We start from the raw sequence: 57,671 nt of genomic DNA on the forward strand, positions 1-57,671 counted from the left end.
CGATCTGCCGGAAGAACTCACGCTGCCGGTGGACCGGGCCCGGCCGGTGGTCGCCAGTCACCGCGGGGAAAGCGTGCCGGTGCACTTCGACGCGGACCTGCATGGTCGCCTGGTGGGTCTGGCGCGGGAGTGCGGGGCGAGTGCGTTCATGGTGGTGCAGGCCGGTCTGGCGGCACTGCTGTCCAAACTCGGTGCGGGGTACGACATTCCGATCGGGAGTCCGATCGCCGGGCGGACCGATGAGGCCCTCGATGATCTGGTGGGGTTCTTCGTCAACACCTTGGTCCTGCGTACCGACACCAGCGGCAACCCGACCTTCCGGGAACTACTGGATCGCGTGCGGGACACCGATCTCGCCGCGTACGCGCAGCAGGACGTGCCCTTCGAACGGCTCGTGGAGGCGCTCAACCCGGCCCGGTCCGCCGCCCGCCACCCGCTGTTCCAGGTGATGCTGGCCTTCCAGAACGGCAGCACCCCGCTTCCCGCGCTGCCCGGTCTGGACGTCACCACCGAACCGACCACGCTCGCCGTCGCCAAGTTCGACCTCTCGATCAACCTCGCCGAACGGGAAACCGGCGGAATCGACGGCACGGTGGACTTCAGCGTCGACCTCTTCGACCGAAACACCGTCACCGCGCTGGTGGCCCGGCTCGCCGCCCTCCTCGACGCCGCGACCGCCGATCCCGACCGGTCCCTCGGCCGGATCGACGTGCTCACCCCGGCGGAACGGCACCTGCTCCTGGCCGAGCGCGCGAACCGGGGACACGAGGTCCCGGCCGCGACCCTGACCGAACTGTTCGCGGCCCGGACCAGAGCCACCCCGGATGCCCCGGCGGTGACCGGTGGGGGCGTCACGCTCACCTACGCGGAGCTGAACGCGCGGGCGAACCGGCTGGCACACCGGTTGATCGGCCTGGGCGTGCGGCCGGATTCCCGGGTGGGCGTCCTGCACGACCGGTCGCCGGAACTGGTCGTCTCGCTGCTCGCCGTGCTCAAGGCCGGGGCGGCCTACGTCCCGCTGGACCGGCGCTATCCCGACGCGCGCCTGGCGCTGATCCTCGCCGAGACCGGTGCGGAGATCGTGCTCACCGATCGGGACGCGCTCGAGCTTCCCGCGCGGATTGTGGCGTCCACAGTGGACACAGGTTCGCCGGACGATCCCCGGGTTCCGGTGCATCCGGAGCACCTGGCCTATGTCATGTACACCTCGGGTTCCACCGGGACCCCGAAGGGCGTCGGCATCACGCACGCCGATGTGGCGGCGTTCGCCCGCGATCGGCGGGTCGTCGCGAACGGCCCGGAGCGGATGCTGGTGCACTCGCCGCAGGCGTTCGACGCCTCGACCCTGGAGCTGTGGGCCCCGCTGCTCGGCGGCGGCGAACTCGTCCTCGCGCCCGCGGGCGATCTCGACCTCGCCGATCTGGGCCGGGTCATCGAGGGGAACCGGGTCATCGAGGGGAACCGGGTCAGCCGGGTGTGGCTCACCGCGGGCCTGTTCCGCCTGCTGGCCGAGGAATCACCCGCCTGTCTGTCCGAAGTGGACGAGGTCTGGACCGGTGGGGACGTCGTGTCCGCGGACGCCGTCCGGCGGGTCCGGGCCGCGTGCCCGGGGATCGAGGTGGTCAACGGGTACGGGCCGACCGAGGTCACCGTCTGCGCGAGCGTGCACCGCATGCCGCCCGGCGCGCCCGTTCCGGACGCCGTGCCGATCGGCCGCCCGCTGGACGCCATGCGGCCGTACGTGCTCGACGACGCCCTCTGCCCGGTGCCACCGGGCGTGGTCGGCGAGCTGTACGTGGCGGGCACCGGGCTCGCCCGCGGGTACGTCGGCCGCCCGGACCTGACCGCCGAACGGTTCGTGGCCTGCCCGTTCGAAAAGGGCACCAGGATGTACCGCACGGGTGACCTGGTGCGCTGGAACGCCGATGGGGACCTGGAGTTCGCGGGCCGCGCCGACGACCAGGTGAAGATCCGGGGCCTGCGGATCGAGCCCGGCGAGGTCGAATCCGCGCTCGCCGCCGAACCGGGAATCGCGCAGGCCGCAGTGCTGGTCCGCGAGGACGTGCCGGGGGACAAGCGCCTGGTGGCCTACCTCGTCGCGAACCGGGAACTCGACCTCGGCGAGCTGCGCGCGCGGCTCGGCGCGGTCCTGCCGGACTACCTGGTGCCTTCCGCGTTCGTCCGGCTCGACGCGTTGCCCCTGACCGGCAACGGGAAACTGGATCGGCACGCGCTCCCGGTGCCCGCGGCCACCCCGGCCGGGGCGGGCCGGGCGCCGCGGAATCCGCGGGAAGCGGCGCTGTGCGGGCTGTTCGCCGAGGTCCTCGGGGTGCCCCGGGTGTCGATCGACGACGGTTTCTTCGCGCTGGGCGGGCATTCGCTGCTCGCCACGCGGCTGGTGTCCCGCGCCCGTTCGGTGCTCGGGGTGGAGTTGTCCGTGCGGACCCTGTTCGAGGCGCCGACCGTCGCCGGGCTGGTGGCGCGGCTCGACGACGTGCCGGGCACGCGGTTGCCGTTGACGCGGCGGGAGCGGCCGGAGCGGATCCCGTTGTCGTTCGCGCAGCGGCGGTTGTGGTTCCTGAACCGGCTCGAGGGACCGTCGGCGACCTACAACATGCCGACGGCGCTGCGGTTGACCGGTCCGGTCGACGCCGAAGCCCTGCGCGCCGCGCTCGGCGATCTGGCCCGGCGGCACGAAAGCCTGCGCACGACCTTCCCCGAGGTCGACGGCGAGCCGGTGCAGCACATCCTCGCCGACGCCCGGCCACCGCTGTCCGTTGTGGACATAGACGAGGAAAGGCTGGGCAAGGCGCTGGAAGCGGCCGCCGGGTACGCGTTCGATCTGGCCACCGAGATCCCGGTGCGGGCCGAGCTGTTCACCCTCGCCCCGGACACGCACGTGCTCTCGCTGCTGGTGCACCACATCGCCGCCGACGGGTGGTCCCTGGCCCCGCTGGCCCGCGACCTCGCGGCGGCCTACGCGGCGCGGGCGGCCGGTGCCGCCCCGGAGTTCGAGGCGTTGCCGGTGCAGTATGCGGATTACACGTTGTGGCAGCGGGAAGGGCTCGGGAGTGAGCAGGACCCGGAGAGTCCGATCGCGCGGCAGCTCGCCTACTGGACGGCACAGCTCGCCGATCTGCCGGAAGAACTCACGCTGCCGGTGGACCGGCCGCGCCCGGCGGTCGCCACCCACCGCGGCGACTCGATCGCCCTGGAGTTCGGTGCCGAACTGCACGGTCGGCTGGTGGCTTTGGCGCGGGAGTGCGGGGCGAGTGTGTTCATGGTGGTGCAGGCCGGTCTGGCGGCGCTGCTGACGAAGCTCGGTGCGGGACACGACATTCCGATCGGGAGTCCGATCGCCGGGCGGACCGATGAGGCGCTCGACGATCTGGTCGGTTTCTTCGTCAACACCTTGGTCCTGCGTACCGACACCAGCGGCAACCCGACCTTCCGGGAACTACCGAATCGCGTGCGGGACACCCATCTCGCCGCGTACGCGCAGCAGGACGTGCCCTTCGAACGGCTCGTGGAGGCGCTCAACCCGGAGCGTTCACTCGCCCGCCACCCGCTGTTCCAGGTCATGCTGGCGTTCCAGAACAACGCCGACGCCACCCTCGACCTGCCGGGCGTGCGGGCCACGCCGGAACCGGGCGCCCTGCGCACCTCCCGGTTCGACCTCACGTTCAGCGTCGCCGAACGCCACGCGCCGGACGGTTCCCCGGGCGGCATCGAGGGGATCGTCGAGTTCAGCCTCGACCTCTTCGACTCCGAAACCGTGGCCGCCCTGGCCGACCGGCTGACCGGGCTGCTGGACGCGGTCACCGCCGATCCCGCGCGGCCGCTCGCCGGGATCGACGTGCTGACCGACGCCGAACGCGCCCTGGTCCTCGCCGACACCCCCGCGATCGAGGATTCGAGCCGCACACTTGTCGAACTCTTCGAGGCGCAGGCGGCCAGCCATCCCGGGCGCGTCGCCGTAACGTTCGAGCGGGATTCCCTGACCTACGCGGAACTCGACGACCGCGCCAACCGGCTGGCCCGGCGGCTGATCGAACACGGCGCCGGGCCGGAGCGGTTCGTGGCGCTCGCGCTGCCCCGGTCGGCGGATCTGATCGTCGCGATCCTCGCGGTGCTCAAATCCGGCGCCGCGTACGTGCCGATCGATCCGGACTACCCGGCCGACCGGATCGCCCACGTCCTCGAGGACTCGCGACCGGTGCTGCTGCTCACCACCCCAGGACTGTCTACTCTGGACACTTCGGTAACGAAACTCGTGCTGAACAGCGCGGACCTCGATGAATACCCGGCCGACCGCACGGACGTGCCGATCGCGGCGGATGGCGCGGCCTACGTCATCTACACCTCCGGTTCCACCGGGAAACCCAAGGGTGTGGTCGTACCGCACCGGAACGTGACGCGTTTGTTGTCCGCCACTCGCCAGTGGTTCTCCTTCACCGAGGACGACGTGTGGACGCTGTTCCATTCGCCCGCGTTCGACTTCTCGGTGTGGGAGATCTGGGGCCCGCTCCTGCACGGCGGCCGCCTGGTCGTCGTGCCGCACGCGGTCACCCGCTCGCCCGAGGAGTTCCTGCGGCTCCTGGCGGGCGAGCGGGTGACCGTGCTCAACCAGACGCCGTCCGCGTTCTACCAGTTGCAGCAGGCCGACCAGGGGAGCCCGCTGGACCTGCGGTGCGTGGTGTTCGGCGGCGAGGCCCTCGAACCCGGCCGACTCACGCCCTGGCGGAAACGGCATCCGGACACCGCGCTGGTGAACATGTACGGGATCACCGAAACCACCGTGCACGTCACCTATCACGCGCTGGACGGGGAGACCGCGGGGAGCCCGATCGGGGTGGCCCTGCCCGATCTGCGCACCTACGTGCTCGACGACGCGCTGCGCCCGGTGCCGCCCGGGGTGGTCGGCGAGTTGTACGTCGCCGGTGCCGGGCTGGCGCGCGGTTACGTGAACCGGCCGGGGTTGACCGCCGAACGGTTCGTGGCCTGTCCTTTCGGGGGCCGTATGTATCGAACGGGGGACTTGGCTCGCTGGACCACGAGCGGGACGCTCGACTACCTGGGCCGGGCCGACGACCAGGTCAAGATCCGGGGTTTCCGGATCGAACTCGGTGAGATCGAGGCCGCCCTGGTCACCCATCCCGGGGTGAGCCAGGCCGCCGTGGTCGCCCGCGAGGGGCGCCTGGTCGCCTACTTCGTCGGCGACCGCGAAGCCGAGTTGCGCGCCCATCTCGCCCGGATCCTGCCGGACCACATGCTGCCCGCCGCGTTCGTCCCGCTGGCGAGGTTGCCGTTGACCCGCAACGGAAAGCTGGACCGCGGGGCGCTGCCCGCGCCCGAGGTGACCGCGTCCGCCGACGGCCGCGCGCCCCGGTCGCCGCGCGAGGAGATCCTGTGCTCGCTGTTCGCCGAGGTGCTCGGCGTGCCCGCGGTGACGATCGACGACAGCTTCTTCGACCTCGGCGGCGACAGCATCGTCTCGATCCAGCTGGTGAGCCGCGCCCGCACGGCCGGGCTGGTGCTCTCGCCGCGGGATGTCTTCCAGCACAAGACGGTCGAGGCGCTGGCCGCCGTCGCGGAGACCGTCACCGCGGCCGCCGTGGAACCGCCGGAGGCCGCGATCGGCTCGGTCGCGCCGACACCGATCATGCGCTGGCTGGCCGAGCGCGGCGGGCCGATCGACGGGTTCAACCAGTCGATGGTGGTGCGCGTGCCCGCCGATCTCGGCCTGGACCGGCTGGCCACCGCGCTGCAGGCGGTGCTCGACCGGCACGACGCCCTCCGGATGCGGCTCGGCCGGGACTGGACGCTGGAGATCCCGCCACCCGGAACGGTCCGCGCCGAAGAGCACGTGCGCCGCGTCCAGGCCGCCGACGCCGACGATCTCGCGAAACTGGTGGTCGAAGAGGCCGAATCCGCCGCGCGACGGCTCGTGCCGGAAACCGGGGTGATGGTCCAGGCCGTGTGGTTCGACGCCGGGCCGGGCGCACCGGGCCGGTTGCTGCTCACCCTGCACCACCTGGTCGTCGACGGGGTGTCCTGGCGGATCCTGCTGCCCGACCTCGCCGCGGCCTGGCGCGCCGCCGCGGCCGGGCGCGCCCCGGACCTGGAGCCGGTGCCGACCTCGTTCCGCACCTGGTCGCACGCGCTGACCGGGCTCGCCCAGTCCAGAGTGGACGAACTCGGGGTGTGGACCGGGATGCTGGCCGAACCGGACGCGCCGCTGGGCGAGCTGCCCCTCGATCCCGCGCGGGACCTGAGCGGCACCGCGCGGTCGATCGAACTCGCCCTGCCCCCGGAGACCACCGAACCGCTGCTGACCAGCGTGCCCGCCGCGTTCCACGCCGGGGTCGACGACGTGCTGCTGACCGGGCTGGCGCTGGCGGTCGCCGCATGGCGCGGGCGCACCGGCCTGCTGGTGGACCTGGAAGGGCACGGCCGCGAGGACGTCGTCGAACGGGCCGAGCTGTCCCGCACGGTCGGGTGGTTCACCAGTATGTTCCCGGTCCGGCTCGACGTGGGCGAACTCGACTGGGCGCAGGTGCGGGCCGGTGGCCCCGGCCTCGGCGCGGCGCTGAAACGCGTCAAGGAACAACTGCGTGCCGTGCCGGACAACGGGATCGGCTACGGGCTGCTGCGCTACCTCAACCCGCGGACCGGGCCGGAGCTGGCCGGGCTCGCGCGGCCGCAGCTCGGGTTCAACTACCTCGGCCGGTTCCCGGTCGGCCACGAGGAGGACTTCACCACCGCGCCGGAAGCGGACGCGCTCGCCGGCGGCCCGGTCGATCCGGACCTGCCGTTCGCGCACGCGCTGGAGGTCAACGCCCTCGTCCTGGACCACGCGGACGGTCCGCGCCTGGCCGTGCGGTGGCTGTGGCCGGACGCGGTGTTCGCCGAGCGGAAACTCCGCGAACTGGCCGACCTCTGGTTCGAGGCCCTCGGTGCGCTCGCGAAGCACGCGCGGGAACCGGGCGCGGGTGGGTACACGCCCTCGGACCTTTCGCTGGTCTCCCTGGACCAGGCCCAGATCGAACAGTTGGAGGCCGCGTGGGGAGCGGAATGAAACGTTCGCGGATCGAGGAGATCCTGCCGCTGTCCCCGTTGCAGCAGGGGCTGCTGTTCCACGCGCTCTACGACGAGCAGGCCGCCGACGTCTACGTGGTGCAGCTGTTCTTCGACCTCGAGGGCGAGCTGGACACCGCCGCGTTGCGCGCAGCCGGACAGGCATTGCTGCGCCGCCACGCGAACCTGCGTGCCGGGTTCTGGCACGAGAACGTCGACCAGCCGGTGCAGATCGTCGCGCGCGAGGTGACGCTGCCCTGGGCCGAGCACGACCTGTCCGGGCTCGGCCCGGCGCAGGACGCCGAACTGCGGCGCCTGCTCGACGAGGACCGGGCGCGGCGGTTCGACCTCACCCGGCCGCCGCTGCTGCGCTGCACGCTGTTCCGGCTCGGCGCGCGGCGGCACCGGTTCGTGCTGACCAACCACCACATCCTCTGGGACGGCTGGTCGATGCCGGTGCTCGTGGCCGAACTCCTCGAGCTGTACGCGCGCCGCGGCGACGACACCGCGCTGCCCCGGGTGACGCCGTACCGGAACTACCTGTCCTGGCTCGCCGCGCAGGACCGCCCGGCGGCGGAATCCGCGTGGCGGGAAACCCTGGCGGGCGCGGAACCCGTGCTGCTCGCGGGGACCGATCCGAGCCGGACGCCACGAACCCCGGAACGGTTCTCCCGGGACCTTCCCGCGGAGTTCACCGCGGCGCTGGCCGCGCGGGCGCGGCGGCACGGGCTGACCATGAACACGCTCGTGCAGGGGGCTTGGGGCTTGCTGCTCGGCGCGGTCACCGGGCGGGAGGACGTGCTGTTCGGCACCACGGTGTCCGGTCGCCCGCCGGAACTGCCCGGGGTGGAAAGCATGGTGGGGCTGTTCATCAACACCCTGCCGGTCCGGCTGAACTGGACCCCGGACGAACCGCTGCGGGCGGTGCTGTCCCGCGCACAGGACCGGCAGACCGCGTTGCTCGCCCACCAGCACCTCGGGCTCACCGAGATCCAGCGGCTCGCCGGGGGCGGCGAGCTGTTCGACACCACCACCGTGTTCGAGAACTATCCCCTGGACGCGGCCGGTCTGGGCGAACCGATCGCCGGGCTCCGGGTGTCCGCGGTGGACGGACGGGACTCGACCCACTACCCGCTCGGCCTGACCGCGGCCCAGCACGGACCGGTGCTGCGGCTGCGTCTGGACTACCGGCCGGACCTGTTCGACCGGACCGAGGTCGACCGGCTCGCGACCCGATACGTGCGGCTGCTGGAAGCCTTCGCCGCCGATCCGGACCAGCCGGTGGGCCGCATCGACCTGCTCACCGGCGAGGAACGCACCCGGCTGCTCGTCGAGCGGAACGCGACCGATCGTCCGGTGCCCGCGGCGACCGTGCCGGAACTGTTCGAGGCCCAGGCCGCCCGCACGCCCGGCGCGCCCGCGGTGCTCGACGGCGACCGGACGCTGTCCTACCGGGAGCTGAACGGCCGCGCCAACCGGCTGGCCCGGTGGCTGGTCGCGCGCGGCGCCGGGCCGGAACGTTCGGTGGCGCTCGTGCTGCCGCGATCGGCGGACCTGGTCGTCGCGGTCTGGGCGGTGCTCAAGACCGGGGCGGCCTACGTGCCGATCGAAGCCGACTATCCCGCCGAGCGCATCGACTACCTGATCGGCGATTCGCGTCCGGTGCTGACCCTCACCACGCTGGACGGACTCGAGCTCGGCGAAGACGATGCGGATCTGACCGATGCCGATCGCCGGGCGCCGCTGCGGCCGTCGCATCCCGCCTACGTCATCTACACCTCCGGTTCCACCGGGCGGCCCAAGGGCGTGGTCGTCGAGCACCGCTCGGTGGTCGACTACCTGAGCTGGGCCGCGGACGCGTACCCGGGCGCGCGCGGAGTTTCGCCGCTGCATTCGCCGGTCGCGTTCGACCTCACGGTGACCGCGCTGCACCTGCCGCTCACGGTCGGCGGGCGGCTCGTGGTCACCGAACTGGACGGGGACGCGCCCGCCGAGCCGTGCACCTTGCTCAAGGCCACGCCGAGCCATCTCGCGTTGCTGGCCGAGTTACCGGACGAGTTCTCGCCGACCGGGGAGCTGGTGGTCGGCGGGGAGCAGCTGCTCGGCGAGGTGGCCGACCGGTGGCGGGCCCGGCGGCCGGGCGCGACCGTGATCAACGAGTACGGGCCCACCGAGGTCACCGTCGGGTGCGTCGAGTACCGCGTCCGGCCCGGTCAGGAACTGGCGCCGGGTCCCGTGCCGATCGGCCGCCCCACCTGGAACACCCGGGTTTACGTCTTGGATTCGGCGTTGCGACCGGTACCGGACGGGGTGGCCGGGGAGCTGTACCTCGCTGGTGCGGGGCTCGCGCGGGGTTACCTGAATCGTCCCGGCCTGACCGCTGAGCGGTTCGTGGCGTGTCCGTTCGGCGGGCGCATGTATCGGACCGGGGACGTCGTGCGGTGGAATGCCGACGGTGAGCTGGAGTACTTGGGCCGCACCGACGACCAGGTGAAGGTGCGCGGGTTCCGGATCGAACTCGGTGAGATCGAGGCGGCCCTGGCGCGTTGTCCCGGGATCGCGCGGGCCGCCGTGGTGGCGCGCGGGGATCAGCTCGCCGGGTACGTGGTTCCGGAGCCGGGGCACACGCCGGACCGGGCGGAACTGCGCCGGCGGCTGGCTGCCACGTTGCCGGAGTACCTGGTGCCGTCGGCGCTCGTCCCGCTCGAAGCGCTGCCGTTGACTCCCAACGGGAAACTCGATCGCCCGGCGCTGCCCGCCCCGGATTTCGCCGGGGTGCCGGGTGGCCGGTCGCCGCGGTCGCCGCGCGAGGAGATCCTGTGCGGGTTGTTCGCCGAGGTGCTCGGGGTCGCGCGGGTGTCGATCGACGACGGCTTCTTCGAACTGGGCGGGCATTCGCTGCTGGCGACCCGGCTGGTGTCCCGGGTCCGGTCCGCGCTCGGCGTCGAACTGAGCATCCGCGCGCTGTTCGAGTCGCCGACCGTGGCGAGCCTGGCCGGGCGGCTCGATGGCGCGCGGGGCGCGCGAACCCCGCTGCGGCCGGTCGAGCGGCCCGGGGTGGTGCCGTTGTCGCTCGCGCAACGGCGCCTGTGGTTTCTCAACCGGCTCGAGGGGGCGACGGCGACCTATCTGATGCCGCTGCCGCTACGCCTGTCGGGGGCGCTCGATCCGGTCGCACTGGGGGAAGCTTTGCGGGACCTGCTCGCCCGGCACGAGAGCCTGCGCACGGTGTTCCCGGAGGTGGACGGCGAACCGGTCCAGCGGATCGTGGACACGCCGGAGCTTGAACTGTCCACAGTGGAGTACTCCGCGGAAGATCTGCGGGCGGCGATGAGCCGCGGATTCGACCTGACCGAAGAGATCCCGGTGCGGGCCGCGCTGTATTCGCTCGGTCCCGAGGAGCACGTGCTGCTCATGCTGGTGCACCACATCGCCGGGGACGGGTGGTCGGCGGCGGCGCTGGCCCGGGACCTGTCGGTGGCGTATGCGGCGCGGTGCGCGGGGCGGGCGCCGGAGTTCACGCCGTTGCCGGTGCAGTACGCGGATTACGCGTTGTGGCAGCGGGAACTGCTGGGCAGCGAGGACGATCCGGACAGCCCGATCGCGCGGCAGCTGGCCTACTGGTCGCGGAACTTGGCGGGACTGCCCGAGGAGATCGCCCTGCCCGCCGATCGGCCGCGTCCCGCGGTGGCGAGCCATCGCGGCGATCGGGTCGAGCTGCGAATCGACCCCGAGTTGCACGCCCGGGTGGTGCGGGTCGCGCGGCAGGCCGGGGCGAGCGTGTTCATGGTGGTGCAGGCCGGTTTGGCGGCGTTGTTGCACCGGCTCGGCGCGGGGACGGACATTCCGATCGGCAGCCCGGTCGCGGGGCGTACCGATGAGGCGCTGGACGATCTGGTCGGGTTCTTCGTGAACACGCTGGTGCTGCGGACCGACGTGTCGGGTGACCCGAGTTTCCGGGAGTTGGTGGCGCGGGTCCGGGAGATCGATCTGGCGGCGTATGCGCATCAGGAGGTGCCGTTCGAGCGGTTGGTGGAGGTGCTGAACCCCGCGCGGTCGATGGCCCGGCACCCGCTGTTCCAGGTCCTGCTGGCGTTCCAGAACAACGCCGAGGCCACGCTGGAACTGCCCGGTCTGCGGGTCACCCCGGAACCGGTGGACTCGCGTTCGGCGAAGTTCGACCTGTCGATCACGCTCGCCGAACGGCACACCGGGAGCGGCACCCCGGACGGAATCGACGGCACGGCCGAGTTCGCCGTCGACCTGTTCGACCGCGAAACCGTGCGCCTGCTGGCCGATCGGCTCGTCCGGCTGCTGGACACGGTCACCGCCGATCCCGCCCGCACCGTCGGGCAGGTCGACGTGCTGACCGCGGGGGAGCGGCGATCGCTGGTCGAGTGGAACGACACCGCCCGCCCGGTGCCCGAGGCGACCGTGGCCGAGCTGTTCGAGGCGCAGGCGGCGCGGACCCCGGATGCGCCCGCGGTGGTGTTCGAGGACTCCGGACTGTCCTATGCGGAGCTGGACGAGCGCGCGAACCGGCTGGCCCGCGCGCTGATCGCGCGGGGAGCGGGACCCGAGCGGCTCGTGGCGCTGCGACTGCCGCGCTCGGTGGACTTGGTGGTCGCGCAACTCGCGGTGCTCAAGGCGGGCGCCGCGTACCTGCCCGTCGATCCGGACTACCCGGACGAGCGGATCGCGTTCCTGCTCGACGATTCCGCGCCGGTGCTGACCGTTTCACCCGAGATCCTGGCCGAACTGCTCGCCGAGGCGGCGAACCAGCCGAGCGGCCCGGTCGGTCGCCGGGTACCGGTTTCCGGTGCGGCGTATGTGATCTACACGTCCGGTTCGACCGGTCGGCCGAAGGGTGTGGTGGTGTCGCACCGCGGTGCGGCGAGCCTGGCGGCCGCGCAGCGCGACCGGTTCGCGGTCGGCCCGGGCAGCCGGGTGCTGCAGTTCGCCTCGCCGAGCTTCGACGCGGCTTTCTGGGAACTGTGCATGTCCTTGTTGTCCGGGGCATGCTTGGTCCTGGCTCCCGCCGAGCGGCTCATGCCCGGTCGGGCTCTGGCGGAGTTGCTGACCGCGCAGGGGATCACGCATGCCACGATCCCGCCCGCCGCGCTGGCGGCGATGGAGCGGTTGCCGGACGGAATGACCTTGGTGGTCGCGGGTGAGGCGTGCTCATCGGAGCTGGTCGGCCGGTGGTCGCCGGGGCGGCGGATGGTCAACGCGTACGGGCCGACCGAAACGACGGTGTGCGCCACGATGAGCGAACCGCTGAGCGGGCATGTCGTGCCGCCGATCGGCGGGCCGGTGCGCAACACCCGGGTCTACGTGCTCGATTCCGCCCTGCGCCCGGTGCCGCCCGGTGTGACCGGCGAGCTGTATGTCGCCGGAGTGGGCCTCGCTCGTGGTTACCTCGGGCGGCCGGGGTTGACCGCGGAACGGTTCGTGGCGTGCCCGTTCGGTGGCCGCATGTATCGCACGGGGGACTTGGCGCGGTGGAACCGGGCCGGGGAGCTGGAGTTCGCCGGGCGCGCCGATCACCAGGTGAAGATCCGCGGTTTCCGGGTCGAACCCGGTGAGATCGAGGCCGTGCTGGGCCGGTGTCCCGGGGTCGCGCAAGCCCTGGTGCTGGCCGACCGGGACCGGCTCATCGGGTACCTGCGGGGAACCGGGCTCGATGCGGCCGTGGTGCGCGGGTTCGTGGCCGATCGCCTGCCGGACTACCTGGTGCCGTCCGCGTTCGTCGTGCTCGAGGAATTCCCGTTGACGCCCAACGGGAAGATCGACCGCAAGGCGCTGCCCGCCCCGGAAGCCCGGCCCGGTGGGCGGGATCCGCGCACCCCCCGCGAGGAAGCGCTGTGCGGGTTGTTCGCCGAGGTGCTCGGGCTCACGCGGGTGTCGATCGACGACGGTTTCTTCGAACTGGGCGGGCATTCGCTGCTGGCGACCCGGCTGGTCTCGCGGATCCGCGCCGCGCTCGGCGTCGAGCTGGGCATCCGCGCGCTGTTCGAAGCGCCCACGGTGGCCGAACTCGCCGACCGGCTCGAGGCGGCGCCGCGGGCCCGGCCGCCCCTCGCCCGGCGGGAGCGGCCGGAGCGGCTGCCGTTGTCGTTCGCGCAGCGGCGGTTGTGGTTCCTCAACCGGTTCGACGGCGCGTCCTCGGCGTACCACATGCCGATGGCCCTGCGGCTGCGGGGCGCGCTGGACCGCGCCGCGGTGCGGGCCGCGCTCGGCGACGTCGTGGCCCGGCACGAAAGCCTGCGCACGGTCTTCCCCGAGGTCTGCGGCGAACCCGTGCAGCGCGTCCTGGACGGCGTGGTTCCCGAACTCGCGGTGTCCGAAGTGGACGATCTGGATGCGGCCCTGCCGGCGGCGTCCGCGGCGGGGTTCGACCTGACCCGGGACGTGCCGTTGCGGGCGACCCTGTTCGCCCTCGGCCCGGACGAACACGTGGTGCTGCTGCTGGTGCACCACATCGCCGGGGACGGCTGGTCACTGGCTCCGCTGATGCGCGACTTCACCCGGGCGTACGCGGCGCGGTGTGCGGGGCGGGCGCCGGAGTTCACGCCGTTGCCGGTGCAGTACGCGGATTACGCGTTGTGGCAGCGGGAACTGCTGGGCAGCGAGGACGATCCGGACAGCCCGCTCGCGCGGCAGCTCGCGTACTGGTCGGAGCGGTTGGCCGGACTGCCGGAGGAACTCGCGTTGCCCGCGGACCGGCCACGCCCGCCGGTCGCCGGTCGCCGGGGCGGCCGGGTGCCGGTACGGCTGGACGCGAAGACGCACCGGGCCCTGTCGAACCTGGCCCAGGACGGTCAGGCCAGCCTGTTCATGGTGGTGCAGGCCGGTTTGGCGGCGCTGTTGCACCGGCTGGGCGCGGGGACGGACATTCCGATCGGCACCCCGATCGCCGGGCGGACCGATGAGGCACTGGACGAACTGGTCGGCTGCTTCGTCAATACCTTGGTGTTGCGAACCGATGTTTCCGGCAACCCGAGTTTCCGGGAGTTGGTGGCGCGGGTTCGGGAGATCGATCTGGCGGCGTATGCGCATCAGGAGGTGCCGTTCGAGCGGCTGGTGGAGGTGCTGAACCCGGCGCGGTCGATGGCGCGGCATCCGCTGTTCCAGGTTCTGCTTTCGTTCCAGAACAACGCCGAGGCCGTACTGGAGTTGCCCGGCCTGCGCGTCGAACCGGAATCGACCGGGCGCACCGACGCCAAGTTCGATCTGGCGGTCACCCTCGCCGAACGCCACACCGCGGCGGGCGCGCCGGACGGCGTCGAAGGCGGGCTCGAGTTCAGCGCCGACCTGTTCGAACCGGAAAGCGCCGAGGTCCTGGCGGAGCGGCTGGTGCGGCTGCTCACCGCGGCCGCCGAGGATCCGGACCGGCCCCTCGGCGACCTCGAGCTGCTGGGCGCAGCGGAACGACGGCGGCTGCTGACCGGATGGAACGACACCGAACACGAAGTCCCGCGCCGGACCGTCCCGGAACTGGTCGCCGAACAGGCGGCCCGGACACCCGGGAACCCGGCGGTCCTCTTCGCGGACGAAGCACTGTCCTATGCGGACCTCGAAGCGCGCGCCAACCGGCTGGCGCGGGTGCTGACCGCCTGGGGCGCGGGGCCGGAGCGGGTGGTGGCCGTCGTGCTGCCCCGGTCCGCGGACCTGATCGTCGCGCAGCTGGCCGTGCTCAAATCGGGCGCCGCCTACCTGCCCATCGACCCGGAATACCCGGCCGAGCGGATCAACTACCTGCTCGGCGACGCCGCCCCGGTGGCGATCGTGACCGCGGCCGGAGTCGAACTGTCCTCAGTAGACGATCCACGCCCGCGCCTGGTGCTGGGCGACCCGGAGACCGAGGCGTGCCTCGCGGGGCAGCCCGCGGAGTTCGAGCGTGCGATCGATCCGGCGAGCCCGGCGCACGTCATCTACACCTCGGGTTCCACCGGCCGCCCCAAGGGCGTGGTGGTCGAGCACCGCAGCCTGGTCAGCCACCTGTCCTGGCTGGCGGAGACGTACCCGCTGACCGCCGCGGACGTGCTGCTCGCTCGCACCTCGGCCGGTTTCGACGCCGCGCTGTGCGAGGTCTGGCCGCCGTTGCTGGCAGGGGCCGCGATCCGCGTGGCGCCCGCCGAGGTGACCCGGGACCCGGCCCGGCTGGTGACCTTCCTGGCCGAAACCGGGGTCACGGTCGCGATCTTCGTACCGTCCCTGCTGGCCGCGCTGCCCGCGCCCCCACCCGGGCACGCGGTGCGGCGGATCTACAGCGGCGGCGAGGCCCTGCCCGCCGCCCTGGTCGCGGACCTCACGTCCGCCTGGCGGGCGCCGGTGGTCAACCTGTACGGCCCGACCGAGGCGACCATCCAGGTGACCGCCTGGTGCGGGGAACCGGACGGGCACACCGTGCCGATCGGCCGCCCGGTGTGGAACACCCGGCTGTACGTGCTCGACGAACGGCTGCGCCCGGTGCCGCCGGGGGTGCCCGGTGAGCTGTACGCGGCGGGCACGCAGATCGCGCGCGGATACCTGAACCGCCCGGGCCTGACCGCGGAACGGTTCGTGGCCTGCCCGTTCGGGGGGCGCGTGTACCGGACCGGGGACCTGGCGCGGTGGACCGCCGACGGGGAACTGGAGTACCTGGGGCGCACCGACGATCAGGTCAAGATCCGGGGATTCCGGATCGAACTCGGCGAGGTGGAGGCCGCGCTGGCGTCCGCACCCGGGGTCGAGCAGGCCGCCGCGGCAGCCCGGGACGACCGGCTCGTCGCCTACCTCGTCGGCGCGGCCGAACCGGCGCTGGTGCGCAAGCACCTGACCGAGCAGGTCCCCGCACACCTGGTGCCGTCCGCGTTCGTGACCTTGGACGCGTTGCCGCTGCTGCCCAACGGGAAACTCGACCGCCGCGCGCTGCCCGAACCCGAACTGGTGACCGAAGTGGACGGTCGCGCGCCGCGGACCCCGCAGGAGGAACTGCTCCGCGGTGTGTTCGCCGAGGTGCTCGGCCTGCCCCGGGTCGGGGTCCACGACGATTTCTTCGCCCTCGGCGGGCATTCGCTGCTGGCCACGCGCCTGGTTTCCCGGGTGCGTTCGGTGCTCGGCGCCGAGCTGCCGATCCGCGCCCTGTTCGAGGCGCCCACGGTGGCCGGGCTGGCCGGGCTCCTGCGCGGCGCGGGACGGGCCCGGTCCGCGCCGGAACCCCGGCCGCGGCCGGAGCGGGTGCCGCTGTCGTTCGCCCAGCGGCGGCTGTGGTTCCTGAACCGGTTGGAGGGCCCGTCGGCCACCTACAACATGCCGATGGCGTTGCGGCTGCGGGGAGCGCTGGACCGCGAAGTGCTGCGGGCCGCCCTGGGCGACGTCGTCGCGCGGCACGAAAGCCTGCGCACGATCTTCCCCGAGGTCGACGGCGAACCGGTGCAGGTCGTCCGCGCGCCCGAACCGGTGGAACTGTCCGTTGTGGACGTACCGGAGGCCGGGCTCGCCGAGGCGTTGCGGGCGGCCGCGGGATACGGGTTCGATCTGGCCACCGAGCCGCCGGTCCGCGCCACGCTGTTCGCGATCGGTCCGGACGAGCACGTGGTGCTGGTGCTGGTGCACCACATCGCCGGGGACGGCTGGTCGGGAGCGCCGCTGGCCCGGGACCTGACCGCGGCGTATGCCGCGCGGTGTGCGGGCCGGTCGCCGGAGTTCGCGCCGCTGCCGCTGCAGTACGCCGACTACGCGCTGTGGCAGCGGGAGACCCTGGGCAGCGAGGACGATCCGGCGAGCCCGATCGCCGCGCAACTGGCCTACTGGACCGGACAGCTCGCCGACCTGCCCGGGGAACTGGAGTTGCCGGCCGACCGGCCCCGTCCGGCGGTCGCCACCTATCGCGGCGATTCCGTGCCGGTGCGGCTGGACGCGGAGCTGCACCGTGGCCTGTCGAACCTGGCCCGGTCGTGCGGGGCGAGCGTGTTCATGGTGGTGCAGGCCGGTCTGGCGGCGCTGTTGCACCGGCTCGGCGCGGGGACGGACATCCCGATCGGCAGCCCGATCGCCGGGCGGACCGACGAGGCGCTCGACGATCTGGTCGGGTTCTTCGTGAACACGCTGGTGCTGCGGACCGACGTTTCCGGCAACCCGAGTTTCCGCGAGCTGCTGTCCCGGGTCCGGGAAACCGATCTGGCGGCCTACGAACACCAGGACGTGCCCTTCGAACGGCTCGTCGAGGCGCTGAACCCGGCGCGGTCGATGGCGCGGCACCCGCTGTTCCAGGTGCTGCTGGCGTTCCAGAACACCGGTGCGGTCGCGCTGGACCTGCCGGGCCTGCGGGTCGAAGCGGAACCGGCGGAACTCACCGTCGCCAAGTTCGACCTGTCGATGGTCCTGCGCGAGGAACCGGACGGCCTGGCGGGTGCCGTGGAGTTCAGCGTCGACCTGTTCGACCGCGCCACGGTGGCGGCGCTGGTGGCACGCCTGGTGCGGTTGCTGGAGTTCGCCGTCGCCGATCCGGACCGGCCGCTCGCGGAAGCCGACCTGCTGATCGCGGGGGAGCGGCAGTCGCTGGCCGAGTGGAACGACACCGCCCGCCCGGTGCCCGCGATGACCGTGGCCGAGCTGTTCGAGGCACAGGTGGCGCGGACCCCGGACCTGCCCGCGGTGGTCTCCGGTGGTTTCGCGCTGTCCTATGTGGAGCTGAACGAGCGGGCGAACCGGCTCGCCCACGCGCTGATCGCGCGGGGTGCGGGACCCGAACAGCTCGTGGCGCTGCGGCTGCCGCGTTCGGTGGACCTGATCGTCGCGATCCTGGCGGTGCTCAAGGCAGGCGCCGCGTACCTGCCGATCGACCCGGACTACCCGGCCGAGCGGATCGCGTACCTCCTCGAGGACGCCCGGCCCGCGCTCGTGCTGACCGAACTCGAGGAGTCCGGTTGTCCGGCGACCGATCCCGGCGTGCGGGTGCCGGTGACCGGTGCGGCGTATGTGATCTACACGTCCGGTTCGACCGGTCGGCCGAAGGGCGTGGTGGTGTCGCACCGCGGTGCGGCGAGCCTGGCGGCCGGGCAGATCGACCGGTTCCGGGTCCGGCCCGGGGACCGCGTGCTGCAGTTCGCGTCACCGAGCTTCGACGCCGCGTTCTCCGAACTGTGCATGGCCTTGTTGTCCGGGGCGTGCTTGGTGCTCGCGTCCGCCGAGCGGCTCATGCCCGGTCCTGCCCTGGCGGAGTTGCTGGACGCGCAGCGGATCACGCACGCCACGATCCCGCCCGCCGCGCTGGCCGCGCTGGAGCGGTTGCCGGGCGGCATGACCTTGGTGGCCGCGGGTGAGACGTGCCCGCCGGACCTGGTCGACCGCTGGTCACCCGGCCGCCGGATGATCAACGCCTACGGTCCCACCGAGACCACGGTCTGCGCCACGATGAGCGAGCCGCTGACGCCCGGGCGCGCGATCGTCCCTATTGGACGTCCGCTGTGGAACGCTCAGGTGTACGTGCTGGACGCCGCCTTGCGCCCGGTGCCGCCCGGGGTCGTCGGGGAACTGTACGTCGCCGGACCGGGATTGGCCCGTGGCTACCTCGGGCGGCCGGGGTTGACCGCGGAACGGTTCGTGGCGTGTCCATTCGGTGGCCGCATGTATCGGACGGGAGACTTGGCGCGGTGGAACCGGGCCGGGGAGCTGGAGTACGTCGGCCGGGCCGACGATCAGGTGCAGCTGCGCGGGTTCCGGATCGAACTGGGTGAGGTCGAGGCCGCCGTGGCCGCCGCCGCGGAAACCACCCGGGTGGCCGCGGTGGTCCGGGAAGACCTGCCGGGCGAACGGCGCTTGGTGGCCTATGTGGTGTCCACAGTGGATCCTGGAGAAGTGCGGGCTCGGCTGGTGGCCCGGTTGCCGGAGCACCTGGTGCCCTCGGCGATCGTGCCGATCGACGCGCTTCCGCTGACCCCGCACGGCAAACTCGACCGGAAGGCGTTGCCCGCGCCGGGGATCCGGCGGCGTGGCCGGGCACCGCGGAACGAGCGCGAGCGGGTGCTGTGCGATCTGTTCGCGGAGGTCCTCGGCGTGGCCGGGGTGTCCATCGACGACGGGTTCTTCGAACTCGGCGGGCATTCCCTGCTCGCGACCCGGCTGATCAGCCGCCTGCGCCAGGAGCTGGACGTGAACCTCCCGGCGCGGGTGCTGTTCGAGAAGCAGACCGTCGCGGAACTGGTGGCGCTGGAGGCGAATCCGGAACGCGAACTCGACGACCGGATCGACCTGGCGGCCGAGGCGGTGCTCCCGCCCGAGATCACCGCGGCCGGTCGCGCCCCGATGAACGCCGTCGATCCCGCCCAGGTGCTGCTCACCGGGGCGACCGGGTTCCTCGGCGCGTTCCTGCTCCGGGAACTGCTGGACCGGACCCGTGCGCGGGTGTGGTGCCTGGTGCGCGCCGACGGCGAGGACGCGGCGCTGGACCGGGTGCGGGCGGCGCTGACCCGGTACGGGCTGTGGCGGGAGTCCTTCCGCACGCGGATCGTCGCGGTACCGGGAAACCTGGAGAAACCGTTGCTCGGCCTGGACGAACGGCGATTCGCCGAACTGGCCGGGGAGATCGACGCCGTCTACCACAACGGTGCGCGGGTGAACCACGTCGACGCGTACCCGCGGTTGAAGGCGGCGAACGTGCTGGGCACCCGGGAGATCCTGCGACTGGCGAGCACCGGCCGGGTCAAACCCGTGCACTACATGTCGACGTGTTCGGTCGCGGTCGGGCTCGGCGAGAATCCGGAAGTGCTGACCGAGGACTGCCGGGTCGCCCCGGATTCGGTGCCGCCCAGCGGGTATGCGGCGAGCAAGTGGGTCGCCGAGGAACTGGTGTGGGCGGCGATCGAGCGGGGCATCCCGGTCACCGTGTACCGGCCGAGCCGGGTCAGCGGGCATTCGGTGACCGGGGCGTGCGGCACCGAGGACGGGTTCTGGAACCTGATCCGGGCGATCGTCGAACTCGGCGCCGCACCGGACCGGTTGGCGGCGGATCTGGAGTTCGTCCCGGTCGACTACCTCGCCGGCGCCGTGGTCCGGCTGGCCGGGCAACCGGATGCGGCGGGGCGCGCGTACCACCTGACCAGTCCCCGGCTGGTCGGCTACGACGCGGTGCTCGCCGAACTCCGGGACTTCGGCTACGACTTGGCCCGGGTCCCCTGGCCGGACTGGGACCGCCGCCTGGCCGACCGGACCGCCCGGGGAACCGGTTCCCTGGCCACCGCCGCCCTGGTCGTCGACGAGTTCCGCGGCGACCACCCGACCGTCCACTTCGACCAGACGAACGTGCGCCGGGCGTTACCTGGGTTCCCCTGCCCATCGGTGACCATCTCCGCCATCCTCGCCTACTTCGTGGAGACTGGGTTCTTGCCGGTTCCGTTGAGGTAGGCGGGTGACGGGGTCGTGAGTGTTTGAACCGGTTAGAACCGGCCCAAACACTCACGACCCGGTCAGTAGGCGACCCGTGGTCAGTTCCCTTGCACGGTGCCGGTGATGGTGCCGCCGAACAGGGGGAGGACCGTGCCGTCGCAGTGGGAGGCGGCGGTTTGGTAGCCCTGGTTCCGCAGGTCGGATTTGGTGGCTTCGGCCCAGGCGGAGCAGTCGTTCAGCGCGGTGATGCCGGTGAACGTCCGCCGCACCTCGTGGGCGGGCTGCGGAGCCGGTTCGTCCGGGCGGACGCCGTTCCCGACGACCGTGCCGGTCCACCCGCCGGCGAGCGGCGGCAACGCCCACCCCGAGCAGTTGTGCGTGGCGTTCGGGTAACCCTGGGCGCGCAGCTGGGCCTTGAGGTCCTCGCCCCAGTTGGTGCACTGGCCCAGGCTGGCACCCCCGCTGAACTTCACCTCGAACTTGACCGGCTCCAGCGAACCCGGTTCGGCGGCCGCCAGACCTTGTCCTAAGAGGACGGTGGCGACCGCGGCCATACCGGCCACGACGTGTCGTTTCATCGGCTCCTCCTTCAGGACGCTTCGATCGTGCCGTACGACGGGATCCAGCCGGCGCAGTTCGCCATCGGGAAGTTCGTGTACCCCTGGGCGCGCAGTTCGTTCTGGGTGCGCCCGAGCCAGTTCAGGCAGTCCCACAAGGTCGGGAACCACTGGTGGTAGCTGACCGGTTCCACCGCGTTCGTGCTGTCCTCCGCGTGCGCGGTGCCCAGGCTCAGGCTCAGCGCGATTCCCGCGGTCGCGGCGATGGCGGCGATACGACGTCGCATACGTTCTCCCTCTCCTCGGGTGCCCGCGGTGGGCACTCGACCGCCGGATGTGACCCCGATCCGGGTATGACGCCGAAGCCCCGAAGATCCCCTGGGCGTTGGCACTCAGCCGCCGAAGTGCGCCGCGTGTGAGCGCGGACACGCCGTCCGCCGTCATAACCACGGCGCACCGGCATCGGGTTCTCGTGCTCGGTTACCTGGAACTCCTCGCCTCGGCGGCGGCGTACGCCGTGGGCATCGTCGCGCAGAGCGTCGCGGCCCGCCGCGCCGAACGGCGTCCGGGCCTGGACGCGCGCCTGCTCACCCGGCTCGCCGCCGACCGGCTCTACCTCCTGGGTTTCGGCGCGCAGGTGACCGGGTTCGCGCTCGCCTTCCTCGCCCGCGGCACGCTGCCGCTCTACCTCGTGCAGGCCGGAGCCTCCTCGGCCGCCGGGCTCGCGGCGCTGTTCGGGGCGCTCGTGCTGGGCTGGCGGATCCGCCCGGCCGAACTCGCCGTGCTCGTGGTCCTGGCCGCCGGGGTGGTCCTGCTGGTCGGCGCGGCGCGCCCGTCGACGGCCCGGGAAATGCCCGCCGAACTGGGTTTCGTCCTGCTCGGCGTGCTGCTGGTGACCGTCGTCCTCGCCCTCCCCGCCCTGCGGGCGACCGGTTCGCGCAGCGCCCTCGCCCTCGGCGTGCTCGCCGGGGTCGCCTTCGCCGTGCTCGCCATGACCAGCCGCCCGCTCGCCGACGGCCCGCTGCTGGAACTGCCCCTGCGCCCGCTCACCTGGCTGATGCTCGCCTCCGCGCTCGTCGGCCAGGCCCTGCTGGCCGCCGCGCTGCAACGCGGTTCGGCCACCGCGACCGCGGCGTCGATGGACGCGGTGAGCGTGGTGCTCGCCTCGGTGCTCGGCGTCGTCGCACTCGGTGACCTGATCACGCCCGGCCGCGAGTGGTGGGTCGCGCTCGGCCTGACCCTGGTGGTGACCGGCGTGGTCGCGCTCGGCACCAAAGCGGCTCCGGCGCGCCAGGAGGTTCCGGCGTGATCGCCAGCGTCTCCCTGGATCTGGACAACCTCTGGTCCTACCTGAAAACCCACGGCGACCCGGACTGGGAACGCCGCCCCAGCTACCTGCCCGCCGCGGTGCCCCGCCTGCTCGAACTCCTCGGCGACCACGCGGCCACGGTGTTCGTGGTCGGCGCGGACGCGGCGCGGGAGGACGGCGCGAAGGCGGTCGCCGAGTTCGCCGCGGCCGGGCACGAGGTGGCCAACCATTCCTACGAGCACGAACCCTGGCTGCACCGCTACACCCGCGACCGGCTGGAAGCCGAGATCGCGAAAACCGAGGACGCGATCGTCCAGGCCGGCGCCCCGCGGCCGATCGGCTTCCGCGGCCCCGGATACAGCGTCACGCCCGCCCTGCTCGAGCTGCTCGCCGAACGCGGATACGCCTACGACGCCAGCACACTGCCCACCTGGATCGGGCCGCTCGCGCGCTTCTACCACAACCGCACCGCGGGCGCGGGCAGCGGCAGCGACGAACTGTTCGGCGGCTTTTCCCAGGTCCGCGCGCCACTGCGGCCGTACCGCTGGCGCGTCCCCGGTGACCTGATCGAACTGCCGGTCACCACGATGCCGCTGCTGCGCGTGCCGATCCACGGTTCCTACCTGCTGCGGCTGCACGAGGCCGCGCCCCGGCTGGCGCGCCGCTACTTCGCGACCGCGCTGCGGTTGTGCCGGTGGCGCCGGATCTCGCCGTCACTTCTGCTGCACCCCACCGACATCCTGGATCGCCGGGAGGCACCGGGCCTGGAGTTCTTCCCCGGGATGAACGTTCCGGGGAAGGACAAGGCGGCCCTGCTGGCGTGGGTGCTCGCCGCACTGCGCGCACATCACGAGGTCGTCGGCACGGGCGAGCACGTCGCCCGGCTGCGCGCGGATGCCTTGCGCCACCGCGATGTCCGGCGGGTGCGCGGGTGAGCGGCGTGCACGTCGTCCTGCCGGGCCCGACGGACGTCCGCGGCTGGAAGCTGACCCGGGCCGGGGAGCGGCTGCTGCAGGTTTCCGCCTGCGCGACCGTGGGCTGCGCGCCGATCGAGGGCTATCTGCTGGACGTGCAGGCGCAGCTGGCGAAACTGCCGACGGTCCTGCTCGCCGCGAGCTGGTGCGCGGTCCGGATCCGGCGGCGCGAACGCCCGCTGTTCCACCCGGTGCACGCCCTGCTCGCCGCCCTGGCCGCGGTGGTGCTGCTGACCACGGTGACGCATCTGGCCGATCCGTTCGCGGTGGAGTACGCGGTCCGGTGGCTGCCGTTCCTCGTGGTCACCGCGATCCTCATCGACGTGGCCGCGCGCGAGGTGCCGCCGCGCGCGCTGCTGGCCGCCGCCGTCGCCGGTGCGCTGGTCGCCGGGGTCGGCGCGTTGTACAGCGTGCTCGCCGAGGGCGATCCCCGCGCCACCGGTCCCCTGCAGGATCCGAACGATCTGGCCTACGTCCTGGTCGCGGCCCTGCCCCTGCTGGTCGCGCTGACCCCGCTCGACGCGGCGCACCGGCGGCGGGTCGCCCGCCCGGTGCTCGCCGCGACCGCCGCGGCCGTGCTGATCCTCGGCGCGGCCATGACCCTGTCCCGGGGCGGCGGGTTCGCGCTGCTCGCGGCGACCGGCTGGCTGGTGGCCCGCCGCGTGCTGCCGCTGCGCGTGCTCGCGGGCGCCCTGGCCGCGGTGGCGTTGGCCGCCGTCGCCCTGTTCGCCGGCCACGACCTGTCCCGGGCACTGGACGAGAAGACCTTCATCGCCTCGTCCAATGTGGACGCACGCGAAGTGCGCTGGCAGGCCGCCGCCCGGATGTTCGCGGAGAACCCCGTGCTCGGCGTCGGCCCCGGGGGATTCCGCGGCAACTACGCGACCGTGTCGCACAACGCGGAGATCGCCGAGCCCACGGCGGTGGCGCACAACATGTACCTCGAGGTCGCCGCCGAACTCGGCCTGCCGGGGTTCGCGCTGTTCGTCGCGGTCATCGCCGGAGCCCTGGTCGCGAGCGAACGCGCGTTCCGGGCGAGCACGGATCGCCGCCCGATGGCGGCCGTGCAGGCGAGCCTGATCGCCGTGCTCGTGGCGTCCGCCTTCCTGTCCGAGCAGTACTACCTGTCGCTGTGGTCGATGGTCGCCCTCGCCTGCGCCGCCGACCTCCGAACCAGACCCGAAGGACACTGATGCGAGTTCTGCAGGTGATCAGCGAGATGGGCACCGGGGGCGCCGAATCGCTCGTGGCCGAGCTGGTACGCCGGGGTGCGGAATGCGGCTGGGAGTCGGCGGTGGCCAGTGCGGGCGGGCATCGCGCCGACGCGCTGCGTGCGGAAGGCACGCCCACCTTCGACGTGCCGCTCGCGCATCGCTCGATGCGCGGATTGCTGCGCGCGGCCCTGGCCACCCGGCGGGCCGTGCGGCGGTTCCGCCCGGATGCCGTGGTGGCGCACAACGTCTCGGCGAGCACGGTGACCCGGCTGGCCCTGTTCCCCGGCCGCCGGATCCCGCTGCTCACGGTGTTCCACGGGGTGGCCGAGGCCGACTACCGCGCCGCCGCGCGCCTGCTGCCGCGGACCTCGGATCGCGTGGTGGCGGTCGCGGCCACCATCGCCGACCGGCTCCGCGCGGCCGGTATGCGCACCGAGCCGCTGGTCATCCGCAACGCGATTTCCGTGCCACCCCAAGGCGACCGGGCGGCGGCGCGCCGGGAACTCGGGCTCGCGCCGGACGTTCCGGTCGCGTTGTGCCTGGCCCGGATGGAACCGCAGAAACGGCACGACGTGCTGCTGGAGGCGTGGGCGAAACTCGACGGCGAGGCGGTGCTCCTGCTCGCGGGGGACGGCAGCCTGCGCCCGGACCTCCAGCGGCGCGCGGAATCGCTGGGACTCGGCGCGAACGTGCGATTCCTCGGCAACCGCACCGACGCGCCGGACCTGCTGACCGCCGCCGATCTCACCGTGCTCACCAGCGACTGGGAGGGCCTGCCGATCGCGGTGCTGGAATCGTTGGCCACCGGACGACCAATGGTGGCCACCGACGTGGACGGGTTGCGCGAGGTCCTCGGCGCGGGGGGCGGCCGCCTGGTCCCGCCCCGGGACCCCGCGGCGACCGCCGACGCGCTGCGGGAGCTGCTGTTCGATCCGGCGGCGCGGGACGCGGCGGCGGCCGAAGGCGTCGCGATCGTCCGCCGCCACCACGACCCCGGCTCGATGACGAAGTCCTACGACGAACTGCTGCGGAGCCTCCTGCGATGAAACTGTCGAATGACCGTCGCGTTCGGACGGTGGGGTTCAGCCTGGGCGCCGCGTTCGCGGCCGGGCTGATCGTGCTCGTGCTCGCCGGGTTCCGCGGCGACGAGTACGAGGGCCGCGTCGGGCTGATCGCGACACCCGCGCAGGACACCGCGTTCCAGGCGGGGACGCAACCGCCCGCGCAGTACGGCGAGGTGGTCTCCCTGGGCCTGCCCGCGCTGTCCCAGCTCGCCCGCAGCCCTTCGGTGCTGAAGGCGGCCGCCGCGTTCGTGCCGAACGCCCCGGATCCGGGCACGCTCACCGACCGGGTTTCGGTGGACCTGGTCCCCGGTTCGGGCCTGGCGCGGGTGTCCGTGCGCGTGGGAACGGAGACCATGGCCGGTGCGCTCGCCACGTCCCTGGGCAACGCCATCATCGAGGCCGACCTCCTGGCGCCGGTCGCCAAACTGCGCCTGCTCGACAGCCAGGCCGAGATCATCCAGCTCCAGCCGGACTGGACCCTGGCGATCGGGCTGGGCCTGGCGGCCGCCGTGGTGGCCGGGATCGCGGTCGCCGCGCTCCGGCACGTCCTGCGGCCGCCGGTGACCTCGGCCGATTCGACCGTGCGGAAGGAGCTGGCCGACGCCGGTTGCCGCCGCCCGGTGACCGTGCTGCGGGGCGAGGATCCGACGCTGGTGCACCGGATTTCGGTGCTGCAGGCGGCTTCCACGCGCCCGGTGCGGGTGGTCTCGGTGGGCCCGGGGCTGGGCGACCGGGTGGCGCGGCTGTCCGAGGCGCTGCGGAGGAGCGGGACCTCCCTCGAGGTGAACGGGAAGGCGGACAAGGCGGTGGTCGTCGCGGTGCTGGACGAGCGCCGCGCTGGTCCGGGTGAGCTGACCGCCGCGGTCGGCGCGCTGCCCGATGCCTCCGCGCTGATCGCGGTGGTGCTCGCATGAGGACGAAATGGGTCACCGCCGTCACCGCCGTCGCCGCCGTGGTGGCGGTTTTCGGGGCGTGGTGGGCGTTGCGGCCCGCGCTTCAGGCGCCGCTGCCGACCCCGGCCAACCGGCCGGAGGAACGGCTGCAGGACTTCCGCGACGCGCTGTACTTCCCGATCCGGGAACTGCTCGCCGGGGGCAATCCCTACGATCCGGCCGCGATGTTCGCGCACTGGCCGGTGCGCCAGGCGTTCAACCTGTATCAGCCCTACCACCTCGCGCTGCACCTCCCGTTCGCGCTGCCCGGTTACCGGGTGGGCGCGGTGCTGTTCACGCTCTTCGCGATGGTGCTGCTGGTCGTGCTCACCGCGATGGCGGCTCGCCGACTGCGTCTCCAAGTACTGGTCCCGGTAATCGCCGGTACCGCGGTGCTGACGGCGTTCCTGCTGCTCAGCCAGGTCGGCAAGGCGCAGCTGTTCGTCGGCCAGGTCAATCCGCTGCTCGCGGTCGGCGCGGCCGGGGTGCTGCTCGCCCGGCGGGATCACCCGCGCTGGGCCGCGGTGGCACTCGGCCTCGCCTGGCTGAAGCCCCAGGTCGGGTTGCCGTTGTCGGTGCTGTTGCTGGCGCGGGGTTCGGGCCGCGTGGTGGCCGGTGGTACCGCGATCGCGGCCGCCGCGAGCCTGCCGGTGGTGGTGCTGCTCATCGCCCGAGGCGGGCTTTCGTCCTTTGTAGACGCCATTGTGGCCAATGTGGACAACATGCGGCACACCCCGTACGGCGCGGTGGATTCGCCGACCGCGCAGCGCATCGACCTCGCCGCGGTGTTCTTCCGGGTCACCGGGGTGAACGTGCCCGGCGCCGAGATCCCGGCGCTGCTGGCGGTGCTCGCGGTCAGCGTGGTCCTGGTGCGGCGGCTGGACCGGCTCGGCGATCCCGATTCCGGCGCGGTCGCCGATCTGCTCACCTTCCTCGCGGTGTTCACCGCGATCGTGCACCAACCCGGCGACGTGCTGTACGCGTTTCCCGCGACGGTGGTGGCGGCCGCGGTGTGGTGGCGGCGGAGGCGTGACCCGGGGTGGACCGCGTTCGGGCTCGCCGTACTGGCGTTGCTGGTGCCGTATCTGCACCTGTACGCCGCCGACGACGCGATCCGGTCGGTGCTCGGCGATCGCGCGGCGGTGACCGTGGACGGGGTGGCCGTGGTGCTGTGCTGGGGCCTGCTGGCCGCCTTCGCGGTCCGGCTGACCCGGCGGGTTCCGGAGCCCGTGCCGTGAGTGGCCTGGGGGTTCGCGCCGCGAAGGGCACCCTGTGGCTGGGCCTGGTCAACCTGGTGAGCAAGGGCAGCCAGATGGCGATCACCCTGGTGCTGGCGGCCTTCCTCACCGAAGGCGAGCTGGGCCTGGTGACCCTGGCGGTCGCGCTGGTGAACATCGGCCAGGTCATCCAGTCGATGGGGGTTTACGACGTCGTCAGCCGCACCGAGCGGGACGTGTCCGCGATGGCGGGCACCGTGCTGACGTTGAGCGTCGGCACCGGGGCAGCGCTCGCCGCGGTGGGCGTGTTCGCCGCGGAACCGATCGCGTCCGCGCTCGGGGTGCCCGCCGCGGCGCCGCTGGTCCGGCTGGCCGCGCTCAGCCTGCCGTTCTCCGCCGCCGGTGGGGTGCAACTCGGTTTGCTGCACCGGGAACTGGACTTCCGCCGCCGGCTGCTGCCGGACGCGGGCAGCGCGGTGGCCGGGGCCGTGGTCGCCATCGTGCTCGCCGCGACCGGCGCCGGGGCCGCATCGCTGGCGATCGGGCTGCTGTGCACCGCGATCCTGCAACCGGTGCTCGGCGTGGTCGCCGGGGTCCGGATCCGGCCGTGCTGGGACCCCGGCGCCGCGGTGGAAGCCGCCCGCTGGATCCGGGTCGTCGGCCCGGCGGCGGTGGTCGCGACCTTGCTGATCAATGTGGACTATCCGATCGTCGCCCGGGTGCTCGGTCCGGACGCGGTCGGTGTGTATTCGCTGGCGTACCGCATCGCGTGGGTGCCCTACATCATGGTGGCGATCGTGCTGGGCGCGGTCGCGTTCCCGGTCTACACCAGGCTGATCCGCGACGGCCGCCGCGCGGAGCTGCCCGCCGCGGTCGGCTCGTTCACCAGGGCCGCGCTGGTGGTCGTCGGCGGGTTGTACGTGCTCGCCGCGTTGCTGTCCGATCGCGTGGTCGTGCTGGACGAACGGTGGCGGCCCGCGGCCGGGGTGCTGGTCGTGCTCTGCGGGTACGGGCTCGGCATCAGCCTGCTGCAGACGTGGTACGAGGCGATCCGGGCGGCCGACCGGCCGCGGTGGTACCTCGTGCTCGAGGTCGCGCATCTGGCGCTGCTCGTCACCGGGCTCGCGGTGCTGACCCGGCACGGGGTGCTCGCCGCGGCGGCGGCGCAGGCCGGGGCGGCGTGGGCACTGGTCCCGGTGACCGCGTGGGTGCTGGTGCGCTCAGGAGTCGCGCCGCCCGCGCGGGAACTGGGGCGCGTGGTCGTGAGTGTGGTGGTCGCGGCCGTGGTGTGTTCCGCTGTCCGGTTTGGACTGTTCGGTGCGCCTGGCTCGGTGACGTCCGCGGTTTTCGAGGCGGTGCTCCTGCTCGGCTGTTACGCCGGGGTCGTGCTGCTGACCCAGCGGGGTTTGCTCGGCGAGTTGCGCGCTTTGCGCGGGGAGGGCGCCCGGTGAGGATCGCGTATGTGCTCACCCAGGATCGCGGTGGGCCGGTGGACGTGACGGTCCGGCTGGCCGCGACCCTGCTCGGTTCGGGTGCGGCCGAGGTGCGGGTGTTCGGCCCGGTTCCGGCACGGGGAGCCAAGTCGATCGCCGGGCACCACGAGGAGATCGCGGTGACCAGCAAGGGAAACCTGGCGGCGGTGCGGTCGGCGCGGCGGGCGATCCGGGCGTGGCGGCCGGATGTCGTGCACGCGCAGGATCGGCGCTCGGGGCTGGTGTGCGCGGGGATGCGGAACGTGGTGCACACCTATCACGGGGTGCCCGACGATGTCGGTGAGCCGTGGTTCCGCGGCGTGGCCGGTGCTCCCGGGCCGTCGCGGTACACGCGGGCGGTGCTCGCCGCGGACGCGGTCGTCGCGCGGGCGGCCCGGCGCACGGTCGTCCCGGCGCCGGTGATGGGGGAGTTCCTCCGCCGCCGGTTGCGGGTACCGGCGCATCGCCTGGTGCACATCGACAACTGCGTCGACCTCCCGCCCGTCGCGGTGTCGCCGGGGCCGGTGCGCCGGTTGGTGTTCGTGGGCTTGCTGGTGGAGCGCAAGGGAATCCTCGACCTGTTGCGGGCGCTGTCGTCGCGCGGTGTGCTGCCGCCCGGGGCGGGCCTGACCATCGCCGGGGACGGTCCGCTACGTGCGGAGGCGGAAAGTCTCGCGGCGCCGCTCGGTGATCGGGTCCGGTTCCTCGGGTTCCACGCGGATGTTCCTGGTTTGCTCGCCGCCGCCGATGCGCTGGTGCTTCCGTCCACAATGGAGCAGCAGCCGCTGGTGGTGGCCGAGGCCATGGCCGCGGGGAAGCTCGTGCTGGCCACGGATACCGGTGGGGTGGCCGATATGCTGGATGTTCCCGGTGCGGCGCGGTACCTGGCGGCTCCGGGGGAGGTGGGTGACCTCGCGGCGCGGCTTCGGGAACTCTTCGCGGATCCGGATCCTGTTCGGACTGGTCGCCTGCTCGCCGCCCGCGCCCGCGAACGCTTCAGCCCGGAAGCCTGCGCCGACGCCCACCTCGAGCTCTACCGCGGTTTGAGTTGAGGGAGCCGGGTGTTGGGGTCGGCGACCTCGCGAACTCCCGTCATAGGCGTCGCCGGGCCGCATCGGGAAGGCATGGAAACCGAGAGACGGGGTGCGGGGACCGCGCTGGGGACGCGAACCCGCGGGACCGCGCACGTGGTGCTGCCTGCCTACAACGAAGAAGATTCGCTGCCCGGCCTGCTGACCCGGCTGGCGGCCGTCGCGCTGACCGAGCGGGTGGTGGTCTGGCTGGTCGACGACGGTTCCGCCGACGGCACCGCCGGGGTCGCCGAGGCGGGGCACCCCGGGCTCGACGTCCGGCTGGTGCGCCATCCGGTGAACCTCGGGCTCGGGCAGGCGGTGCAGACCGGCCTCCGCGCGGCGCTGGGGGAGGCGGAACCGGAGGACGTCGTGGTGGTGATGGACGCCGACGACACCCACGATCCGGCGCTGATTCCGCGCTTGCGAGAGGAAGTCGCGCGGGGTGCGGATGTGGCGATCTGCTCCCGGTTCGTCACCGGGGGTGACGACAGCACCGCGCCGCCGTTCCGCCGCCTGCTCTCCCGGGGCGCCGCCGTGCTGTTCCGGCGGGCGCTCGACCTCGACGGCGTGCACGACTTCACCAGCGGGTTCCGCGCCTACCGGGTCAGCCTGCTGGGCCGGGCCGCCGGGCATTGGGGGGAGCGGCTCATCGAGGAACGCGGGTTCGCCTGCATGGTCGAACTGCTGCTCAAACTGCGGCACTGCCATCCGGTGATCACCGAGGTGCCGCTCGTGCTGCAGTACGACCGCAAACTCGGGGCCAGCAAGCTGAAACTGCGCCGCACGATCGGCCAGTACCTGAAACTGCTGCTGCGCGACCGGCTCGCGCCCGCCCCGCATCGGGCGCTCTGATGACCGGCGGAACCGTGGCCATCCTCGGCGGCGGGATCTCCGGCCTCGCCGCCGCGCACCGCCTGACCCGCGCCGGGATCCCGGTGACCCTGCTGGAGGCGAGCGACCAGCTCGGCGGGCTCGGGACGTTCTTCCCCTACCGGCACCGGTGGATCGAACGCTTCTACCACTGCGTGCTGCCCACCGACGAACACCTGTTGCCACTGCTCGGCGAACTCGGGCTGCGGGACGGGATCAGCTGGCGTTCCACCCGGATGGGCATGATCGCCGACGGCACCCGGTACCCCTTCAACTCGCCGGTGGACCTGTTGCGGTTCAAGGCATTGACCCCGTTCCAGCGGATCCGGTTCGGGGCCGTGTCGGTGCTGCTGCGACGGCTCGGCCGCGGCAAGGACCTCGACCGCCTGCGCACCGAGGACTGGCTGCGCGGACTGTACGGGGACGTGATCTGGGACCGCGTATTCCGCCCGATGTTCGGCTCCAAGTTCGGCCCGTCGTTCGGTGACGTGCCCGCGCTGTACCTGTGGCAGCGCCTCGGCCGGGAGAAGAACGTGGTGACACGGGGTTACCCGGCCGGTGGCTACAAGTCGATCATCGACGCGCTGCGCACCTCGATCGAGGCGGGCGGGGGAACGGTTCGCACCGGCACCCCGGTGCGAAGCCTGCGCGATCGCGGCGAAACGATGGAACTCACCCTGCCCGGCGGCGAAACCATGGAAGCCGACCACGTTCTTTCGACCGTCCCGCTGCCGCTGCTGCGCACGCTCGCCCAGGGCCGACTGGCCGAACGGCTGCCCGATCCGGGACTCGCCTACCAGGGCGTGGTGAACGCGCTCTGCTTCCTCCGCCGCCCCCTCGACGGGCACTACTGGGCGCCCGTTCTCGACGCGGGCGCCGAATTCGACGGGGTCATCGAGATGTCCGCGCTCACCGGACCGGAGACCTACGGCGGGCGGCACCTCGCGTACCTGATGCGGTACACCGGCCGCGATTCGGCGCTGTACGCCGAGGACGAGCGGGACATCGCCGCGCGGTGGCGGGCGCGGTTCCTGCGCCTCTACGCGGATCTCCCGCTCACCGAGGACGACATCGAAGAGATCCGGGTGTTCAAGGCGCCGTTCGTGGAACCGGTGTACCCGCTGGGTTACCTGGATCGGCGGCCGCCGGTCGAGGTGCCGGGCACGCGGCTGCTGCTGGCGACCACCGCGCACATCTACCCGGACGTCACGAGCTGGAACTCCAGCGTCGGCCTCGCGAAGCGGGTCACCGAACTGCTGCTCGCGCGGCACAGCGGGACCCGCGTCGCGGCGGCGTGACTACTGGCGCACGATCCAGTGGTCGTTCGCGTGCACGACCTGGAACTTCAGGTTGGGGCACTGGTAGTCCTCGGGTGCCGGATTCGGCGGCACGAACGGCGAGTCGGACGCGCTCGCGGGCACCCAGCTGCCACCCTTGCGCAGCTTGATGTCGTTGCTCTCGAACGGTTTGCCCACCGAGGCGGAGCAGTAATAGCCGGTGCCCGTGCTGGGATTCGGCGACGAGTAGATCTCGAACACGTCCCAGCCGTAGGTCGCGTTACTTTTGTCCGACCCGGAACTGGTGAAGTAGACGTCCCACGCGTTCGTCCTGTAGTTGAACAGCGACGCCGTCCAGCCGTTCGACCCGGCGTCGGTCTTCTCGTTGCGCACCGTGTAGGCGGCGTGCCCGTTGACCGTCGTGGTGTAGGTGTTCATGAAGTTGGTGTCCACAGTGGTCTGTTTGGCCAGGTTGCCGGTGCGGCACCAGTCCCAGGCCCAGATCTGCGGGCCGTAGGCCTGCGAGTACGAAGTGACGACCTCGATGCAGGAACCGTTGCCGGGCTTCGCGGTGGGCGAGTAGAGGAAGTCCCCGCTCTTGGTGATGCGGAGATCCGGGTACACCGCGTGGGTGGCGGTCATGCCCTCGCCGGCTCCCGCGTTCGGCGGCAGGATGCCCCAGAAGTTGTGCACCTGGGCGGCGATCGAGGCACGGGGGCCGCCGTGCCGGCGGAGTTCGCGGAACTTCGCGGCGGCCGGGTTGTCTGCCGAAGGCGGCCCGCCGGGAACCTGTCCGGAGGCGGAAACGGTGGTGCCGGAGGGATTCCCGGCGGCCGCGGCCAGCCCGGTATTGGTCAGGATCAGGATGGACCCGATGATGGCGAATCGAACGATGGTGCGCATGGGCGCCGACTCCTCGTCCACGTTGCAGGGATGCGTGGATGTGCCTTGAGGGTCGCGCCGCCTACCGGGGCGTTCAATAAGCCGAACGTCGGCTCGATCAGGGCCGACCGGTCCCGTTCGAAAGTCAGGTCGCCGTAACGGTTCCGGTCACGTCCCCGCGACATAGGGCAGGCTCCAGCCGTGGCAGGAGGACGTGACGTCCGAAAACCCTTGCGCCCGCAGGTCGTTCTCGGTCGCTCTGGCCCAGTTCGCGCATTCGGTGAAGTGGTTCACGCCCGCGCCGGAGAACTCCTTCGCCACGGTGACACCCGCTTCGGCCGCGGCGGCCGGAACCGCGCCCGCGGCCAGGCCGAGGCCGGTGGCGACGAGGGTGGCGGTGATCAGTCGTTTCATGTCTCTCCTCAGCTCGCCTCGACCTTGCCGACCACCCAGCCGTAGACCAGCGGCACGCTCCACCCGCTGCAACTGGAGGTGACGTGCTCCAGTCCCTGGCTGCGGAGGGCGTTCTCGGTGGCGATGGCCCAGATCGAGCACTCCTTCATGTTGTCCGCCAGGAATCCGTTGAACAGTTGGTGGAACGTGATCGGTGTGGTGGCGGCCGACGGCTCGGCCGCGGCGGTGCCCATACCGAGACACCCGGCGACCAGCGCGGCGGAAACCACCCCGGCAAGACGACGTCCCATCTGCATCTCCTCGTTCGGTCGGAATTCGACGCCTGCTCGATGCGGATGCGTTCCGGGCATGACGGCGATTCGCGGTTTTCCCCGGCCGGTGCGAAAACCGCGTCAGTCATTCGCTCAACCCTGCCAATCGCAGGGCGATCCACAGTTCCGCGCGGTCATTCGGATCGTCCAGCGATTTGCCCAGCGCCGCCTCCGCCCGGCCCAGCCGATAACGCAGGGTCCGGCGGTGAATACCGAGATCGGCCGACGCGGCCTCGGTGTTCCCGTTCCGCGCGAGAAAGGCGCGAACCGTGCCGAGCAGATCCACCTGGGAGGTGCCGTTCGGATGCGCGAGCGGATCGAGCAGGGCGGTCGCCCACGCCCGGCCGCCGGAGTGGGAAACCTGGGCGAGCAGGCCCGCGGTGGCGAGTTCGGTGGTGGCGGTCAACCGGCCCGCGGGCAGCGTGCTGGTGCGGAAGGTGACACCGACGTTCCGTGCGGCAGCGGGCAGTTGGGCGGGATCGACGGGCTCGCCGATGAGGCCGGTCGCGCCCGGTGCGGCCGCCACCAGCGAGGCCACCCCGGCCACGCCCCGGTCGTCGCCGGGCACGATCGCGTGCAGTTCGCCCGCCGGGCCGCGGGCCAGCAGGCCGGGGAAGTCCGCGGTGCCGAGCAGGGCATCCGCGTCCCGATCCGCCACCCCGAGCACCGCGAACCGCACCGGCCCGCGCGGCAGTTCGATGCCGAGTTCCGCCGCGAACTTCTCGGCCAGATCGCTTTGACCGGCCAGGATCAGCCGCAGCAGCGCGCCCCGGGCCCGCCGCTCCACCGCGTACGCGGCGGTGGCGACCGCCTTGCTCAGGGCGATGAACGGGACGTCCTCGCCGATCTCCAGGACCGGGAGCCGGACCCGGGCCGCGGCGCGGCGCAGCGGCCACGGCACGGTTTCGTGTTGACAGGACAGCCCGAAACCGAGCGCGGTCCCGCCGACCGCGGCGATCTTCTCGGCGTACTCCGCCCAGTCCGGGCTCGCCGGATCGAATTCCGCGCCCGTGGTGAGCAACAGGGCGCCGGGCACCAGATAGGGCGCCGGGTCCGGCAGTTCGGAGGCGAACACCGACACGATCCGCGTCCCGGGCTCTCCGGTCAGCAGCCGCAGTCCCAGGCCCGGCTGCTCGGCCAGGGCTTCCACCGTCAACGACACCGCGATCTCCCCGTGAACGAATTGCGCATGGCATCTGGATGCGCGTGCGGCCCGATTCTTACGCGGCATTGCGCGATTCGGGTAATCACCGGAAAGGTCTGTCACCGAACGCGCAGTGCGTGCCGCGCGGAGCCCGGTTCGGCGATGGTGACAGCCGGGTGAAAAATTCGCCTGCGCAGCGCGCACGACCGATTACCGAAAAGCAATAACGGGGCCTTCGGGAAGCCGCGCCTGATGCCCGATGTCCGGCCCTATGACACAGGTTCCGGGGAAATTCATGTGTGGGCTCGAGCGGCTTCAAGTCGGCCCGCGCGTGGTGTTCCTTTCTTCTCACAACGCGAGGGAGGAACGAGATGCCCGGAAAACCAAGACCTGACCGCGTGCCGCGCTGAGGGTGTCATGCGGGTATTGCACGTAGCCCAGCCGACGACCGGGGGAGTGCCCCGGGTCGTGCTGTCCTATGCCGCGGATCAGTTGTGCCAGGGCCACGACATCGTGGTCGCCTGCCCGGACGGACCACTCGCGAAGGCCGTGCGGCGCGCCGGGCTCGCCCACCTGCCCTGGAGTGCGGCGCGGCGCCCCGGACCCGGTGTCCTGGAAGAGGTCCGCGCCCTGCGGAACCTGGTCGAGGACGCCCGGCCGGACGTGGTGCACCTGCACAGCGCGAAGGCGGGCCTCGCCGGGCGCCTCGCGGTGCGCGGGCGGGTGCCGACCGTGTTCCAGCCGCACGCGTGGTCGTTCGAGGCCGTGCGCGGCGGGATGCGGCGCGCGGCCCTGCGCTGGGAACGGCACGCCACCCGCTGGACCGGCCTCGTGCTGTGCGTGAGCGAGGCCGAGTCGCGGCTCGGCCGGCGCAGCGGGGTCGCCGGTGAGCACCGGGTCGTGCGCAACGGCGTCGACCTCGGCCGGTTCTCCCCGATCGCGCGGGAAGCCGCCCGCCCCGGCCTCGGCGTGGACGCGGCCACACCGCTGGCGGTGTGCGTCGGCCGCCTGTGCGAGCAGAAGGGGCAGGACCGCCTGATCGCCGCGTGGCCCGGCATCCGGGCCGAAGTGCCCGGTGCGGAACTGGTGCTCGTCGGCGACGGGCCCGACCGGACCAGACTGGAAACGCTGGCGGGACCCGGCATCCGGTTCGCCGGGGCCGTCGCGGATCCGCGCCCGTGGTACGCGGCGGCCGATGTGGTGGCGGTGCCGTCCCGCTGGGAGGGCATGGCGCTCGTCCCGCTGGAGGCGCAGGCCATGGCGCGGTCCGTGGTGGCCTTCGAGGTCGCCGGGATGGCCGAGTCGGTGCCGCGGGAGGCGGGCCGGGTGGTGCCCGCCGGGGATACCGGCGCGTTCGCCGCCGCGCTCGCGCGCCGGTTGCGGGACCGGGAACTCACCCTGGCCGAGGGCCGCCTCGGCGCCCGGTACGCCCTGCTCGCGCACGACGCGACGGCCGCCGCCCGGAACGTGACCGGCCTCTACGCGGAACTGCTGAAGCGCTGCGGGGTGGACGCATGAATGTCGGTGAGCCCCGGACGACCGAGTTGCCGGCCGTCGTGGAGCGGCCGCTGGTCGCCGTGCGCGGCCTGGGCGAGCGGCCGGAGCCCCCGCGCTCGCGGTACCAGCGGTGGCTCGTTCCCCTGGTGCTCGTGCTCGCGGACGCCGTGGCCTTCGCCGCGGTGCTGCCGGGGGTCGCCGGATCGGCGGCGATCGGCCTGCTGTTCGGGGGCGTGGTGATGGTGAACTGGGCGGCGGCGGGCGGGTACGGCCGCCGGTTCGCACTGTCCGCTTTGGACGAACTGCCGAGGCTCGCGGCCGCGGTCGCGATCACCGGCGCCGTCTCGCTGGGCGGGTACCAACTGCTCGAACTGGACTACAGCGGCCGCCGCATCCTGGTGGTCGCGGCCGCCGCGCTGGTGGTCGCCACGGCGAGCCGGACGCTGTCGTACGCCGTGCTCCGCTCGATGCGCGGAGCGCCGCGGGCCCGCGGCCGCGCGCTGATCTGCGGCACCGGTGCGGTCGGCGTCGAACTCGCGACCCGCATGACCGAACATCCCGAGTACGGCCTGACCCCGGTCGGGTTCGTCGACCGCGGCCCGCACCCGGGCCCACTTCCGGTGCCGTTGCTGGGCTCCGCGGTCGTGCTGCCCCGGCTGGTCGTCGAGCACGACATCGACACGGTGTTCGTCGCCTTCGGCGGCACGGCCGACGAGGAACTGGTCGACCTGCTGCGCAACTGCGCGCGGCTGCGTGCCGAGATCTATTGCGTGCCCAGGCTTTTCGAACTGCACGACCTGTCGTCCGGGCGGACCGACAACGTCCGGGGCATCCCGGTGACGGTCCTGCCGCGGCGCCCGTTCCGTACCGTGCGGTGGCGGGTCAAACGGATCGTCGACGTCGTGTGCGCGGCGGGGGCGCTGCTCGTGCTCGCGCCGGTGCTCGCGCTCGTGGCGCTGGCCGTCCGGCTGGACGGCGGGCCGGGTGTGCTGTTCCGGCAGGAACGGATCGGGCTGGGCGGCCGGCGGTTCCACCTGCTCAAGTTCCGGTCGATGCGGCCGGAGACCGAGGCCGAGGCGAAGACGTTGTGGAGCATCGCCGACGACGACCGGGTCAGCCGGATCGGCCGCCTGCTCCGCAAAACCTCCCTGGACGAGCTGCCGCAGCTGTTCAACGTGCTGCGCGGCGAGATGAGCCTGGTCGGGCCGCGGCCGGAACGGCCCTATTTCGTCGAGCGGTTCAGCGAGCAGTACCCGCGTTACGGCGCGCGGCACCGGGTGCCCGCCGGGCTCACCGGGCTCGCCGCCGTGCACGGCCTGCGCGGGGACACGTCCATCGAGGACCGGGTCCGTTACGACAACATCTACATCGAAAGCTGGTCGCTGTGGCTGGAAGTCAAGACCGTCTTGCGGACGTTGCCCGCGCTCGCGCGGAGGACCGGACGATGACCGCACCCGAGATTCACCTGGTGGCCGGGACGCGGCCGGAGGCGATCAAGATCGCGCCGGTCGCGCTGGAACTGGCCGCCGCCGGGCGGATGCGGCCGGTCATCGTCGCGAGTGGACAGCACCCGGGCATGATCGGGCAGGCGCTGCGGGCGTTCGCGCTCGTCCCGGACGAGGAGTTCATCCTGCGGCGGGCCACCGGCAGCCAGGCGGAACTGTATTCGGCGCTGCTGCCGGAGTTCCACGAGTTGTGGACCCGGCGGCGACCGGACGCGGTCCTGGTCCAGGGCGACACGGCGAGTGCCGTCGCCGCCGCGCTGGCCGCGTTCTGGTTGCGGATCCCGGTGGTGCACCTGGAGGCCGGGCTGCGCTCGCACGATCTGGACAGCCCGTTCCCCGAGGAGGCCAACCGGCGGCTCATCGCCACGGTCGCCGCACTGCACCTCGCCCCGACCCCGCGCGCGGCCGAACACCTGCGCGCGGAAGGGATCGGCGAGGAGCGGATTCTCACCGTGGGGAACACCGCGGTCGACGCGGTGCGGGTGATCTCCTCGCGGAACCGGGAGTTCGCCGAGCCCGCACTGTCCGAAATGGAGGAACTGGCGCGGACCGGGGCCCGGCGGCTGGTGCTGGTCACCGTGCACCGGCGGGAATCCTGGGGCGCGCCGATGCGGCGCGTGCTGGCCGCCGTCCGCACGATGCTGCGCGAGCACCCGGATGTCCAGGTGGTGCTCCCGGCGCATCCGAATCCCGCCGTGCGGCAGGAGGTCGAACGCGCGCTGGCGGGCGAACCGCGGGCGCTGGTCACCGCGCCGCTGGACTACCCCGATCTGGTGCGGCTGCTGCGCGGTTGCGTGCTGGCGCTGTCCGATTCGGGCGGCATCCAGGAGGAGGCGCCGTCGTTCGGGGTGCCGGTGCTGATCCTGCGGGACACCACCGAACGGCAGGAGGCCGTCGAATGGGGCTGCGCGACCCTGGTCGGCACCGAGGAAGCGGCGATCACCGCGGCCGCCGCGGAAGCATTGGCACGTCCCGCCCGCGCCGGTGGACCGTACGCGAATCCGTTCGGCGACGCCGCCACCGGGGCGCGGGCCGAGCACGCCCTCGCCTGGCTGCTCGGGCTGGCGGCGGCACCGCGGCCCGCCTGGGACGCGGTGCCCGGCGGCGTGCTGACCGCGTGAGTAGTCCGGATCACCGCGGGGTACCCCGGTGCCATGACGACCCGACGCGAGAACGCCGAGCCCACCCGGCCGGAAGAGGACGCACCCGAGGACGAGGCCACGCCGACCCCGCGGGAGGGCAAAGTCGGCCAGGGCGCCGGTGAGGACGCCGACGCCGGGCGGACCACCGGCGCCGAGGTGCGGTCCTGGGAGCGCGATTAGACGGTCGGCTCCGGGGTCCGGCGGACGACTGCGGCGAGCGCGATGATGGCCAGGAAGGCGACCAGCGCGGTGCTGGTCCTGGTGATGTTGAACGCGTCCCAGCGGTCCAGGATCGCCGCGTAGTCGGCGGGCACCGAACCGGTCGCCCACTGCTTGATCCGGCCGTTGATCGGGATGTTGCCGAAGCGGGTGATCAGGAACGAGGCCACCGCCAGCGTTCCCGCGCCCGCCGCGAGCAGCCGGGCGGCGCCGCGGGCCAGGAAGGCCAGGGTGAGGGAGCTGAGCGCCGCCACCGCCATCGTGGTCTGCATGACCGGACCGTTCATCTTCATCAGGGCCGCGTGGAAGGTCAGGCGGACCTCCAGCGGGACCGCGTGGAACGTGGTGGCGACGTTGACCGCGCCGTAGCCGAACGCGCCCGCGAGCAGGCCGGTGGACAGCAGGGCGACCGAGGTGACGAACCGGATCAGCACGAAAGGCCCTTCCCTTTTACTGAGTATCGACTCAGTAAACCTACCGTGCCGCACCCGGCTCGTGCCACGAGCGGGCTCTTCGCTAGGAACCGACCAGACTGGGCAGGAGGGCGTCGACGACCTGCGGGACGCCTTCGACCCGGATCTCCGCGGCGCCGGCGAGGTGGCGGAGCATCGCGCGCTGGTAGGCGACGCCGACGACGATCAGCGCGATCGAATCCGGATCGAGGTCGGCGCGGACCCGGCCGAGTTCGCGTTCCCGCTTCAGGTAACCCGCGATCGGCGCGAGCCCGCGATGCGGGCCGATGTCGCCGTCCGCGCCCCGCTCGGCGAACCGGGCCCGCAGGTCGCCGTCGGCCTGCACGGCGGCGATGATCGGCGTGATGCGGAGGTAGAACGCCTCGAGGCTGTCGAGCAGCGCGGACAGGTTGTCGCGCAGGCTGCCCCGGCCCGCGCGCTGGAGCACGTCGGCCGCCACTTCCTTGTACCGCGGGACGTGCGTGTGGACCACGGCCTGGAGCAGCCCCAGCCGGTCGCCGAAGTGGTAGAAGATGCTCGACTCGGCGACCCCGGCCCGCCGCGCGATCTCCTTGGTCGACAACCGGGCCACCCCGGACTCGGCGAGGATCGCCTCGGTCGCCGCCAGCACGGCCTCGCGCACACCCGTGCTCGGGCGGCCTCGCCGCCGGGTGTCTCCGTTCATCGTCCCGCGATCGTACCCAGCGGCGGGTTTCGGGCCGGACCCATGCGGGAACCACTATCGATAACCGATCAGGAGGTGAACATACGGTGGCAGTCTGCGAAGTGTGCGGGAACGACTACGACCTGGCGTTCGAGGTGCGCACCCAGGACGGCGGGCAGCACTTCTTCGATTCGTTCGAATGCGCGATCCACGAACTCGCGCCGGTGTGCGAGCACTGCGGTTGCCGGGTGGTCGGGCACGGGGTGCACGTCGACGGCCGGTTCTTCTGCTGCGCGCACTGCGCACGCAGCAGCACGCCGCGCGGTGAGCACGTCCGCGACGCCGTGGGCAGCGCGCTGGGTTAGATGTTTCCCTCGTCTCGAGCCGGGTAGGTGGAGACGGAAGGCAAACTGGCCGAAGCCGAAAGGGGTGCGACCGTGTCGCAGCCGAATCCGATCGAGATGCAGAAGTACCTGGCCGGGGTCGACTATCCCGCCAACCGCGACCAGTTGGTGGATCACGCCCGGCAGCAGGGCGCCGGGGACGAGGTGGTGGAGCACCTGCGCGCGCTGCCGGACCGCACGTACGACGGCCCGAACGCGGTGAGCGCCGAATACTCCAAGACCTGACCGGGTATCGGGAAGGGCAAGGCCGGGACGGCTCCCGGCCTTGCCCTTGTGCGCTCAGCGTTCCCGCGCGCGGGCGGTTTCCCGGTCGTTCGCCCGCTGGATCGCGCCGACCAGTTCCTCCTTGTTCATCGACGACCGCCCGCTGATGTGCAGGCGTTTGGCCTGTTCGTAGAGGTGCTCCTTGCTCGCCCGCGCGTCGACGCCGCCGGCGGTCGGCGCCTCCGGCTGACCCGCACCCCGTTCCGCCTGCCGGTCCGAGGGGCCGCGGCCGTCCTTCGGCTCCCAGTGGTCGCCGACCTTTTCGAAGGAGTGCTTGAGCGCCGAGTACGCGGTCTGATGCGCACGGCGCCCCTCCCCGTAGGTCTCCACGGCCGAATCGTGTGCTTCCACCCAGGTGCGTTGCGCCTTCTCCGGCGACCGGCGCAACGTACTCGGCAGGACTTCCCATCCAGGCACGGAAATCGCCTCCCAACTCACTGCTGTCCACCCTGGGCTACCCGCGCCCCCGCGGGGTCTACACCCGTGACCGGATCCGTCCGGCGCCCGGCGCGATGGTGCCTTCTGGCGGCGCCGCGAGCCGGGCAGACTCCCCGGTATGAACAAAGCGCTTCTCGTGGTCGACGTCCAGGAAAGCTTCCGGCAGCGACCCTCCTGGCAGGTGATCTCCAATCCCGGCATCGTCGATTCGGTCAACCGGCTGGCCGAGGCCGCGCGGGCCGACGGCGACCTGGTGGTCTGGGTGCTGCACAGCGAACCGGGGACGGACACGGCGTTCGATCCGGCGCTCGGTTTCGTCCGGCCGATCGACGGGCTGCGACTGCGCGAAGGCGAGCCGGTAGTCACCAAGACCGCGCACAATGCTTTCACCACAACGAATCTGCAGCAACTGCTCACCCGGCGGGGCATTCGCGAACTCGCCGTCTGCGGGATCCGGACCGAACAGTGCTGCGAGACGACCACCCGGGTCGCCTCCGACCTCGGCTTCGACGTCACCTTCGTGACCGACGCGACGGCGACCACGCCGATCCCGCACTGGGACGCACCCGCCGACCAGTCCCTCGACGACCTGCTCGCCGATCCGCGCACCCTGCACCCGGCGGACATCGTCGCCCGGACCGAGTACGCGCTGGCCGGGCGGTTCGCCACGATCCGCACGGTCGGTATGCTGACCGGATCGTGACCCGTGTCGTCTTCCTGCTCGCGCCCCGGCTCCACCTGCTGGACCTGGCCGGGCCCGCCCAGGTGTTCTCCACGGCCGCCGATTTCGGCCACGGCTACGAGCTGACCTACGTCGCGGACGAACCGGAGGTGCCGACCGCGCAGGGCGTGCCCGTGCGGGCCGAGGTGACCTGGCCGGAACTGACGCCCGGGGACCTCGTCCTGGTCCCCGGCTGGCGGACCCGGGGCCTCGCCGAACCGCCGCGGATCAGCGCGGCGAGCCTGACCCGGCTGCGCGAGCACCACGCCGCCGGGGGCATGGTGGCCAGCGTGTGCGCGGGCGCCGACGCCCTCGGCCGCGCCGGGCTGCTCGACGGCCGCCGGTGCACCACGCACCACGACGTGCAGGACGAGCTGGCCCGGCGCTACCCGAGGGCGACCGTGGTGCGGGACGTGCTCTACGTCGTCGACGGGCGGGTCGTCACCTCGGCGGGCATCGCCAGCGGCATCGACCTCGCGCTGCACCTGATCGCGACGCGGCACGGCCCGGGGGCCGCGGCGCGGATCGCGCGGGCGATGGTCGTGTACGCGCGGCGCAACGGGGACGAGCAGCAGGCCAGCGCGATGCTGCGGCACCGCGCGCACCTGTCCGACGCGGTGCACCGGGTGCAGGACCTGATCGACGCCCGCTTCGCCGAACGGCTGCGGCTGGCCGATCTCGCCGCGGCCTCCGGATGCAGCGAGCGCACGGTGACCCGGCTGTTCACCGCGGCGACCGGCCTGACCCCGTTGCGGTACCAGCACCAGCTCCGCCTGGAACGCGCGGAACACCTGATCGGCCAGGGCACCACCGTCGAATCCGCCGCCCGGGCCGTCGGCTTCGAAGACGCCCGCATGCTCCGCCGCCTCCGCTCCCGATCCGGGGTCACTTCGCTCGGGGAGAACCGGGGCTAGACGGCGGCGAGGTAGGTGGCGGCCTTCTCCGGGTCGAGGAACCAGTGCTGGAAGTCGCTGGGATCCTCGAAACCGTTGGCGAACCGGGACGCCACGGCCGGTTTGCTCCCCGCCGCGCCGATGATCTCCAGCACGTGCGGGGGCGGCGGCTGCAGCATCGCGTTGGTCCAGGTGGTGACGTGCTGGGCGTATTCCCAGTACTTGTCGAACGCCGCCTGCATCCAGTTCCGGTCGAACGGCCGGTCCCCGTGCGCCAGGATCGAGTCCAAATAGGACGCCGCGCATTTGCTGGCGTTGTTGGAACCCTGGCCGGTGATCGGGTCGTTGGCGACCACGACGTCCGCCATCCCGAGCACGAAGTGCCCGGACGGGAGTTCGCCGACCGGGTGGCGCACCACCGGCGTGTAGCCGCCCGCGAGCGTGGCCCGCGCGTCGGTCAGTTCGACCTCGCGGCAGCGTTCGAACTCCCACGGCAGGTACTGGCGGATCAGGTCCAGGATGCGCTGGAGGTGCTCGTCCGGACCGGGCCGGTCGTCGAAGCAGTCGAGCGGCCCGCCCGGAATCCCTTCGAAGAAGAGGATGTCGCAGTTCCCGGACAGCGTGTACGCCGGAATGATGAACAGCTCGCCGACGCCCGGGATGATGTTGAACCGCACCGCCGAGTAGTCGGGGTGCTCGGGGCGCGGCGCGAGCCCGTGCACGTAAGCCAGCGACAGCGCCCGTTGTGGCTGGGTATAAGGGGAAAGTTCCGGATTGCGGTCGAACAGCCCGACGAGTTCGCCCTTGCCCGCGGCGATCACGACCAGGTCGTACAGGGCGGCGAGGGAGTTCAGGTCCGAGGTGGTGACGCCGTGGAAGATCAGCTTGCCGCCGCGGTCCTCGAACAGTTCCAGCCAGCCGGCCATCTTCACCCGCTGGTCGACCGACTGCGCGTACCGGTCCAGTTTGGCCACCCAGTCCAGCGCCCGGCTGCTGTCCGGGGCGGCGATGGACACGCCCAGGCCCTCGACCCGCACGCACTCGGTTTCCCAGAGGTTGAGCTTGTGATCGCGTTCGTGCTGCAAGGCCATGTTGAACATGCACTGGGTCGACATGACCCGGCCGCCGCGGATCTCGTCGGGGGTGCGCGCGGACATCACGGTGACGTCGAAGTCGTGGTCCTGCAGGCTCAACGCGAGCTGCAGACCCGACTGACCGGCACCGACGATCAGGACCTTACGCATTATCGGCTGTCCTCCCACACTCTCGGCGACAACAACGGGTTACGCGGGGCTGTATGTCGATTCGGCTTGGGGCAGCGGGGATCCGCCGCCGGGGGAGGAGAGCCGGGCCAGCGAGAGCGTGTGCCGCACCAGGGCCTGCAACGCCTCGGTGACCGAGGCGCGGTCCCGCGCGTCACACGTGATCAGCGGAACGTCCGGGCCGAGGGCGAGCGCGTCGCGCACCTCGTCGACCTCGTGCGTGAGTTCGCCGTCGAACCGGTTGATGGCGACGACGAACGGCAGGTCGGAGTCGTTCTCGAAGTAGTTGATGGCCGCGAACGACTGGTCCAGCCGCCGCGTGTCCACCAGCACGATCGCGCCCAGCGCACCGCGCGAGATGTCGTCCCACAGGAACCAGAACCGCGGCTGCCCGGGCGTGCCGAACAGGTACAGCAGCAGGTCCGAGTGCAGCGAGATCCGGCCGAAGTCCATCGCGACCGTGGTGGTGGACTTGCCGCCGTCCGGGGAGAGGTCGTCGACGCCCTGGCCCGCCTCGGTCATCCACGCCTCGGTGTTCAGCGGCGGCACCTCGGAGACCGAACCGACGAGAGTGGTCTTGCCGACCCCGAACCCACCCGCGATGACGATCTTCGCGGAGATCGTCGCCAGATCCTCGTCAGACGGGGAGGCGCTTGAGTCCATCGAGGATCCTCTCGAGCACGTTGGTGTCGTGGTGGAAGGTGTGCGCGGTGGGGTGGATGTAGATCGCCCCTTGCGAAGCCAGATCGCTGATCAGCACGCGGACCACGCCGAGCGGCATGGTGAGCCCGGAGGACAGCTCCGCGATCGAGATCTTGGTGCGGGCCCGCTCGTAGAGCGCCCGCGACTCCGGCATCAGGCTGTCGGCCAGCGCCGGGTCGTAGCGGGGCACCGAGATGAGCGTTTCCACCAGGAGGTGGTGTCTGGTCCTGGTGCGGCCACCGGTGAGCGCGTACGGGCGGACACGCCTGCTCCGCATCTTCTTCACCGGCGGGTCGGTTACGTCGTCACTGGACACCGTGGTCACTCCAACTCCTGGCCGGGCCTGTGCTTGTTGAAAACGCGCAGACACGATCGTGTCGCCGGGGCTCGGACTTGGTCATCAGGCCCACCTTCCGCTGCCCGACGGCCCGCCGCCACGCTCGCGGGCTTCGCCGACGCGCGTTCCTGGACTCACCACCGCAGGCCCCTCCCGTTCGCAGCCACTTCTGTCAGGCCTGCGGCCTGCGGGCGGTCAGCACGCGGCGGAGATCGGCGCGCATCTCGGGGGTGAGTACGTGGCCGGCGTTGGTGACGAACTGCGTCATCTCGTACGCGACGACCTTCATGTCGCATTCCGGGCCGGTCAGCACGGCAAGCCCGGCGCCGACCCCGATGCCCATGAACAGGAAGTACCCGCGGGTGAGCCGGATGATGATCTGCTCACAGTTTCCCTTGTCGAACAGGGTCGCGCTGTTGCCGGCGAGGCTGAGCAGGCCGCTGGAGATCGCCGCGAGCTGCTCGGCCGCCTCCCCGCTCACCCCTTCGGACGCGGTGAGCGGGAATCCGTCGGACGACATGATCAGGGCGTGGCTGACGCCGTGCACCTTCCGGACGAAGTCGTTGATCAACCACGTGAAGTCGTCTTTGTCTGCGCTTTTCTCGGCGGCCGTCACTGCTCGGTTTCCTTGGCTGGTTTCGTGTCGGTGCTGGTGTTTTCTCCCCGGGCGGCCCGTTCGCCGTCGGCGAAGGCGCCCAGGTCGGCGATCAGCTGGTCGTGACCGGCCTGGACGTCGGTTTCGGGCGCCGGGTCCGGCGCCGCGGAGCCCTCGGCCTGATCGGCGGAGCCCTTGATGCTGCGGGAAACCCGGCGCGGCAGCCCGCCCCGGGTGACGCCGTCCGTCGTCGGGGTGGGGGACGGTTTGCGACGCGCCAGCGGCGGCGCGCTGTGCGTGGCCGCCTCGCTCCGCCGCGGCAGGGCGGCCAGCGAGTTGCGGGACGGCCGTGCGGCGGCCACCGGCTGCGGTTCCGGTGCGGGCCGGGTGCTGCCGTTGGTTTGCGGGAAGACCACGGTCTGGGTGCCCGACCAGCTCGCTTCCGGGAGTTCGCAGACCAGCTCGGCCGGGAGCAGCACGGTCGCGGTGGTGCCGTGCGGCATCCGGCGTTCCAGCCGGGCCCGCATGCCGTGCCGCCCGGCGAGGCGGCGGACCACCGCGAGTCCCATGTGCTGCACGGAATCGTGGTCGAGCACCGGCGCGGCGTCCAGGCGGGCGTTGAGGTCGGCCAGCCGTTCGCCCGGCAGCCCGATGCCCTCGTCCTCGATGCGCACCAGCACGCTGCCCTGCTCGGTCAGGTGCGCGCTCACCCGCACCGCCGAGTTCGGCGGCGACTGGCCGGTGGCGTTGTCGAGTAGTTCGGCCAGCAGCCGGCTGAGGTCCTCGGCGGCGAATCCGACCACGCCCAGGGAAACCACGCGACCGATGGTGACCCGGGCGTAGTGGTCGATCGAGGACATCGCGGCGCGGACCACGTCGACCAGGGACGCCGTGTCCGACGCGGTGTCGCTGGCGTCGCGACCGGCGAGGACCCGCAGGTTCTCCGCGTTGCGCCGGAGCCGGGTGGCGAGGTGGTCGAGGCGGTACAGCTCGGCGAGCCGATCCTGGTCCTCCTCCTTCGCCTCCATCTCCTCCAGCTGGGCGAGCAGCGAGTCGACCAGGTTGAGGTCCCGCAGCGCGACGCTGGAACAGATGGCGATCAGCGCGTCCTCGGAGGTCATTTCCACTGGTCGCGGCGGTTCGAGGGCGCGCGGCGGGGTGGGCGCCGGTCGCGGGGCGGGGTCCGGGCGCTGGGTGCCGAGGAACTGCGCAGCCGCGGTGCGGGAACGACCGAACAGGCTTCGTGAACGATCAAGCAGCTCCCGTGCCCGCGTCGCCATGTCGTCAACCACTCCTCGTCGCGTACGGGTCCAGTTGGCCGACACAACGATCGGCGACAACGACAGCCATGCAATCAGACGTCGCCCGGGATGTCCACAACTAGTTCCGACGCGGTCGCTGGCCGTCACCTCGACTGCGCGTGTAGTGTCTGAACTTGATCTTCCCTTGATTGTCTACAAAGGACTATCGGGGTTGATCAGGTCGGGCGCGGTCCAGCCGTCCAGGTCGTATTCGGCCAGGCACTGCTCGGCGAAGCCGGTCATCGCGGCCGCGGCGCCGGACTGCTGCGCGGTGAAGAACAGGTCGGCCCGCACGCCCTCGTGGTTGCCGGAGTAGTTGCGCTCGTAGAGCTCGTGGCGGCCGCCGAACTCGCTGCCGATCGAGTCCCAGATCAGCTTCATCAGCTTGACCCGCTCCACCGAGTCGTAGCCGTTCGAGCCGCGCACGTACCGGTCGAGGTAGGGCCGGATCTCCGGCGAGGCGAAGTCGGCCGCGCTGGAGGGCAGGTAGATCAGGCCGCTGCCCAGGTCCTGCAGGATGATCTCGCGCACCCGCGGGTAGCCGATGGTCATGAACCAGCGGTAGGCCAGCCCGTAGTCCAGGTGCGGCAGCACCGCGCCGCCCTTCCACTCGTCGGGATGCGCGGCCATCGCGTCCGAGATCGCCCAGAACATGTTGCGCCAGGCGATGACCTCGCCGACCCGGGTCTGGATGCCCCGGAAGTCCTTGGTGCCGGTGGCGGCCACGCCCTTCATCAGCAGCCCGGCGAGGAAGTCGAGTTTGACCGCGAGCCGGGTCACGCCGTGGAAGGTGAAGCGGTGCAGGAAGCCCGAGCCGGGGAAGAACGTGCTCGCCTTCTCCGCGTCGCCGTAGATGAACACGTTCTCCCACGGGATCTTGACCCGGTCCAGGATGAAGATCGTGTCGTTCTCGTCGAACCGGGAGGACAGCGGGTAGTCGAACGGGCCGGTGGTGGCGTCCGCGACCGCGGCGTAGGAGTTGCGGCAGATCAGCTTCATCCCCGGCGCGCCCATCGGCACCGTGCAGACCAGCGCGAACTCCCGTTTCTTGATCGGCAGGCCGTAGTGCGCGAGGAAGTTGTAGTGCGTGATCGCCGAACCGGTGGCGACCACCTTCGCGCCGGACACGATCAGGCCGTCGTCCCGTTCCTCCTCGACGTGCAGGTAGACGTCCCGCACCTCGTCGGGATCCTTGTCGCGGTCCACCGGCGGGTTGATGATCGCGTGGTTCCAGTAGAGGACCCGCTCCTGCGATTCGGCGTACCAGCGGCGCGCGTTGTCCGCGAAGGGCTGGTAGAACTCGGAATTCGCGCCGAGGGTGCCGAGGAAGGCCGCCTTGTAGTCCGGGCTGCGGCCCAGCCAGCCGTAGGAGATCCGGGCCCAGGCGGCGATCGCGTCGCGGTCGGCGCGCAGATCGTCGGCACTGCGCGGGGTGCGGAAGAACGGATGCGTGAAACCGCCGCTGCCGGTGTCGGTCGGCGCGGTCAGGACGTCCCGCTGGTCCGGATCGTGCAACGCGTCGTAGAGGCGGGCGGTCATCCGCGCCGAATTGCGGAACGCGGGGTGCGTGGTGACGTCGTCGACCTTGTCGCCGTAGAGGAAGACCTCGCGCCCGTCACGCAGGCTTTCCAGGTACTCGTCGCCGGTCAGGGGACGTGTGGTCTTCGCTTCCGCGCCGGTCACCTTGTGCTCCTCTCCCAGGGGGTCACCCCTCATCGTGCCGTGTCGAGTTCGGAGAGCAGCAGGGCGATTTCGTCCTCGGTGTTGTAGTAGTGCACCGAGGCGCGGACCAGATCGGGCAGGTTCCGGCCGGTGAAGTCGTACTGGGCCGAGGTGCGCGAGGACACCGAAACGTTGATCTTCGCGGCGGCCAGCCGATCCTTGATCTCCCGCGCGGGCACCCCGGAAACGCTGAACGTGACGATCCCGCACTGCCGCGCGCCGGTGTCGTGCACGGTCACCCCGGGCAGCTGCCGCAGATCCGCGCGCAGCCGCGCGGCGAGCGCGGTCACCCGCTCCTCGATCGCGGGCAGGCCCCAGGAGAGCGCGTAATCGACCGCCGCGCCGAGACCCAGCGTGCCCGCGATGTCCTTCTCCCAGCACTCGAACCGCCGCGCCGAGGCGTGCACCCGGTACTCGTCCGGCGCGGTCCAGGTGGCCGAGTGCAGGTCGAGCATCGCGGGCTCGAGCCGTTCGCGCAGCCGCGGGTGCGCGTAGAGGAAACCGGTGCCCCGCGGTCCGCGCAGGTACTTCCGGCCGGTGACGCTCAGCGCGTCGCACCGCAACCGGCGCACGTCCAGGTCGAGCTGCCCCGCGGACTGGCAGGCGTCGAGCAGGAACGGGATCCCGGCGGCCTCGGCGACCGCGCCCACCTCCTCGGCCGGGTTGACCAGCCCGCCCTGGGTCGGCACGTGGTTCATCGCGATGAGCTTGACCCGGCCGTCGATCCGCCGCCGCAGATCCTCGACGTCCGGCTGCCCGGTCTCGTCGTCCTCGATCACCTCGACCGTCGCCCCGGTGCGCCGGGCGATCTGCAGGTAGGCGATCGCGTTGCTGCCGTACTCCGAGCGGCAGGTGAGGATCCGGTCGCCTGCGGAGAACGGGATCGCGTAGCAGATCGCCTGCCAGGCCCGGGTGGCGTGGTCGGTCACCGCGATGTCGTCGGCGTCCGCGTTCAGCATGGTGGCGATCGAGGAGTAGACGGCGTCCAGCCGGGGCCGGGCTTCGGCGGCGGCCTCGTACCCGCCGCGCCGCGACTCCGCGCGCAGGTGCTCGACGACCGTGTCGGTGACGATCGCGGGCGGCAGCGCGGCGCCGGCGTTGTTGAAGTGGGTCACCAGGCCGCAGCCCGGCGTCTCGTCCCGGGAGCGGCGCACATCCTGCATACTGAACATGTAATCTGAATACAGTACGAACACTTTGCATGCAACGTTGGAGCCGACCGCGATGACCAGGGACCCACTGCGGCGCGACCTCACCGCCGAGGTGACCGCTCGCGTGCTGGACGGCCGGTTGCCGGAGAACACGCGGGTGAACGAGGTGCGGCTCGCGGGCGAGCTGGGTGTCAGCCGGACCCCGTTGCGCGAGGCGCTGATCGGGCTCGCCGACCAGGGCCTGCTGGTTTCCGCGCCGGGCCGGGGATTCCTGGTTCCGCCGCTGGATCTGGAGGAGGCGCGGCGGCTCTACCCGCTGGTGGCCGAGCTGGAGGCGCTGGCCGTGCGCTGGACCGCGTTGCAGGATCTGCGCAGCCTCACCGGGTTGCTCGACGAGTGCTCCGACGAGATGGACCGGGCGGTCGAGGCGGGGGAGGAGCCGTCCGAACTCGATGACCGCTGGCACGGGCTGCTGCTGTCGCGGTGCGCGAATCCGCAGCTGCTCCGGTTGATCGCGCAGACCAAGCCGCTGCTCAAGCGGTACGAGGTGCTCTACTTCGGTGGCGTGGAACGGGCGCGGGAGAGCATCGGGGAACACCGGCGCGTCTCGGCCGCGATCCGGGACGGTGACCTGGCCGAGGCCACCAAGTGGCTCGTGCAGAACTGGGTGAAGGCGTCCGCGTATCTCGGTGCGGCCGAGTGACGCGGACCGGACGAAGGGCGGGACCATGATCGTGCTGGCGCACGTGAGCGACATCCACCTCGACGGCGGCGAACGCAGTGCCGAGCGGACCAGCCGCGTGCTGGACTACCTGAAGAACCTGCCGAGCCCGGTGGACGCGGTGCTGGTGACCGGGGATATCGCCGATCACGGGCTCGCCGCGGAGTACCGCCAGGCGCGGGCGCTGCTTTCCTTGCCCTACCCCGTTTTCCACTGCCCCGGGAACCACGACAAGCGGCCCCAGTACCGGGAGTTCCTGCTCGGCGAGCCCGCGGCGGAGGGGCCGATCAACCAGTTCGGGGCGGCCGGGGGCGCGGTTTTCGCGCTGTGCGATTCGAGCATTCCCGGGCAGGGCGACGGTTTCCTCGACGACGAGACGCTCGCCTGGCTGGACGGTGTGCTCGCCGAAAACGCCGATCTCCCCGCGTTCGTCTGCTTCCACCACCCACCGGTGGAACTGCACCAGCCCCTCATCGACGCCATCCGGCAGACCGGGGAGGACCGGCTGGCCGGGGTGATCGAACGCCACCCGAACGTCGCCGCGCTGCTGTGCGGGCACGCGCACACCCCGGCCGCCACGACGTTCGCCGGTCGCCCGCTGCGAGTGGCGCCCGGGGTGGTCTCCACGCTCGAACTCCCCTGGGAACACCTGGGAAACCGCGCGTTCGCCGACGGCGGCCCGCTGGACTACGACCAGCCGCCCGCGATCGCCTTCCACGTCCTCGACGACACCGGCCGCCTCACCACCCACTACCGCGTCGTCCCCTGACCGGCCCCGAAAGCGCGCGCACTTTCGCTATTGAGCCGAGCGCCCACGAGAGGATGGGAATTCCCCCACAATTTATCTCATCGCGAAAAGCAATAGCGGATCGTTACTACACTAATGCCGGATCGGGGCCGAAGGGTTTCCCGGCCCCGCCAGCGGCGTCGTAGGGTCGCTGCGGATTTCCGGCCTTGCGAGGTGCTCTGGTGGTGGTCGATCCTGTTTTGCCGCCCGGCGAGCGCATCCGGCTGTACCGCAGGCGGGCTGGGCTCACGCAGGAGCAGTGCGCGCAGCTCAAGGGGTGCACGGCGTCGGCGTGGCGGAAGTGGGAATCCGGCGAGCGGCAGGTGGCCGCGTTTTCCGACTGGATCGAGATCGCCAGGATCCTCCGGGTGCGGGACCTGTACAAGCTGACCGGGCTGCCCGTTGGCGAGCTGCCGGACGAGCCGGCCGAGCACGCCACGGTGCCCGCGATCCGGGCCGCGATGACCTCGTTCGATCCGCGTCTCGCCGCCGAGCCCGATGTCGCCAGGCTGCACCGGGCGGTCGAGACGACGTGGACCATCTGGCAGGAGCGGCGCCCGTTCACGCAGGTCGGTTCGATGCTCCCCGGTCTGATCACCGAGGTCCGGGCGACCATTCCGGTCATCGACGGGCCCGAGCGCGCCTGCCTGCTGCGCGCCGCGTCGATGCTCTACTTCCTGGCCAGGGCGTTCACCAAACGGGTCGGTGCGCACGATGTGTCGCTGCTGGCCGCCGATCGGGCCATGGCCGCCGCGATCAAGGCCGACGACCTCGACTTCCGGGCGGCGGCGGCCTGGAATGTCGGGATGATCCTGGCCGAGCAGGGGCATGTCGAGGTGGTGCAGGAGCTTGCCCGGGACGCGGCCGCCAAGCTGGAGCCGACGTTGTCGGACGGTTCGCCCGAGCGGATGAGCGTCTTCGGCGCCCTGCACCTGCTTCGCGCCGTGCAGTTCGCGCGGCTCGGCGACGAGCACGGGGTGGTGAGCGCGCTGGACACGGCCGAAGACGTGGCGGCGCGACTCGGTGAGCGCAACGACTTCCGGACCGTCTTCGGCCCGACCAACGTCGGTATCTACCGGATGTGGCTCGCCGTCGAGCTTTCCAAACCCGGTGAGGCGATCCGCCAGGCCCAGCGCTACGACATCACCACGGTCCCGAGTGTGGAGCGGCGGTTTTCGCACTACGTCGAGCTCGCCAGGGCCTACAGCATTCGCGCGGAGGACGTCGCCGCGATCCATCTGCTGCTGCGCGCCGAGCAGGAGTCGGCCGAGGAACTGCGGTTCAACGTCGAGGTCCGCGCGATGGTGCGGGAACTGCTCCGCCGGGAGAGCCCGGTCACCCGCATCGAACTCCGCCCGCTCGCCGACCGCATCGGCGTGCTCCGCTGAACCTGGACGCGCCGGGCGACCGGCACATCGCGGGGCGCAGCGTCGTACCACGTCCGGTGTGAGTTTTTCGCGGGGAACGCGCTTAGCCTGAAAGTGCCTAATTGCGAGGCGTTACCTCAATTTCCGCTGCGCCCATTCGGGGCCGGAATCAGCGCGGCCTTTTCCCGGGCGTTCGGAGCGGACGGATTGGAGACCGCGATGTCCACGACCGGTGCACCGAGGATTTCCCTGCCGTCCCGGCGGTCCTGGTGGCTCGCCGGTGGCGTGCTCGGTTTGGCGTTCGGCTATTTCTTCTGGTACACGCCCTATGCGGCGCTGACCAAGGCATTGTCGTCCGGCCTGTTACCCGGCATGGATTCCCGCGTGGGTGGGCTGGTGCTCTTACCGGCCGCGGCGCTGGGCACCCTGGCCGGTGTCCCGCTGTTCCTGATCATCTCCGGTTGGTGGCGCTATCTCGGCACCCGCCGGTTGCTCGGCAGGGCGACGCGGTTCCCCGGTCCCGCGATGATTCTCACCGGGTTCTGCATGGCGCTGGTCATCGCGACGACCACGCTGAACTACACGTTCACCGGCGTCTCGATCCTGTTCATGCTGCTGATGATGCGAGCGGGAGTGCTGGTCCTCTCGCCGATCGTGGACACCATCCGCCGCCGAACGGTCCGCGTCCACTCGTGGGCGGCGCTGGTGTTGAGCCTGTTCGCCGTGCTCACGGCGCTCGGTGACGTCAGCGACCATCGGCTCACCCTCGCCGCCGTGCTCAGCCTCGCCGGGTACTTCCTCGGCTACCTCGGCCGGTTCGAGATCATGAGCCGGGTCGCCAAGACCGGCGACGAACGGACCGACCGGCGCTACCTCGCCGAAGAAGCGGTCTGCGCGGCCGTCTGGCAGTTCGTGCTGTGCGCGGCACTGGCGCTGCTGGGCGCCGGTCCCGTGTCCAGTGCCCTGCGCGAGGGGTTCACCACGTTCCTGTCCACCCCGGCGGTGCTGCCCGCCTTCGGCATCGGCCTGCTCTATTCGGCGCTGTACGTGTACGGCACGCTGATCTACCTCGACCCTCGCGAATACACCTGGTGCGTACCGGCGAACCGTTGTGCGAGCCTGGTTTCCGGCCTCGTGGCCTCGTTCGGCTTGACCTGGTTGACCGGTATCGCGGCACCCGGCGGCGGCCAGCTCGTCGCGACCGGCTTCGTCCTCCTCGCGATTCTCGCGCTGAGCTATCCGGCCCTCGTCACGGCCGGGCGGCGCGCCGGTGCCCACGCCGCCCGGCCGTTGCTGCTGTTCGTGTGCGGTGGCAACACCTGCCGCTCGGCCATGGCCGAAGCCATCGCGCGCACCGTTCTCGATCGTCGGCGGGTGCTCAGCGCGGGCCTCGACGCCGAACCCGGTGCGCCCATGCCCGCCGAGGCGATGACCGCGCTACGTGAACTCGGGATACCCGCGAACCAGCACCGAGCCCGCCGGCTGACTCCCGAGATGATCGGCAAGGCCGATGCGGTGTACTGCATGACCACCGCGCAGCGCTTGGCCGTGGTGTCCCTCGCCCCCGATGCCGCCGGAAAGACGACCCGCCTCGACCTCGAGGGCGACATCCCCAATCCGCACGGGCAACCCCAACCCGAATACCGGCGCTGCGCCGACCGCATCCGGCACGCGATCACCCGGCGGCTGGCCACGACCGGAAGCTAGCCCGGCCGGACGCCGCCCCAGTGCGTGGTTCGGCATGGTGCCACCGCCGGTGTCAGTGACCCGCGAGTAGCGCCTTTCACTGGAACTCATCTCTTACTGGGTGGGCCGGTCGGCCGTTTCGGCCATCGTGTGCAGCGGGCAACAATTGGTCTGGACCAACACCCGCTGCCAGCGTCCCATGAAGTCGATCGGAGCGGCAATCGTGGACAACGCCGAAACCGCGGCCGGGCTCGGCCGGTCCTCGAAGACCGAACGCCCCCGGTTCTCCCGCCGGGCACTCGTCGCCGGAGCCGCGGGAAACCTCATCGAGTTCTACGACTCCGCGATCTACACCCTGCTCGCGCCGGTGTTCTCCCAGCAGTTCTTCCCGACCGGCAACCGGGCGATCGCGCTGCTGTACACCTATGGCATCGTCGTCGGCGTCTCCTTCGTGGTGCGCCCCCTCGCTTCGATGCTGCTGTCCCCGTACGGCGACCGGCACGGACGCGGCCGGCTGCTTTCGCGCACCCTGTTCATCATGGGCTCCGGTCTGCTGCTGATCGGGTTGACCCCCACGTACCAGACGATCGGCTGGGTCGCTCCGGTGCTCCTGATCGTCGGCCGGGGCATGCAGAACGTGTCCCAGGCCGGGGAGTTCCAGGCGGCAGCGGCATTCCTCGTCGAGCATGCCCCGCCGAAACACCGGGCGACGACGGGTTCCCTGCAGTACGTGAGTTCCGCACTCGGCATCCTGTCCGCCACGCTGGTGGCGAGCCTGGTCACCAGCCTCTTCCCGAAAGACGTGCTCAACGCGTGGGGCTGGCGGGTGCCGTTCGTGGTCGGCGCCGGGCTCTGCCTGTTCGGGACGTACCTGCGGCGGCGGGCTCCGGAAAGTCCGCTGTTCACCAAGCTGGCGACCGCCGGGCGGATCGTGCGCAAACCGGTGCGGTCCGCGATCCGCACGCACGGCTCGGGCCTGTTCTTCGTGGCCGCCCTGCAACTGAGCCAGGTCACGTTCTACGTCTGGCAGGTCTTCCTGCCCACCTATGCCAGCCTCGTGGCCAAGTTCCCGCTCGGCACCGCGCTGCCCCTGAGCGCGGTCGCGCTGGCGGCGTTCATCGTGGCTCTCCCGCTGGTGGGCATGCTGTCCGACCGGCTGACCGGGCGCAAGCCGCTCATCGTCCTCGAGGCGGCCTGCTTCGCGGTGTTCGCCTACCCGGCGCTTTCCCTGCTGCAGCAGCCAACCCCCGGCCGGTACCTGCTCGTGGCGGTCGTCGGCAACCTGCTGCTCGCGCTCACCTACGCCAACGTGAGCGCGCTGTACTGCGAGTTGTTCCCGACCGGGGTGCGCGCCTCCGGTGTCGGCGTGGCGTACAACCTGGCGATCACGATCTTCGGCGGCAGCACGCCCATCGTGGCGACTTCGACCATCGCCGCACACCACAACCTGGCCCTCGGCTACTACATCATGGTGCTGGAAGGAATCGCCGCGCTGGTGTTCTTGTTCCTGCTGCCGGAAACCCGCGGCCGCGACCTCGACGAGGTATCGGTCACAGCACCGGGAGGATGACCTGGGACGGGTGGGCGGCGTCGTGCAGGATCTCGAAGCTGGTCGGGCGGGAGGTCACCGCGCCGACTGCCGGGGAATCCGGGCGTAGCCGGACGATCCCGTCGCACACGTTGCGCGAACACGTCCCCGTGCCCGGTGTCGGTGCGCGAGTCCCCCGTTCCGGACGTGCGACTGAGAAAACCCCAATGCGGCATTCGGGGCGTTGAAGGTTCCGAATGCCGCATTGGGGGACTCTCGACTCAGGCCGCCCGGTCGAGTTCGACGGCGAGGTCGCCGACCACCCGCAGGTCGTCGCCGCCGGAGAACGGCAGGAGTGCCGCGGGGTCGGCACCGGCCAGCGCCAGCGCCGCCGCGGTCACCGGCATCCGCGCCCGCTCCCCGCCGTCGGAGATCTTGACGGCGACGCTCGTGCCGTCCGGCAGCGCGGCCACCTGCACCGCCTCGAAACCGTCCTTCGCGATCAGCCCGGGCACCGCCCGAATCAGCCGGGTGACCTCGCGCCGGCTGCCGCCGAGTAGCTCCGGGTGGCGGCGAATCGCGTGGGCGACCCGGTGTTCCGCGCTGCCGTCCGGCGCGGACGCGATCCGGCCGATCGCCGTGGCGAGCCCGCGCAGCGACACCGCGAACAGCGGCGCGCCGCAGCCGTCCACCGCCACCCGCGCGACCGGCTCGTCGGCCAGGTCCTCGACGGTCCGCGCGATCTCCTGCTGCAGCGGGTGATACGCGTTCAGGTAGTCCACAGTGGACCATCCGTGGCGGCGGGTGACCGAGAGCATCGCGGCATGCTTCCCGGAACAGTTGTGCGCCAGCCTGCGCGCGTCCCGCCCGGCCGACACCCAGGCGTCCCGTTCCACCGGATCGAACGGGAGATCCGCCGGATTGCGCAGATCCGCCTCGCCGAGCCCGGCCGAGTCCAGGATCCGTTCCGCACCGGCGAGATGCATTCCCTCGCCGGAGTGGCTGGACGCCGCCAGCGCCAGCAGTTCCGGCGGCAGGTCCAGGCCCAGCCGGGTCATCGCGGTGGCCTGCAGCGGTTTGGCCGCCGATCGCGGGTAGCACGCGCCGTCGATGTCCCCGGCCTGGAACAGCGTGGTCCCGTCCGGCGCCAGCACC

Annotated in this window: 43 protein-coding genes (1 of these 43 only partly in view); 25 read left to right on the forward strand and 18 right to left on the reverse strand. The window is 71.8% G+C overall.

From position 1 onward, the window contains the following. Both FXO23_RS39940 and FXO23_RS39945 read left to right on the forward strand, forming a co-directional pair. Nucleotides 1–7,078, forward strand: a 7,078-nt coding sequence (locus FXO23_RS39940; protein ID WP_246258303.1) for a non-ribosomal peptide synthetase, incomplete at its 5' end; no start/stop codon positions are given. Continuing rightward, a complete protein-coding gene (locus tag FXO23_RS39945; protein WP_158892216.1) occupies nucleotides 7,075–20,466 on the forward strand; it encodes a non-ribosomal peptide synthetase in 13,392 nt (4,463 codons plus the stop codon). The genes FXO23_RS39940 and FXO23_RS39945, both read left to right, overlap by 4 nt. Nucleotides 20,467–20,546: 80 nt before the next feature. Here the strand turns inward: FXO23_RS39945 and FXO23_RS39950 are convergent, their stop codons facing one another. After that, the gene (locus tag FXO23_RS39950; protein ID WP_158892218.1) at nucleotides 20,547–21,026 is read right to left on the reverse strand and encodes a hypothetical protein; all 480 of its coding nucleotides are present in this window, start codon (nucleotides 21,024–21,026) and stop codon (nucleotides 20,547–20,549) included. An 11-nt stretch (nucleotides 21,027–21,037) separates the two neighbouring features. Next, nucleotides 21,038–21,292 carry a hypothetical protein gene (locus FXO23_RS39955; protein ID WP_158892220.1) on the reverse strand — a complete coding sequence of 85 codons (255 nt, stop codon included), beginning with the start codon at nucleotides 21,290–21,292 and terminating at the stop codon, nucleotides 21,038–21,040. Nucleotides 21,293–21,420: 128 nt separating this feature from the next. On the opposite strand from FXO23_RS39955, the gene FXO23_RS39960 reads away from it, so the two are divergent. From FXO23_RS39960 to FXO23_RS40005, 10 genes are all read left to right on the forward strand, one after another. Further along, nucleotides 21,421–22,314: a DMT family protein gene (locus tag FXO23_RS39960; protein WP_246258304.1), complete on the forward strand. Its 894-nt coding sequence runs from the start codon at nucleotides 21,421–21,423 to the stop codon at nucleotides 22,312–22,314. Then, nucleotides 22,311–23,249, forward strand: coding sequence for a polysaccharide deacetylase family protein (locus tag FXO23_RS39965; protein WP_158892222.1), 939 nt, complete (start codon nucleotides 22,311–22,313; stop codon nucleotides 23,247–23,249). The genes FXO23_RS39960 and FXO23_RS39965 overlap by 4 nt, the downstream gene beginning before the upstream one ends. Continuing rightward, on the forward strand, nucleotides 23,246–24,481 hold the full coding sequence (locus tag FXO23_RS39970) for an O-antigen ligase family protein (RefSeq protein WP_246258305.1): 1,236 nt from the start codon (nucleotides 23,246–23,248) through the stop codon (nucleotides 24,479–24,481). The genes FXO23_RS39965 and FXO23_RS39970 overlap by 4 nt, the downstream gene beginning before the upstream one ends. Continuing rightward, nucleotides 24,481–25,548, forward strand: coding sequence for a glycosyltransferase (locus FXO23_RS39975; protein WP_158892281.1), 1,068 nt, complete (start codon nucleotides 24,481–24,483; stop codon nucleotides 25,546–25,548). Before FXO23_RS39970 ends, FXO23_RS39975 begins: the two co-directional genes overlap by 1 nt. Further along, on the forward strand, nucleotides 25,545–26,480 hold the full coding sequence (locus tag FXO23_RS39980; protein ID WP_246258306.1) for a hypothetical protein: 936 nt from the start codon (nucleotides 25,545–25,547) through the stop codon (nucleotides 26,478–26,480). The genes FXO23_RS39975 and FXO23_RS39980 overlap by 4 nt, the downstream gene beginning before the upstream one ends. After that, the gene (locus FXO23_RS39985; protein WP_158892224.1) at nucleotides 26,477–27,736 is read left to right on the forward strand and encodes a glycosyltransferase family 87 protein; all 1,260 of its coding nucleotides are present in this window, start codon (nucleotides 26,477–26,479) and stop codon (nucleotides 27,734–27,736) included. Before FXO23_RS39980 ends, FXO23_RS39985 begins: the two co-directional genes overlap by 4 nt. Continuing rightward, on the forward strand, nucleotides 27,733–29,166 hold the full coding sequence (locus tag FXO23_RS39990) for an oligosaccharide flippase family protein (protein ID WP_246258307.1): 1,434 nt from the start codon (nucleotides 27,733–27,735) through the stop codon (nucleotides 29,164–29,166). The genes FXO23_RS39985 and FXO23_RS39990 overlap by 4 nt, the downstream gene beginning before the upstream one ends. After that, complete coding sequence (locus tag FXO23_RS39995; RefSeq protein ID WP_158892226.1) at nucleotides 29,163–30,239, forward strand: glycosyltransferase family 4 protein; 1,077 nt, start codon at nucleotides 29,163–29,165, stop codon at nucleotides 30,237–30,239. The genes FXO23_RS39990 and FXO23_RS39995 overlap by 4 nt, the downstream gene beginning before the upstream one ends. A 72-nt stretch (nucleotides 30,240–30,311) precedes the next feature. Then, nucleotides 30,312–31,112, forward strand: coding sequence for a glycosyltransferase (locus FXO23_RS40000; protein WP_158892228.1), 801 nt, complete (start codon nucleotides 30,312–30,314; stop codon nucleotides 31,110–31,112). Beyond that, on the forward strand, nucleotides 31,112–32,428 hold the full coding sequence (locus tag FXO23_RS40005; RefSeq protein ID WP_158892230.1) for an NAD(P)/FAD-dependent oxidoreductase: 1,317 nt from the start codon (nucleotides 31,112–31,114) through the stop codon (nucleotides 32,426–32,428). Before FXO23_RS40000 ends, FXO23_RS40005 begins: the two co-directional genes overlap by 1 nt. On the opposite strand, the gene FXO23_RS40010 is transcribed toward FXO23_RS40005, so the two are convergent. The 4 genes from FXO23_RS40010 to FXO23_RS40025 all read right to left on the reverse strand — a co-directional run bounded on the left by FXO23_RS40010 (nucleotide 32,429) and on the right by FXO23_RS40025 (nucleotide 35,176). Next, on the reverse strand, nucleotides 32,429–33,310 hold the full coding sequence (locus FXO23_RS40010; RefSeq protein WP_158892232.1) for a carbohydrate-binding protein: 882 nt from the start codon (nucleotides 33,308–33,310) through the stop codon (nucleotides 32,429–32,431). It lies immediately after the preceding gene. 147 nt (nucleotides 33,311–33,457) lie between these two features. After that, the gene (locus FXO23_RS40015; protein WP_158892234.1) at nucleotides 33,458–33,703 is read right to left on the reverse strand and encodes a hypothetical protein; all 246 of its coding nucleotides are present in this window, start codon (nucleotides 33,701–33,703) and stop codon (nucleotides 33,458–33,460) included. 8 nt (nucleotides 33,704–33,711) lie between these two features. Continuing rightward, nucleotides 33,712–33,993 carry a hypothetical protein gene (locus tag FXO23_RS40020; RefSeq protein ID WP_158892236.1) on the reverse strand — a complete coding sequence of 94 codons (282 nt, stop codon included), beginning with the start codon at nucleotides 33,991–33,993 and terminating at the stop codon, nucleotides 33,712–33,714. Between the two features lie 106 nt (nucleotides 33,994–34,099). Next, nucleotides 34,100–35,176, reverse strand: coding sequence for a PucR family transcriptional regulator (locus tag FXO23_RS40025; protein WP_158892238.1), 1,077 nt, complete (start codon nucleotides 35,174–35,176; stop codon nucleotides 34,100–34,102). Between the two features lie 399 nt (nucleotides 35,177–35,575). On the opposite strand from FXO23_RS40025, the gene FXO23_RS40030 reads away from it, so the two are divergent. From FXO23_RS40030 to FXO23_RS40045, 4 genes are read left to right on the forward strand one after another with little or no spacing between them, the layout of a single operon-like run. Then, complete coding sequence (locus FXO23_RS40030) at nucleotides 35,576–36,676, forward strand: glycosyltransferase (RefSeq protein ID WP_158892240.1); 1,101 nt, start codon at nucleotides 35,576–35,578, stop codon at nucleotides 36,674–36,676. Further along, nucleotides 36,673–38,103, forward strand: coding sequence for a sugar transferase (locus FXO23_RS40035; protein ID WP_158892242.1), 1,431 nt, complete (start codon nucleotides 36,673–36,675; stop codon nucleotides 38,101–38,103). The genes FXO23_RS40030 and FXO23_RS40035 overlap by 4 nt, the downstream gene beginning before the upstream one ends. Further along, a complete protein-coding gene (gene wecB / locus FXO23_RS40040) occupies nucleotides 38,100–39,281 on the forward strand; it encodes a non-hydrolyzing UDP-N-acetylglucosamine 2-epimerase (RefSeq protein ID WP_158892244.1) in 1,182 nt (393 codons plus the stop codon). Before FXO23_RS40035 ends, wecB begins: the two co-directional genes overlap by 4 nt. Before the next feature lie 33 nt (nucleotides 39,282–39,314). Further along, nucleotides 39,315–39,482 (forward strand): hypothetical protein, encoded by a 168-nt coding sequence (locus FXO23_RS40045; protein ID WP_158892246.1) that lies wholly within the window; start codon nucleotides 39,315–39,317, stop codon nucleotides 39,480–39,482. Here the strand turns inward: FXO23_RS40045 and FXO23_RS40050 are convergent. Further along, entirely contained in the window at nucleotides 39,479–39,955 is a 477-nt protein-coding gene (locus tag FXO23_RS40050; RefSeq protein ID WP_158892248.1) for an anthrone oxygenase family protein, read from the reverse strand. The two genes, FXO23_RS40045 and FXO23_RS40050, sit on opposite strands and share 4 nt — an antisense overlap. Before the next feature lie 82 nt (nucleotides 39,956–40,037). Beyond that, complete coding sequence (locus FXO23_RS40055) at nucleotides 40,038–40,658, reverse strand: TetR/AcrR family transcriptional regulator (protein ID WP_246258308.1); 621 nt, start codon at nucleotides 40,656–40,658, stop codon at nucleotides 40,038–40,040. Between the two features lie 86 nt (nucleotides 40,659–40,744). Between FXO23_RS40055 and FXO23_RS40060 the strand changes: the two genes are divergently transcribed. Both FXO23_RS40060 and FXO23_RS40065 read left to right on the forward strand, forming a co-directional pair. After that, nucleotides 40,745–41,002, forward strand: a complete 258-nt coding sequence (locus FXO23_RS40060; RefSeq protein WP_158892250.1) for a Prokaryotic metallothionein — start codon at nucleotides 40,745–40,747, stop codon at nucleotides 41,000–41,002. A gap of 72 nt (nucleotides 41,003–41,074) precedes the next feature. Next, nucleotides 41,075–41,266, forward strand: coding sequence for a DUF2795 domain-containing protein (locus FXO23_RS40065; RefSeq protein WP_158892252.1), 192 nt, complete (start codon nucleotides 41,075–41,077; stop codon nucleotides 41,264–41,266). A 54-nt stretch (nucleotides 41,267–41,320) separates the two neighbouring features. On the opposite strand, the gene FXO23_RS40070 is transcribed toward FXO23_RS40065, so the two are convergent. Further along, entirely contained in the window at nucleotides 41,321–41,722 is a 402-nt protein-coding gene (locus FXO23_RS40070; protein ID WP_158892254.1) for a ChaB family protein, read from the reverse strand. Nucleotides 41,723–41,861: 139 nt separating this feature from the next. On the opposite strand from FXO23_RS40070, the gene FXO23_RS40075 reads away from it, so the two are divergent. Next, complete coding sequence (locus FXO23_RS40075; RefSeq protein ID WP_179957013.1) at nucleotides 41,862–42,446, forward strand: cysteine hydrolase family protein; 585 nt, start codon at nucleotides 41,862–41,864, stop codon at nucleotides 42,444–42,446. Next, nucleotides 42,443–43,378: a GlxA family transcriptional regulator gene (locus FXO23_RS40080; protein ID WP_158892256.1), complete on the forward strand. Its 936-nt coding sequence runs from the start codon at nucleotides 42,443–42,445 to the stop codon at nucleotides 43,376–43,378. Before FXO23_RS40075 ends, FXO23_RS40080 begins: the two co-directional genes overlap by 4 nt. Here the strand turns inward: FXO23_RS40080 and FXO23_RS40085 are convergent. From FXO23_RS40085 to FXO23_RS40115, 7 genes are all read right to left on the reverse strand, one after another. Then, the gene (locus tag FXO23_RS40085; protein WP_158892258.1) at nucleotides 43,375–44,601 is read right to left on the reverse strand and encodes a styrene monooxygenase/indole monooxygenase family protein; all 1,227 of its coding nucleotides are present in this window, start codon (nucleotides 44,599–44,601) and stop codon (nucleotides 43,375–43,377) included. The two genes, FXO23_RS40080 and FXO23_RS40085, sit on opposite strands and share 4 nt — an antisense overlap. 39 nt (nucleotides 44,602–44,640) lie before the next feature. Next, complete coding sequence (locus FXO23_RS40090; protein ID WP_158892260.1) at nucleotides 44,641–45,282, reverse strand: GTP-binding protein; 642 nt, start codon at nucleotides 45,280–45,282, stop codon at nucleotides 44,641–44,643. Further along, a complete protein-coding gene (locus tag FXO23_RS40095) occupies nucleotides 45,257–45,598 on the reverse strand; it encodes a DUF742 domain-containing protein (RefSeq protein WP_158892290.1) in 342 nt (113 codons plus the stop codon). Before FXO23_RS40095 ends, FXO23_RS40090 begins: the two co-directional genes overlap by 26 nt. A 232-nt stretch (nucleotides 45,599–45,830) precedes the next feature. Continuing rightward, a complete protein-coding gene (locus tag FXO23_RS40100; protein ID WP_158892262.1) occupies nucleotides 45,831–46,274 on the reverse strand; it encodes a roadblock/LC7 domain-containing protein in 444 nt (147 codons plus the stop codon). Then, complete coding sequence (locus FXO23_RS40105; protein ID WP_158892264.1) at nucleotides 46,271–47,533, reverse strand: ATP-binding protein; 1,263 nt, start codon at nucleotides 47,531–47,533, stop codon at nucleotides 46,271–46,273. The genes FXO23_RS40100 and FXO23_RS40105 overlap by 4 nt, the downstream gene beginning before the upstream one ends. A gap of 174 nt (nucleotides 47,534–47,707) precedes the next feature. Beyond that, complete coding sequence (locus FXO23_RS40110; RefSeq protein WP_246258309.1) at nucleotides 47,708–49,237, reverse strand: 4-hydroxyphenylacetate 3-hydroxylase N-terminal domain-containing protein; 1,530 nt, start codon at nucleotides 49,235–49,237, stop codon at nucleotides 47,708–47,710. A 29-nt stretch (nucleotides 49,238–49,266) separates the two neighbouring features. Continuing rightward, entirely contained in the window at nucleotides 49,267–50,448 is a 1,182-nt protein-coding gene (locus FXO23_RS40115) for an aminotransferase class V-fold PLP-dependent enzyme (RefSeq protein ID WP_218952294.1), read from the reverse strand. A 52-nt stretch (nucleotides 50,449–50,500) separates the two neighbouring features. Here FXO23_RS40115 and FXO23_RS40120 point away from each other — a divergent pair, with 52 nt between their 5' ends. From FXO23_RS40120 to FXO23_RS40140, 5 genes are all read left to right on the forward strand, one after another. Then, nucleotides 50,501–51,130: a GntR family transcriptional regulator gene (locus tag FXO23_RS40120; RefSeq protein ID WP_158892268.1), complete on the forward strand. Its 630-nt coding sequence runs from the start codon at nucleotides 50,501–50,503 to the stop codon at nucleotides 51,128–51,130. A gap of 25 nt (nucleotides 51,131–51,155) precedes the next feature. Then, the gene (locus FXO23_RS40125; protein WP_158892294.1) at nucleotides 51,156–51,917 is read left to right on the forward strand and encodes a phosphodiesterase; all 762 of its coding nucleotides are present in this window, start codon (nucleotides 51,156–51,158) and stop codon (nucleotides 51,915–51,917) included. A 203-nt stretch (nucleotides 51,918–52,120) separates the two neighbouring features. After that, entirely contained in the window at nucleotides 52,121–53,323 is a 1,203-nt protein-coding gene (locus tag FXO23_RS40130) for a helix-turn-helix domain-containing protein (protein ID WP_218952295.1), read from the forward strand. Nucleotides 53,324–53,521: 198 nt separating this feature from the next. Next, on the forward strand, nucleotides 53,522–55,009 hold the full coding sequence (locus tag FXO23_RS51195) for an arsenate reductase/protein-tyrosine-phosphatase family protein (RefSeq protein WP_218952296.1): 1,488 nt from the start codon (nucleotides 53,522–53,524) through the stop codon (nucleotides 55,007–55,009). 178 nt (nucleotides 55,010–55,187) lie between these two features. Beyond that, nucleotides 55,188–56,558 (forward strand): MFS transporter, encoded by a 1,371-nt coding sequence (locus FXO23_RS40140; protein WP_218952297.1) that lies wholly within the window; start codon nucleotides 55,188–55,190, stop codon nucleotides 56,556–56,558. On the opposite strand, the gene FXO23_RS52375 is transcribed toward FXO23_RS40140, so the two are convergent. After that, a complete protein-coding gene (locus tag FXO23_RS52375; RefSeq protein WP_281356709.1) occupies nucleotides 56,539–56,667 on the reverse strand; it encodes a hypothetical protein in 129 nt (42 codons plus the stop codon). The genes FXO23_RS40140 and FXO23_RS52375 overlap by 20 nt on opposite strands. Before the next feature lie 130 nt (nucleotides 56,668–56,797). Beyond that, a protein-coding gene (locus FXO23_RS40145; RefSeq protein ID WP_158892271.1) for an asparaginase crosses the window boundary here: on the reverse strand, nucleotides 56,798–57,671 show its 3' portion. The gene runs 98 nt beyond the window's last position; only the last 874 of its 972 coding nucleotides appear in the window; its start codon lies off the right edge, out of view — the gene reads right to left on this strand; its stop codon occupies nucleotides 56,798–56,800.

The sequence above is a fragment of the Amycolatopsis anabasis genome (assembly GCF_009765355.1).
GTDB classification, from domain to species: Bacteria; Actinomycetota; Actinomycetes; order Mycobacteriales; family Pseudonocardiaceae; genus Amycolatopsis; species Amycolatopsis anabasis.

Coding starts and splice junctions, on each gene's coding strand:
- FXO23_RS40035 (WP_158892242.1), top strand. CDS start 36,673: ATGAATGTCGGTGAGCCCCGGACGACCGAGTTGCCGGCCGTCGTGGAG.
- FXO23_RS40030 (WP_158892240.1), top strand. CDS start 35,576: ATGCGGGTATTGCACGTAGCCCAGCCGACGACCGGGGGAGTGCCCCGG.
- FXO23_RS39985 (WP_158892224.1), top strand. CDS start 26,477: ATGAGGACGAAATGGGTCACCGCCGTCACCGCCGTCGCCGCCGTGGTG.
- FXO23_RS40045 (WP_158892246.1), top strand. CDS start 39,315: ATGACGACCCGACGCGAGAACGCCGAGCCCACCCGGCCGGAAGAGGAC.
- FXO23_RS39975 (WP_158892281.1), top strand. CDS start 24,481: ATGCGAGTTCTGCAGGTGATCAGCGAGATGGGCACCGGGGGCGCCGAA.
- FXO23_RS40115 (WP_218952294.1), bottom strand. CDS start 50,448: ATGTTCAGTATGCAGGATGTGCGCCGCTCCCGGGACGAGACGCCGGGC.
- FXO23_RS39980 (WP_246258306.1), top strand. CDS start 25,545: ATGAAACTGTCGAATGACCGTCGCGTTCGGACGGTGGGGTTCAGCCTG.
- FXO23_RS40090 (WP_158892260.1), bottom strand. CDS start 45,282: ATGGACTCAAGCGCCTCCCCGTCTGACGAGGATCTGGCGACGATCTCC.
- FXO23_RS40125 (WP_158892294.1), top strand. CDS start 51,156: ATGATCGTGCTGGCGCACGTGAGCGACATCCACCTCGACGGCGGCGAA.
- wecB (WP_158892244.1), top strand. CDS start 38,100: ATGACCGCACCCGAGATTCACCTGGTGGCCGGGACGCGGCCGGAGGCG.
- FXO23_RS40140 (WP_218952297.1), top strand. CDS start 55,188: ATGAAGTCGATCGGAGCGGCAATCGTGGACAACGCCGAAACCGCGGCC.
- FXO23_RS40120 (WP_158892268.1), top strand. CDS start 50,501: ATGACCAGGGACCCACTGCGGCGCGACCTCACCGCCGAGGTGACCGCT.
- FXO23_RS40015 (WP_158892234.1), bottom strand. CDS start 33,703: ATGAAACGACTGATCACCGCCACCCTCGTCGCCACCGGCCTCGGCCTG.
- FXO23_RS40085 (WP_158892258.1), bottom strand. CDS start 44,601: ATGCGTAAGGTCCTGATCGTCGGTGCCGGTCAGTCGGGTCTGCAGCTC.
- FXO23_RS39955 (WP_158892220.1), bottom strand. CDS start 21,292: ATGCGACGTCGTATCGCCGCCATCGCCGCGACCGCGGGAATCGCGCTG.
- FXO23_RS40055 (WP_246258308.1), bottom strand. CDS start 40,658: ATGAACGGAGACACCCGGCGGCGAGGCCGCCCGAGCACGGGTGTGCGC.
- FXO23_RS39950 (WP_158892218.1), bottom strand. CDS start 21,026: ATGAAACGACACGTCGTGGCCGGTATGGCCGCGGTCGCCACCGTCCTC.
- FXO23_RS40095 (WP_158892290.1), bottom strand. CDS start 45,598: ATGCGGAGCAGGCGTGTCCGCCCGTACGCGCTCACCGGTGGCCGCACC.
- FXO23_RS40005 (WP_158892230.1), top strand. CDS start 31,112: ATGACCGGCGGAACCGTGGCCATCCTCGGCGGCGGGATCTCCGGCCTC.
- FXO23_RS40010 (WP_158892232.1), bottom strand. CDS start 33,310: ATGCGCACCATCGTTCGATTCGCCATCATCGGGTCCATCCTGATCCTG.
- FXO23_RS51195 (WP_218952296.1), top strand. CDS start 53,522: ATGTCCACGACCGGTGCACCGAGGATTTCCCTGCCGTCCCGGCGGTCC.
- FXO23_RS40075 (WP_179957013.1), top strand. CDS start 41,862: ATGAACAAAGCGCTTCTCGTGGTCGACGTCCAGGAAAGCTTCCGGCAG.
- FXO23_RS40000 (WP_158892228.1), top strand. CDS start 30,312: ATGGAAACCGAGAGACGGGGTGCGGGGACCGCGCTGGGGACGCGAACC.
- FXO23_RS39945 (WP_158892216.1), top strand. CDS start 7,075: ATGAAACGTTCGCGGATCGAGGAGATCCTGCCGCTGTCCCCGTTGCAG.
- FXO23_RS40020 (WP_158892236.1), bottom strand. CDS start 33,993: ATGGGACGTCGTCTTGCCGGGGTGGTTTCCGCCGCGCTGGTCGCCGGG.
- FXO23_RS40105 (WP_158892264.1), bottom strand. CDS start 47,533: ATGGCGACGCGGGCACGGGAGCTGCTTGATCGTTCACGAAGCCTGTTC.